This window comes from bacterium, assembly GCA_030685015.1.
GTDB lineage: Bacteria > CAIWAD01 > CAIWAD01 > CAIWAD01 > CAIWAD01 > CAIWAD01.
Map to the genome: position 1 here is coordinate 1 of JAUXWS010000067.1, position 57,671 is coordinate 57,671.

46 protein-coding genes (1 of these 46 running past the window's edge) are annotated in these 57,671 nt (G+C 68.0%); 39 read left to right on the top strand and 7 right to left on the bottom strand.

Annotation, left to right across the window (positions count from 1 at the left end; genetic code table 11):
* Positions 1-214 precede the first annotated feature (214 nt).
* Entirely contained in the window at positions 215-1,441 is a 1,227-nt protein-coding gene (locus tag Q8O14_09425; protein MDP2360958.1) for a metallophosphoesterase, read from the bottom strand.
* 91 nt (positions 1,442-1,532) lie between these two features.
* On the opposite strand from Q8O14_09425, the gene Q8O14_09430 reads away from it, so the two are divergent.
* A complete protein-coding gene (locus Q8O14_09430) occupies positions 1,533-2,198 on the top strand; it encodes a chromophore lyase CpcT/CpeT (protein MDP2360959.1) in 666 nt (221 codons plus the stop codon).
* Between the two features lie 106 nt (positions 2,199-2,304).
* Here Q8O14_09430 and Q8O14_09435 read toward each other — a convergent pair whose 3' ends face one another.
* Together Q8O14_09435 and murA are read right to left on the bottom strand one after the other, a co-directional pair.
* Complete coding sequence (locus Q8O14_09435) at positions 2,305-3,318, bottom strand: hypothetical protein (protein MDP2360960.1); 1,014 nt, start codon at positions 3,316-3,318, stop codon at positions 2,305-2,307.
* A 69-nt stretch (positions 3,319-3,387) separates the two neighbouring features.
* On the bottom strand, positions 3,388-4,677 hold the full coding sequence (murA, locus tag Q8O14_09440; GenBank protein ID MDP2360961.1) for a UDP-N-acetylglucosamine 1-carboxyvinyltransferase: 1,290 nt from the start codon (positions 4,675-4,677) through the stop codon (positions 3,388-3,390).
* 258 nt (positions 4,678-4,935) lie between these two features.
* Here murA and Q8O14_09445 point away from each other — a divergent pair, with 258 nt between their 5' ends.
* The 10 genes from Q8O14_09445 to citF all read left to right on the top strand — a co-directional run bounded on the left by Q8O14_09445 (position 4,936) and on the right by citF (position 15,704).
* Positions 4,936-5,739 (top strand): methyltransferase domain-containing protein, encoded by an 804-nt coding sequence (locus Q8O14_09445; protein ID MDP2360962.1) that lies wholly within the window; start codon positions 4,936-4,938, stop codon positions 5,737-5,739.
* On the top strand, positions 5,736-6,335 hold the full coding sequence (locus tag Q8O14_09450; GenBank protein MDP2360963.1) for an NUDIX domain-containing protein: 600 nt from the start codon (positions 5,736-5,738) through the stop codon (positions 6,333-6,335). The genes Q8O14_09445 and Q8O14_09450 overlap by 4 nt, the downstream gene beginning before the upstream one ends.
* 95 nt (positions 6,336-6,430) lie before the next feature.
* Entirely contained in the window at positions 6,431-7,117 is a 687-nt protein-coding gene (gene radC, locus Q8O14_09455) for a DNA repair protein RadC (protein ID MDP2360964.1), read from the top strand.
* Between the two features lie 39 nt (positions 7,118-7,156).
* Positions 7,157-8,536, top strand: coding sequence for a YchF/TatD family DNA exonuclease (locus Q8O14_09460; protein ID MDP2360965.1), 1,380 nt, complete (start codon positions 7,157-7,159; stop codon positions 8,534-8,536).
* 98 nt (positions 8,537-8,634) lie between these two features.
* Positions 8,635-9,492, top strand: a complete 858-nt coding sequence (gene rsmA / locus Q8O14_09465) for a 16S rRNA (adenine(1518)-N(6)/adenine(1519)-N(6))-dimethyltransferase RsmA (GenBank protein ID MDP2360966.1) — start codon at positions 8,635-8,637, stop codon at positions 9,490-9,492.
* On the top strand, positions 9,489-10,826 hold the full coding sequence (gene mgtE, locus Q8O14_09470) for a magnesium transporter (GenBank protein ID MDP2360967.1): 1,338 nt from the start codon (positions 9,489-9,491) through the stop codon (positions 10,824-10,826). The genes rsmA and mgtE overlap by 4 nt, the downstream gene beginning before the upstream one ends.
* Before the next feature lie 5 nt (positions 10,827-10,831).
* A complete protein-coding gene (recO, locus tag Q8O14_09475) occupies positions 10,832-11,641 on the top strand; it encodes a DNA repair protein RecO (GenBank protein MDP2360968.1) in 810 nt (269 codons plus the stop codon).
* The gene (locus Q8O14_09480) at positions 11,622-12,935 is read left to right on the top strand and encodes a glycine--tRNA ligase (protein MDP2360969.1); all 1,314 of its coding nucleotides are present in this window, start codon (positions 11,622-11,624) and stop codon (positions 12,933-12,935) included. Before recO ends, Q8O14_09480 begins: the two co-directional genes overlap by 20 nt.
* A gap of 420 nt (positions 12,936-13,355) precedes the next feature.
* Positions 13,356-13,997, top strand: a complete 642-nt coding sequence (locus Q8O14_09485) for a redox-sensing transcriptional repressor Rex (protein ID MDP2360970.1) — start codon at positions 13,356-13,358, stop codon at positions 13,995-13,997.
* Between the two features lie 159 nt (positions 13,998-14,156).
* On the top strand, positions 14,157-15,704 hold the full coding sequence (citF, locus tag Q8O14_09490; protein MDP2360971.1) for a citrate lyase subunit alpha: 1,548 nt from the start codon (positions 14,157-14,159) through the stop codon (positions 15,702-15,704).
* A 69-nt stretch (positions 15,705-15,773) separates the two neighbouring features.
* Here citF and Q8O14_09495 read toward each other — a convergent pair whose 3' ends face one another.
* Both Q8O14_09495 and rpsD read right to left on the bottom strand, forming a co-directional pair.
* Positions 15,774-17,540 carry a hypothetical protein gene (locus Q8O14_09495; GenBank protein ID MDP2360972.1) on the bottom strand — a complete coding sequence of 589 codons (1,767 nt, stop codon included), beginning with the start codon at positions 17,538-17,540 and terminating at the stop codon, positions 15,774-15,776.
* Between the two features lie 202 nt (positions 17,541-17,742).
* Positions 17,743-18,363: a 30S ribosomal protein S4 gene (rpsD, locus tag Q8O14_09500; protein MDP2360973.1), complete on the bottom strand. Its 621-nt coding sequence runs from the start codon at positions 18,361-18,363 to the stop codon at positions 17,743-17,745.
* Positions 18,364-18,887: 524 nt separating this feature from the next.
* Here rpsD and Q8O14_09505 point away from each other — a divergent pair.
* The 8 genes from Q8O14_09505 (at position 18,888) to Q8O14_09540 (ending at position 28,098) form a co-directional block, all read left to right on the top strand.
* Positions 18,888-19,730 (top strand): lamin tail domain-containing protein, encoded by an 843-nt coding sequence (locus Q8O14_09505; protein ID MDP2360974.1) that lies wholly within the window; start codon positions 18,888-18,890, stop codon positions 19,728-19,730.
* Positions 19,731-19,832: 102 nt separating this feature from the next.
* Positions 19,833-22,526, top strand: coding sequence for a patatin-like phospholipase family protein (locus Q8O14_09510; GenBank protein MDP2360975.1), 2,694 nt, complete (start codon positions 19,833-19,835; stop codon positions 22,524-22,526).
* A gap of 89 nt (positions 22,527-22,615) precedes the next feature.
* On the top strand, positions 22,616-23,662 hold the full coding sequence (gene dusB / locus Q8O14_09515) for a tRNA dihydrouridine synthase DusB (protein MDP2360976.1): 1,047 nt from the start codon (positions 22,616-22,618) through the stop codon (positions 23,660-23,662).
* Positions 23,659-24,684, top strand: a complete 1,026-nt coding sequence (locus Q8O14_09520) for a 4-hydroxythreonine-4-phosphate dehydrogenase PdxA (GenBank protein ID MDP2360977.1) — start codon at positions 23,659-23,661, stop codon at positions 24,682-24,684. The genes dusB and Q8O14_09520 overlap by 4 nt, the downstream gene beginning before the upstream one ends.
* Complete coding sequence (locus Q8O14_09525) at positions 24,681-25,436, top strand: class I SAM-dependent methyltransferase (GenBank protein ID MDP2360978.1); 756 nt, start codon at positions 24,681-24,683, stop codon at positions 25,434-25,436. Before Q8O14_09520 ends, Q8O14_09525 begins: the two co-directional genes overlap by 4 nt.
* Entirely contained in the window at positions 25,433-26,140 is a 708-nt protein-coding gene (locus tag Q8O14_09530; protein MDP2360979.1) for an ABC transporter ATP-binding protein, read from the top strand. The genes Q8O14_09525 and Q8O14_09530 overlap by 4 nt, the downstream gene beginning before the upstream one ends.
* Complete coding sequence (locus tag Q8O14_09535) at positions 26,137-26,982, top strand: hypothetical protein (protein MDP2360980.1); 846 nt, start codon at positions 26,137-26,139, stop codon at positions 26,980-26,982. The genes Q8O14_09530 and Q8O14_09535 overlap by 4 nt, the downstream gene beginning before the upstream one ends.
* Before the next feature lie 36 nt (positions 26,983-27,018).
* Complete coding sequence (locus Q8O14_09540) at positions 27,019-28,098, top strand: glycosyltransferase (GenBank protein MDP2360981.1); 1,080 nt, start codon at positions 27,019-27,021, stop codon at positions 28,096-28,098.
* Positions 28,099-28,125: 27 nt separating this feature from the next.
* On the opposite strand, the gene Q8O14_09545 is transcribed toward Q8O14_09540, so the two are convergent.
* The gene (locus tag Q8O14_09545) at positions 28,126-29,385 is read right to left on the bottom strand and encodes a glycosyltransferase (GenBank protein MDP2360982.1); all 1,260 of its coding nucleotides are present in this window, start codon (positions 29,383-29,385) and stop codon (positions 28,126-28,128) included.
* Positions 29,386-29,518: 133 nt separating this feature from the next.
* Between Q8O14_09545 and Q8O14_09550 the strand changes: the two genes are divergently transcribed.
* From Q8O14_09550 to Q8O14_09585, 8 genes are all read left to right on the top strand, one after another.
* The gene (locus tag Q8O14_09550) at positions 29,519-30,640 is read left to right on the top strand and encodes a glycosyltransferase family 1 protein (protein MDP2360983.1); all 1,122 of its coding nucleotides are present in this window, start codon (positions 29,519-29,521) and stop codon (positions 30,638-30,640) included.
* A gap of 60 nt (positions 30,641-30,700) precedes the next feature.
* Entirely contained in the window at positions 30,701-32,014 is a 1,314-nt protein-coding gene (locus Q8O14_09555) for an O-antigen ligase family protein (GenBank protein ID MDP2360984.1), read from the top strand.
* Positions 32,011-33,165: a glycosyltransferase family 2 protein gene (locus Q8O14_09560; protein MDP2360985.1), complete on the top strand. Its 1,155-nt coding sequence runs from the start codon at positions 32,011-32,013 to the stop codon at positions 33,163-33,165. The genes Q8O14_09555 and Q8O14_09560 overlap by 4 nt, the downstream gene beginning before the upstream one ends.
* Positions 33,166-33,169: 4 nt before the next feature.
* The gene (locus Q8O14_09565) at positions 33,170-34,492 is read left to right on the top strand and encodes a polysaccharide biosynthesis C-terminal domain-containing protein (GenBank protein ID MDP2360986.1); all 1,323 of its coding nucleotides are present in this window, start codon (positions 33,170-33,172) and stop codon (positions 34,490-34,492) included.
* Complete coding sequence (locus Q8O14_09570; protein ID MDP2360987.1) at positions 34,489-35,394, top strand: hypothetical protein; 906 nt, start codon at positions 34,489-34,491, stop codon at positions 35,392-35,394. The genes Q8O14_09565 and Q8O14_09570 overlap by 4 nt, the downstream gene beginning before the upstream one ends.
* Positions 35,395-35,463: 69 nt before the next feature.
* Complete coding sequence (locus Q8O14_09575; protein ID MDP2360988.1) at positions 35,464-36,762, top strand: peptidylprolyl isomerase; 1,299 nt, start codon at positions 35,464-35,466, stop codon at positions 36,760-36,762.
* A complete protein-coding gene (locus Q8O14_09580; protein ID MDP2360989.1) occupies positions 36,762-37,589 on the top strand; it encodes a DUF4159 domain-containing protein in 828 nt (275 codons plus the stop codon). Before Q8O14_09575 ends, Q8O14_09580 begins: the two co-directional genes overlap by 1 nt.
* Before the next feature lie 32 nt (positions 37,590-37,621).
* Positions 37,622-41,137, top strand: a complete 3,516-nt coding sequence (locus tag Q8O14_09585) for a hypothetical protein (protein MDP2360990.1) — start codon at positions 37,622-37,624, stop codon at positions 41,135-41,137.
* Between the two features lie 1,160 nt (positions 41,138-42,297).
* Here Q8O14_09585 and Q8O14_09590 read toward each other — a convergent pair.
* On the bottom strand, positions 42,298-43,491 hold the full coding sequence (locus Q8O14_09590; GenBank protein MDP2360991.1) for an aminotransferase class I/II-fold pyridoxal phosphate-dependent enzyme: 1,194 nt from the start codon (positions 43,489-43,491) through the stop codon (positions 42,298-42,300).
* A 310-nt stretch (positions 43,492-43,801) separates the two neighbouring features.
* Here Q8O14_09590 and Q8O14_09595 point away from each other — a divergent pair, with 310 nt between their 5' ends.
* The 12 genes from Q8O14_09595 to Q8O14_09650 form a co-directional block, all read left to right on the top strand.
* A complete protein-coding gene (locus Q8O14_09595) occupies positions 43,802-45,628 on the top strand; it encodes a T9SS type A sorting domain-containing protein (protein MDP2360992.1) in 1,827 nt (608 codons plus the stop codon).
* A 382-nt stretch (positions 45,629-46,010) separates the two neighbouring features.
* On the top strand, positions 46,011-46,454 hold the full coding sequence (locus Q8O14_09600; GenBank protein ID MDP2360993.1) for a MarR family winged helix-turn-helix transcriptional regulator: 444 nt from the start codon (positions 46,011-46,013) through the stop codon (positions 46,452-46,454).
* 231 nt (positions 46,455-46,685) lie between these two features.
* Complete coding sequence (locus Q8O14_09605; protein ID MDP2360994.1) at positions 46,686-47,513, top strand: hypothetical protein; 828 nt, start codon at positions 46,686-46,688, stop codon at positions 47,511-47,513.
* Positions 47,514-47,826: 313 nt separating this feature from the next.
* Positions 47,827-49,056, top strand: a complete 1,230-nt coding sequence (locus Q8O14_09610) for a TlpA disulfide reductase family protein (protein ID MDP2360995.1) — start codon at positions 47,827-47,829, stop codon at positions 49,054-49,056.
* 39 nt (positions 49,057-49,095) lie between these two features.
* Positions 49,096-49,851 (top strand): hypothetical protein, encoded by a 756-nt coding sequence (locus Q8O14_09615; protein MDP2360996.1) that lies wholly within the window; start codon positions 49,096-49,098, stop codon positions 49,849-49,851.
* Between the two features lie 7 nt (positions 49,852-49,858).
* A complete protein-coding gene (locus Q8O14_09620; GenBank protein ID MDP2360997.1) occupies positions 49,859-50,371 on the top strand; it encodes a TlpA disulfide reductase family protein in 513 nt (170 codons plus the stop codon).
* Between the two features lie 2 nt (positions 50,372-50,373).
* Positions 50,374-51,948, top strand: a complete 1,575-nt coding sequence (locus tag Q8O14_09625; protein ID MDP2360998.1) for a hypothetical protein — start codon at positions 50,374-50,376, stop codon at positions 51,946-51,948.
* A 12-nt stretch (positions 51,949-51,960) separates the two neighbouring features.
* Positions 51,961-53,439 carry an L-seryl-tRNA(Sec) selenium transferase gene (selA, locus tag Q8O14_09630; GenBank protein ID MDP2360999.1) on the top strand — a complete coding sequence of 493 codons (1,479 nt, stop codon included), beginning with the start codon at positions 51,961-51,963 and terminating at the stop codon, positions 53,437-53,439.
* Positions 53,440-53,447: 8 nt separating this feature from the next.
* Positions 53,448-54,233, top strand: a complete 786-nt coding sequence (locus tag Q8O14_09635; GenBank protein ID MDP2361000.1) for a TerB family tellurite resistance protein — start codon at positions 53,448-53,450, stop codon at positions 54,231-54,233.
* On the top strand, positions 54,233-56,155 hold the full coding sequence (gene selB, locus Q8O14_09640; GenBank protein MDP2361001.1) for a selenocysteine-specific translation elongation factor: 1,923 nt from the start codon (positions 54,233-54,235) through the stop codon (positions 56,153-56,155). Before Q8O14_09635 ends, selB begins: the two co-directional genes overlap by 1 nt.
* Positions 56,152-56,973: a hypothetical protein gene (locus Q8O14_09645; GenBank protein MDP2361002.1), complete on the top strand. Its 822-nt coding sequence runs from the start codon at positions 56,152-56,154 to the stop codon at positions 56,971-56,973. Before selB ends, Q8O14_09645 begins: the two co-directional genes overlap by 4 nt.
* Positions 56,970-57,671: the start of a hypothetical protein gene (locus tag Q8O14_09650; protein ID MDP2361003.1), read on the top strand. The gene runs 3,378 nt beyond the window's last position; the window shows 702 of its 4,080 coding nt (coding positions 1-702); the start codon lies at positions 56,970-56,972; its stop codon lies off the right edge, out of view. The genes Q8O14_09645 and Q8O14_09650 overlap by 4 nt, the downstream gene beginning before the upstream one ends.

The following is a 57,671-nucleotide window of genomic DNA, read 5'->3' on the forward strand; positions in this document are numbered from 1 at the left end:
TGCCGGCGGGCACGCATCACCTGCCCTTCCAGGCCGGACGCCTGGCCAGCGGCCTCTATCTGGTCACGCTGGAGGCGGCGGGGCGGGCGCAGACGAGGACGGTGACGCTGCTGAGGTAGGGCAGTGGGCGGTGGGCAGTGGTTAGTGGTCAGATGATGGGTCAGACCTCAAAGCTGCTACACCAAACTCAGGTCAGACGGTGGCGCGGATCCCATCAGTGGCCCACCTCCGACAAGGCGCCAGGTCCTTCTTTGGCGGCATCCACCCGGCGGAGAGTGAGCAGTGTGATCTCCGCCGGCGCGCTGAAGCGCATGGGCGGCCCCCAGAAACCGGTCCCCTGGCTGACGTAGACCTGCAGCCGCCCGTCGTGCCGGTTGAGGCCCTTGAGGTAGGGGTTGGCCTTGCCCGCCAGCCAGGTCCAGGGATGGAACTGTCCGCCGTGGGTATGGCCGCTCAGCATGAGGTCGAAGCCGGCTCTGGCCGCGCCGAAGACGCTGGCCGGCTGGTGGGCCAGGAGCAGGCGGAAGTCCGCCTCCGGCGCTCCGGCCACGGCGAGGTCGGGATGATGCTCATGGGAGCGCAGGAAACGCCCGCCGCTGATGTCGGGCACGCCGGCGAGCAGCAGGCGGCCGGCGCCGCGCCCGAGCAGGACATGTTGGTTGACCAGGGTGCCGAAGCCCAGTTCGCGGGCCGCGCGCAGCCAGCCCTCGGGGTCGCTGTAGTACTCGTGGTTGCCGGTGACGAACCACTTGCCCAGCGGCGCCGACAGGGTGGCGAGGGGCGCGGCGTGGGGCGCCAGGTCGGCGGGCCTGCCGTCGGCCAGGTCGCCGGTGAGGACGATCAGATCCGCGCCCAGCTCCTGCGTCACCCTTGCCACGGCCTCGATGTGGCGCCGGCGAATGGAGGGCCCGATGTGGAGGTCGCTCAGCTGGGCGATGCTGAGGCCGTCCAGGTCCGGATGCAGTCCGGCGACGGGGACCTCCACCCGCTGCACGCGGGTCATGCGATAGGCAGCCGACACGCTCCATGCCGTGTAGAGGGTGGCCGCCCCCGCCAGGAGCAGGGCCGCCGTCCGCCCGTCCAGCAGTTGGCGTCCCGCCGCCGCCCACTGCGCGGGGCTGCCCGCCGCCCAGGCCTGCACGCCGCCCGTCAAGCGCACGGCCAGCAGGATGAGGTCGCGGGCCACCACCAGCACGAAGACCACCGACAGCCAGCCGATCACCACCCAGCCGGCCGCCGCCATCAGTTCCAAGGGGCGCGCCGGGTGCCAGGCGCGACGCAGGGCGAGCACGAGCATGGGCAGGAGGCTGAGCAGTTGGAGGGCGCCCCAGAGCAGGGCCGTGGGCCAGGGCCCCAGGCGCAGGGGAAGCAGGAGGCGAAATCCGGCCAGCAGGCCCAGGCCTGTCAGCACCAAACCAGCGAAGGTGAAGAAGCTCCACATGGAGGCGCCCGCTCCCGATCTTCACGAGGTGATTGCCTTGCACCGCGCCCGTCGTCGTACCTTGCCGGCGGACAACAGCCGCGGGAGTCCCATGATGCCGATCCGCACCCTCTGCCTTGTCATGCTCATGTCCGGCCTGCTGGGGGCCGAGGACGAGGTGCCCGGCCTGCCACACCTGCGGGGCTGGCTGACCGGCTCTTTCAGCAGCGCGCGGCAGGCCGCCGCCGACTCCGACTACTACGACATCCGCCTGCGCATGGTCCCCATCTGGAAGGAGCGGGAGGACGGCCCCTGGCTTTACGTGGAGCAGGCCATGGCCCAGGCCCAGGATCAGCCCTATCGGCAGCGCGTCTACCGCCTGCGCCAGGAATCGCCCACCACCTTCGTCAGCGAGGTCTGGCAGCTGCCCGCCCCTGAACGGCGCTTCGCCGGCGCCTGGCGGAACGACTCCCTCCTGGCTGGACTGGACCCCTCGGCGCTGGAGGAGCGCGCCGGCTGCGCCGTCCATCTCACCTGGCATCCCGGCCAGGGCGTCTATGCCGGCGGCACGCAAGGCGAGGGCTGCGCCAGCACCCTGCGGGGGGCGGCCTACGCCACCAGCGAGGTGTCCATCACGGGCGAAGGGCTCGGCACCTGGGACCGCGGCTACGACGAGGAGGGCCGGCAGGCCTGGGGCGCCCACAAGGGCGGCTATGACTTTCGACGCCTGGTCCCCGTGATCCAGGAGCCAGCCGCTCCCGTGTCCGTCCACCCTTAATGGTGCGATGCTTCCATCCCTGACGATGTGGGGGAAGCCCAATCATCCACGGAGGGTGTGCCCGTCCTCCCACCTTCCGCGGGATCCTGGCCGATGGGAGGAGCGGCTATTGCAAGGAGACGGTCACGGGGAAGACCTCGTCGCCGATCCGGACACGGATGCGATGTCGGATCCTCGTGACATCCAGGTCTGGATCAGCCAAGCGGGGTTCGTTGTCCACCAGCCAGGTGATGACCCGGCACAGCAACTCGCCTCGGCGCAGGTCGTCCACGCTTAGCGGCAGGCAAACCATGTGGCTGCCTAAGTGGACCAGTTCCGGAAAGGCGTTCGGGCCGGCCAATGGGTGGCCGACTGTCTTGAGTTGCTTGCGGACCGGCGCTGGAAGCTCCTTCACACGGATGTAGTTCAAGGCGAGATGCTCTGGCAGGGTGGCCAACGAAGGGGGCCCGTTTCGATCCAGACAGTCGGCCGCTTCCAAGTACTGGTCAAAATCCCTTCTTGAGTTGAAGACCACAAAGCCCAGGCTTTCACCCAGTTCGCCGATCAGGCAAACCATGGCCCCTCGGAGTCCAAAGGGGGTGGCCGTGACACGCAGCAGGGCCCGATCCTCAGGCAGGATCATCCAGGGAGCCCGAGCGTACATCTCGGCGGCAGCTTGGTACCAGGGCGACTTGTGGTGTTCTTGCACATCGGGCAGGAATGCGCCCCCTGGTTGCAAGTCCTCTTCCCCTTGATCTATCTGCTGGAAGAGTTCCTCAATGATCGCGTCCAACTCCGGGGTTGCGCGAACCCGCACCTCGGAGTTTGGCAAGGCCTTGCGGATCTGGCGCGCCAGCTCCTCATCCTCCACGAACACCAAGGTTGGATGACCCGGTGCCCCGGCCAAGGGGGCTGTCTCTGCCGCCGACAGGACCTCCCGCAGAAGCGCCTTGCCATGGTCGGCACGGCCAAGGGTGAAGGCCCGGATCTGTCCGTCCAGGTCCACCACAAAGAGCATGACAGGCTGGTAGGGTTTGCCATCGTCCAGGACCAGGACCGGGGAGACCTTTTTGCCAACCATCCACGTTGAGAAGGGTACCACCTGCTTTGTGCCGTTCGTTGCCATGTCATCTCCCATCATTGGATCACCTGCCCTCGCAACGCGTGCTTCAGATGCGCACGTCATCGCGTGTGGCCGACCGGTTTATCCTCAGGCGCCCTGGCGCCTGATCCTGGCCCCCAGCGCGCCCAGCCGTTCCTCGATGCGTTCGTAGCCCCGGTCCACCTGCTGGATGTTCTGCATCCGCGTCAGGCCCTCGGCCCGCAGCGCGGCGATGATGAGGGCCATGCCGGCGCGGATGTCCGGCGAATGCAGCTGCGCGGCGCTGAGGGGCTGCCCGCCGCTGACGAGAACGCGGTGCGGGTCGCACTGGGTGATGCGCGCCCCCATGCTGATGAGCGAGTCCACCCAGTAGAGGCGGCTCTCGAACATCCACTCGTGGATGAGCACCTGGCCGCGGCTGCAACAGGCCAGCACGACGGCGATGGAGGAGAGGTCCGCCGGGAAGCCCGGCCAGGGCGCGTCGTGGATGCGCGGGATGCTGCCGAACTGGTCGTAGTCGATCTCCAGCGCCTGCTCCCGCGGCACGTGGATGACCTCGCCCTCGATGCGGAACTCCACCCCCAACTTGTGATAGACGCGCTGGATCATGCGATAGGTCTCGGGCGTGACGCCGGCGATGCGCAGCTCCGACTCCGTCGCCGCCGCCAGCGCGATGAGGCTGCCCACCTCGATGTGATCTTCTGCCACGCGGTGCCGGCAGCCGGCCAGCGGCGCGCCGCCGCTGCCCTGGACGAGCAGGCGGTTGGTGCCGATCCCCTCCACCTGGGCGCCCATCGCCTGCAGCATGCGGGCCAGCTGCTGGACGTGCGGTTCGCAGGCGGCGTTCTCGATCACCGTCTCGCCGCGGGCGAGGGCGGCCGCCATGAGGGCGTTCTCGGTGGCCATAACGCTCGCCTCGTCGAGGAAGAGGCGCGCGCCCTGGAGGCCCCGGGGGGCGGTCAGCACCACCTCCTCGCCCGCCAGGCCGATCTCGGCCCCCAGCCACTGGAAGACGGCCAGGTGCGTGTCGATGCGCCGCCGGCCGATGCGATCCCCGCCCGGCCGGCGCAGCACGGCGCGGCCGACCCGGGCCAGCAGCGGCGCCGCCAGCAGGAGGCTGCCGCGGATGCGTCCGGCCAGCTCCCCGTCGGGCTGGTCCTGGAGCTGCGCGGCGACGATCTCGGCGCGGTGGGCGGCCGCATCCCAGGCCACCTCCGCCCCCACCGAGGCCGCCAGCTGCAGCATGGCCTCGATGTCGAGGATGGCGGGCAGGTTGTCGAGGATGACGCGATCGGAGCTGAGCAGGGCGGCGGCCAGCACGGGCAGCGCCTCGTTCTTGTTTCCCTGGGGGATGAAGGTGCCGCCCAGGTGGCGACTGCCTTCGATCTCGAAGTACATGGGCCTCCTTCGTAAGTTGGGACCGTCGGCGCCGCCTAGCAGCCTGTCGGGCTTGGGCCTTGGATGGGATTCGCGTCCTAATCGAGGCCGGGTTTTCGGAATTTTCGCAGGGCATACTGGTGGTCTGTTCAAGAAAATTGCGGAAAATCCGGACCGATTGGAGCGATGAAGACCGCCAAGTGGCCAAGTCCGACAGACTGCTAGTCTGCCGCCAAGATATCACTGGGAGTCCGTCGGACGGGGCCGCCCCGGAGGATGATGATGACGCCACCCGCCCACCGCGCCGACCTGGCCCGGCACTTCGATGACCTGGCCCCGGCCTGGAACGACTGCCCCTTCCTGGACCAGCCCGGGGAAGGTGAGCACGTCCTGCGCCTGCTCCGTCCGGAGCCAGGCGACACCGGCCTCGACCTCGCCTGCGGAACCGGCCAGTTGACGGCCCGCCTTTCGCCGGCGGGTGGCCGCATCATGGCGGCGGACCTCAGTGACCGCATGCTCAAGCTGGCGGCCTGCCGCTTCGTGGAGCAGCGCCTCAACAACATTGTGATCACGGTCCAGGACGCCCATCGCCTGGAGTTCGCCGACGGGCTGTTCGACTGGGTGGCCTGCCGCTGGGCCTTCCGCACCTTCGAGGATCCGGCCGTCGTCCTGCGCGAGCTGGCCCGTGTCACCCGGCCGGGATCCCGCCTCTATCTCAGCGACTGGGCCGAGCCGGCTGCCCTGCTCGACGCCTGCCTCAACCGACTGGATCCCTTCCACCAGCATGTGACGGGGGAGGCCTGGTGGGACACGGCGTTGGCCGGCCTGCCCTTTGCCGTGGAAAGCCGGCGTCGGCGGGCGGAACGCCTGGATCCCGTGGTCTGGGGCGCCCTGGCCGGCCTGTCCGGGGAAGAGGCCCTGGCCCGTTTCGACGGGTTCCGGGCGGCGGAAGGCCGCGCGGCCCGCTATCTGGACCTGGACGGCCGGCCCGTTCTCATTGCCGAACGGCTGGAACTGCTGATGACCAGAATCCCGGCGAAGCCCCGCGGCGGCGCGGCCCGCAGCGGGGCGACCCGCCCATGAGCGGCCCGCCCGCCACCCTGGATTACCGTTCCTATCGCCGCCTGCTGGCCCGGGCCGGACCGCCCTGGATGGGCTGGTTCGAGCTGGGTTCGCGCCATGAGGCGGAATTGGGTTTTGCCGTCCATGCCGCCTTTGTGGAGGGGCGTCTGGTCATGGTGCGCAACCGTCGGCGCCTTTGCTGGGAACTACCGGGCGGGCGGCGGGAGGCGGGCGAGAGCATTCTCGAGACGGCCCGGCGCGAACTCCACGAGGAGTGCGGCGCCCATCCCCGCTCTCTCCTGCCCTGGTGCGGCTACAGTGTGCGGCTGGGGGAGCGGCTCACCCACGGCCTTTTCTGCCTGACCCTGCTGGACGACCTGCCCGGTCCGCCGGCGGGGAGCGAGATCGCCGAGGCGCGCTCCGTCGCCGACCTGCCCGGCCCCCTCTGCTATCCGCAGATCCAGGGCCGTCTCCTGGCGGAACTGGGCCGGACTGTCAGCCGCCTGCCCTGGTTTTGCCAGCCGCCCCCGCTGGATGAGGCGCTCCTGTCCATCCTGGCCGACAGTCCGCCGCCGCGAGGCGCAATCCCGCCTCCGCCCCAGAACCCCACCCCCTGAGCGGAGGTTTGGGCCCTTCCGGCACCGGGCCGGGAGGGCGCCGAGGGAGGGCCAGCCCTCCCTGTGCTACCTTGGCCTGCCGGAAGGAGGGCTGTGTGGAGCATTCTTCCGGGCCGCGGGAGCGGCTCCGGCTGGCCGGCCCGCGGGGGCTGGAGCTGGCCGACCTGCTGGCTCTGGTCCTGGTCAGCGGATCTCGCCGGGAATCGGTCTTCGACCTGAGCCGGCGCCTGCTCGAGGAGGGCGGTCCGCGGGCCCTGGGCTCCTGCCGCGGCGTCGAGGAGGCGATGCGCGTCTACGGCCTGGGGCAGGCCAAGGCCGCCCAGTTGGTGGCGGCCCTGGAAATCGGCCGCCGCCTGCACGATCCAGGGGCGCGGGAGTTTCCCGTCCTTCACCAGCCGGCCGCGGTGGGGCGCTATCTGGCGCCCATGGGTCGCCTGGTGCGGGAGCAGTTCCGCTGTCTCTACCTGGACACGGCCAACCGGCTGGTGCGCGACGAGGTGATCTCCATCGGCGGCCTCAACGCCAGCCTGGTCCACCCGCGCGAGGTCTTCCTCTTCGCCGTGCAGTACAGCGCCGCCACGGTCGTGCTGGCGCACAACCACCCCTCCGGCAGCCTGGAGCCCAGCCCGGAGGATCTGGCCCTCACCCGCCAGCTGGTCCAGGCGGGGGAGATCATGGGCATCCGCGTCCTGGACCATCTCATCATCACCGCCGCCGGCTGGTTCAGCTTCCACGAGCATGGCCTGCTCGCGCCGCCGGCCCGGCCGGCGGGAGGATCCTGAGCGCGGGGGCCGACAGAACAAGTGACTGGAAAGGGTGCCGTGTTCATCGATTCCCATGCCCACCTCGACGGACCCGAGTACGACGCCGATCGCACGGCGGTGCTTGAGCGGGCGCGGGCGGCCGGGCTGGAGGCGGTCGTCCAGATCGGCTACAATCGCCTGACCATCGAGCGCGGTCTCGCCCTGTTCCGCGGCGAGGCGCTCGTCCACTTCACCGTGGGCCTCCATCCCCACGACGCCGCCGACTGGAGCCAGGATCTGGAGGACTGGATCGAGGCGCGATCGGCCGATGAGCGGGTGGTGGCGATCGGGGAGGTGGGGCTCGACTGGTTCCGCGACTACGCGCCGCGCGAGGCGCAGTTGCACGTTTTCCGCCAGATGATCCGCCTGGCCCGGCGGCGCGGCCTGCCCCTCGTCGTGCATTCCCGGGCCGCCGAGGAGGACACGCTCCGCCTCCTGGAGGAGGAGCGGGCCGCCGACGTGGGCGGCGTCATGCACTGCTATGCCTACGGCGCGGAGGCCGCCGCGCGGCTGAAAACGATGGGCTTCCTGGTCGGTTTCCCCTGCTCCGTCACCTATCCCAAGCGCAACCAGCGCGAGGTGATCGCCGCCCTGCAGGTGGAGCAAATACTGCTCGAGACGGATTCGCCCTTTCTGCCCCCGCAGAGCCGGCGCGGCCGGCGCAACGAGCCCGCCTGCCTGGTCGAGGCGGCGGAGGTGATCGCCGGGGTGAAGGGCCTCACCGTGGCCGACGTGGCGCGCATCACCACGCGCAACGCCCGCCGCCTCTTCGGCCTTGACCTGGTGGACGAGCGCGTGCTGGCCTACCCCATCCGGCGCAGCCTCTACCTCAACCTGACCAACCGCTGCACGGCGGACTGCACCTTCTGCACGCGCCTCAGCCACCCGGTCGTCAAGGGGCACAACCTGGCCCTGCGGCGGGAACAGGAGGCCACGACGGCGGAGATGATCGCCGCCATCGAGGCGCAGGGCGGCGCCGCCGCCTGGGAGGAGTTCGTTTTCTGCGGCTACGGCGAACCCATGATGCGCCTGGATGTGCTGAAGGAGACGGCGGCCTGGCTGAAGGCCCGCGGGGCGCGCGTGCGCGTCAACACCAACGGGCACTCCGACCTGTGGCACAAGCGGCCCACCGGCCATGAGCTGGCGGGCCTGGTGGATGTGGCCAGCATCTCCCTCAACGCCGACAACGCCGTCCAGTACAACGAGCTGGTGCGGCCGGCCTGGGGCGAGCGCGCCTTCCCGGCCCTGCTCGATTTCGCCCGCGACACCGCGGCGGCGGGGGTGGAGGTGGTCTTCACGGTGGTGGACGACGGCACGATCAGGATCGAGGCCTGTCGACGCCTGGCGGAGGAGTACGGCGCCACGCTCCGGGTCCGTGTCCTGGACGAGACCGGCTGAGCGGGCGTGATCCCGGAAAGGTCTGTAGTCGATATCGATATCGAGAGCTAGACCGATGGCGATGTGATGGAACCAGGGGACGGGCAGGGAGGCGGGCTGTGACGAAATCCTATCACTCCCTCGACCCCAAGAAGTCCCTGGGCCAGAACTTCCTGGTGGATCCCTGGTGGATCGAGCGCATCGCCGGGGCGTTGGAGATCGATGGCGGGGACTGCGTGCTGGAGATCGGACCGGGCAAGGGGGCCCTCACCCGCGCCCTGCTGCCCCGCACAAGGGAACTGGTGGCGGTGGAGATCGATGGCCGCATGGTCGAGCACCTGCGCCAGGAGCTGGGTGCGGCGCCCAATCTGCGCATCGTGCAGTCCGACTTCCTGCGCTTCAACCTGCGCGAGGAGCTGGGCGGCCGCGCCCTGCGCATCGTGGGCAACCTTCCCTACCACGTCACCAGCGCCATCCTCATGCGCGTGCTGGACGAGATCCGCCGCGGCCACGAGGAGGCGGAGGCGCCCCGCATCACCGATTTCAGCATCATGATCCAGAAGGAAGTGGCCCAACGCATCCTGGCCGGGCCGGGCAGCCGTGTCTATGGCATCCTCTCCGTCTTCACCGCCCTCTACTGCACGGGGAAGATCCTGCTCGAGGTGCCGCCCGTCGCCTTCTTCCCCCGACCCAAGATCACCAGCGCCGTCATCCGCCTGCGTCCGCTGCCGCGGCCGGCCGTTGCCGTGGCGGACGGGACCCTGTTCCGCCGCGTGGTGCGCGCCGCCTTCAACCAGCGGCGCAAGATGCTGCGCCGCTCCCTGGCGGGAGTGCCCGGACTGCCGGATCCCGCCGGTCTGAGCGGCCAGGACGAACTGCTCACCCGACGTCCCGAGAGTCTTACCGTGGCCGAGTTCGCCGACCTGGCCGCCCGCCTGGGCGCCCTGGCGGACCAGGGCGAAAGGACAGGCGCGTGAACAAGGCCAAGTCCAGCCTGCGGCGCATCCTGGCCGATCTGGGCGATCTGCACGAGTACTTCCGCGACGCCCATCCGGCCGACATCGCCGCGTTGATGTCCCGCGTGGACGAGGACGCCGCCCTTGCCCTCTTCCTCAGCGCGGACGCCGACCAGCAGGCGGAGATCCTGCCCGAGCTGGGCGAGTCCCTGCGCGACCACATCCTGGAGGAGATGACCCGCGAGGACTTGGTTCCCGTCCTCAATGAGATGGAGTCCGACGACGCCGCCGACCTGGTCCAGGAGCTGCAGGAGCTGGACGAGCAGCGCGCCGAGGACGTGCTGGCCGGCCTCGACCACGACCTGCGGGCCGATCTGGTCCAGTTGCTGGGCCACGGGGACGACACCGCCGGCGGCGTCATGGCCCGGGAGTTCGTCTCCGCCCTTGCGGAGACGACGGTGGACCAGGCGATCGGCCTGGTGCGCCGCCTGGCCGAGGACCGCGAGGTGGAGGACATCTACGTGGTCTTCGTGGTGGACGGGGAGGGCCGCCTGCTGGGTCAGGTCAGCCTGCAGCGGTTGCTGCTGGCCCGCCGCGGCCAGAGGATGGGCGAGATCATGGACCGCGAGGTGATCTCGGCCCGGGCGGACGCCGACCAGGAGGAGGTGGCGGCGCTGGCCCGCAAGTACGACCTCGCCTCCGTTCCCATCGTCGACAGCGAAGGCCGCCTGCTGGGCCGCGTGACCATGGACGACGTCTATGACATCGCCCACGAGGAGGCGGGGGAGGACATCGCGCGATTGGCCGGAACGGTGGAGGACGTGCTGGAGCGCTCCTCCCTGGTCGTCATCCGCCAACGCACCCCCTGGCTGCTGGTCGGGCTGGCGGGCGGACTGGTCAACGCCCTCGTCATGAGCCGCTTCGAGGCCGACCTGCGCGCCTTGCTCTCGGCCAGCTTCTTCGTGCCGGTCGTCATGGGCATGGGCGGCAACGTGGCCAACCAATCGGCCACCATCGTCGTGCGCGGCCTGGCCACGGGCGAGCTGGAGGTGAAGGACCTGCTGCCCCGCCTCTGGAAGGAATCCAAGGTGGGCTTCGCCCTGGGCCTGGCCTGCAGCCTGGTGATGCTGACCGTGGTCTGGCTGTGGCTGGGCAGCCCCGCCACGGCGGGCGTGATCGCCCTGGCCATGGCCTGCGTCATCATGCAGGCCACGGTGGTGGGCGCCTTCGTGCCTCTGCTGCTGAAATGGGCGGGGATCGACCCGGCGCTGGCCAGCGGACCATTCCTTTCGACCAGCAACGACATCCTCGGCCTCTCCGTCTACCTGCTGCTGATCAGCGCCATGCTGACCTGAGCAAGATGAACCGGCGCGTCCAGGCCCTGGTCCTCCGACGGATCCCCTATGGCGACACCAGCCTCGTCCTGCATGTGTACAGCCGCGAGGAGGGCCGGCTGGGCCTGATGGGCAAGGGCGTGCGGCGGCCCAGGCAAGGCCTGGACGCCGTGCTGCAGACCGGCCATCTGGTCGAGCTGCAGCTGCTCGTGCGTGAGGGACGCGACCTGCAGCTGCTCAAGGAGGCCGATCTGGTGGACGACTTCCGCGGCCTGCGCACCGACTACGCCCGCCTCATGAGCGGCTTGGCGGTGGTGGAGGCGCTGGAGCACACCCAATTGCCGGAGCACGCCGATCCGGTCCTCTTCGACACGGCGGCGGCCACTCTGCGTCTGGCGGCGGGCGACTGCCCGCGGCCGCAGAATCTCATCTATTGGTTCCTCCTCTTCCTCTTGACACATTCGGGCTACGGTCTGGACCTCGCCGCCTGCGCGGTCTGTGGGCGGCCCTGGGAGGACTTCCGCCGCCTGGCGGGCGGGGGCCTCGACGCCCGGGAGGGCCGCGCCCGTTGCCCGGACTGCCGGTCGGGCCGGGAGGAGGCGGCCCTGACCCCCGCCCTGTGGCGCGTGCTGCACTTCCTGCTGCACCGCCCCCCGGACGAAGTGGCTGGACGGGAGATCACGGCGGAGACGCGGCGCCAGCTGGGTGAGCTGCTGGCCCTGCTGCTGCGCGCGCATCTGGCCCCGGGACTGGATGTGCGAAGCCTGGCCCAGGCCTGGGAACTTGAGACGACAACCACCAACACACGGGAGCGGAATGGACGAGAAGACGCCTGACATCATGGACAAGCTGGTGAGCCTGTGCAAGCGGCGCGGCTTCATCTTCCCGTCCAGCGAGATCTACGGGGGCCTGGCCTCCTGCTGGGATTACGGTCCCCTGGGCGTGGAGCTGAAGAACAACCTGCAGCGCGCCTGGTGGACGGAGATGACCCGCCGCCATGACAACATCGTGGGGCTGGACGCCAGCATCCTCATGAGGCCCGAAGTGTGGCAGGCCTCGGGCCACGTGGACGGCTTCGTGGATCCGCTGGTGGACTGCAAGGAGTGCCGCGCCCGTTTCCGGGCCGACCAGATCGATCCCGCCGCGCCCTGTCCCAACTGCGGCGGCGCGCTGACGGAGCCCCGCCAGTTCAACCTGATGTTCCGCACCCATCTGGGTCCCCTGGAGGACACGGCCAGCCAGATCTACATCCGGCCCGAGACGGCCCAGGGCATCTATGTGGATTACCTGCTGGTGCAGAACGCCGCGCGCCTGCAGGTGCCCTTCGGCATCGCCCAGGTGGGCAAGGCCTTCCGCAACGAGATCAAGCCAGGCAACTTCATCTTCCGCACCTGCGAGTTCGAGCAGATGGAGATGCAGTTCTTCGTCAAGCCGGGCAGCGACGACGAATGGATGGCCCACTGGAAGGAGAAACGCATGGATTACTACCGGCGGATGGGCATCCGCCCGGAGAATCTGCGCTTCCACCAGCACGGTCCGGGGGAGCTGGCCCATTACGCGCGGGAAGCCTGGGACGTGGAGTACCTCTTCCCCTTCGGCTGGCAGGAGGTGGAAGGCATCCACAACCGGACCGATTTCGACCTGAAGGCCCACCAGGCCCTTTCCGGCAAGAAGATGGACTACATCGACAGCGGGAAGGGCGAGCGCTACATGCCCTACATCATAGAGACCTCGTCCGGGCTCAACCGCACGCTCCTCATGTTCCTGTGCGATGCCTACCGCGAGGATGTGGTGGACGACGAGCCGCGCGTCCTGCTTGCCCTGCCGCCGCGGCTGGCCCCCATCACCTTCGCCGTGCTGCCGCTCGTCAAGAAGGACGGCATCGGGGAGATGGCCCGCGCCCTGTTCGAAGACCTGTGCGGGCGCTGGAACGGCTTCTACGACCATGCCGGCGCCATCGGCCGGCGCTACCGGCGCATGGACGAGGTGGGCACACCTTTCTGCTTCACCGTGGACTATGATTCCAAGACGGACGGCTGCGTCACGGTGCGCCATCGTGACAGCTGCCAGCAGGAACGAGTCAAGATGGACCAGCTCAAGAACTGGCTCTTCGACCAAATAGAAGGCTGAGCCGACCCACGGCTTGCCAGCTCGCGGAATCCGCCCAGGAATCCGCGGGCTTTTTGATCAGGCAGGGACCCAGTTCAGAATCTTGACCGTTTTGTGTTGTAGGGATATCAACAGGGGATTGTTAATCTTTTTCCGCCCCGGAACGAATGAATTGAATCGATACTTGGCGATCCGGTATCTTCCGGAGCAAGCGGGCGGCCATGGCCGCCTGCAGGTGTGAAAATTTTGCTTATGTTTGACGTGGAGCCGTTTGTGGATCAATAGGATGCCGAACGCCTTTTTCGTCTTGGAAATGACCTATCAATTTCCTAACAAGTTGTGAGGCGAGCACAGGCGTCCTTGCTACAGCGACGGGTCCGCGAGCTGAACGAGAACCGGAGCGCCGGCCGACCGGCACAAACACACCGCGGGGAGATCCCCATGTCCGATGACGCGATCTTCAAGAACATCCCCCAGTTCACGGTGCTGCGCTTTGCGCGCTATCTGAACTTCCTGGTCACCTTGCCCGACGTGGTGGAGGAGATCTCCTCCAGCGAGATGGCCGGCATCATCGGCATCAAGCCCACCCAGCTGCGGCAGGATTTCTTCACCCTGGGCGGCTTCGGACGCCAGGGCAAGAAGTACAACGTGCGCTTCCTCATCCAGCGCTTGAGCGAGGTGCTGGCCCTCCAACAGCCACAGGACATGGTGCTGGCGGGGGCCGGCCACCTGGGACAGGCCATCGCCAACTACCAAGGATTTGAGCGCTTCAACCTGGTTCTCAAGGGGATCTTTGACGTCAACCCCAAGCTGATCGGCCTCAAGATGCGAGACATCATTGTCCGCGACCTGGACGAACTGACCCCCTTCATCCAGCAGCACAAAATCCAGATCGGCATCATCTGCACACCCCACCAGGCGGCCCAGACCGTCTGCGACATGATGGTGGAGGCCGACGTCAAGGCCATCTGGAACTTCAGCCCGGAGAACGTGACCGTGCCCGACGGCATCGTCGTGCAGAACGAGAACCTCTCGGTGGGCATCATGAACCTCAGTTACCGGCTCAACCGCGAAATGGCCTGAGCGCCCCCCCGCCTTACTCCGGATTCAGCCGATTCCTGCCCGAAGCCACGCCCGGCCCGCGCCCGGCTCCTCCCTTGCCGGACCCGCCCCGGTCCGCTGCTATATTGGCCGCGCCGGCCCGGCAGGATCCGGTCGGCGCAACCATCAGCTGGAGGCTGCATGAAGCTCATCCCCAATAGCCTGGGCCGCCTCGTGCCCACGGAAGTCAACGGCCGATCCGTCAAGCCCTTTGCCGGCTGCGGCCGCACCCCGCCCACGGGCCGCAAGGCCGGGCCGCCCGTGCGCAACGGCTGCGGCTATAGCAACAAGCTGCTCCCCAGCCTGGAGGCGGCGGTGGACGAGGCCGGATTGCGCAATGGAAGCGTCGTCTCCTTCCACCATCACCTGCGCAACGGTGACTTCATCCTCAACCAGGTGATGGAGATCATCGCCCGCCGGGGGCTGCGCGACATCGTGGTGGCGCCCAGCGCGCTCTTCCCCTGCCACGAGCCGCTCTGTGACCACATCCGCAGCGGCGTGGTGAGCCATGTCGAGGGGTCGATGAACGGCCCCGTGGGCAAGCTCTGCACGGTGGGCGGCTTCGCGCGGACGGCCATCCTGCGCAGCCACGGCGGCCGGTTCCGGGCCATCCAGGACGGGGACCTGCACATCGACGCCGCCTTCATCACGGCGCCCACGGCGGATCCCCACGGCAACGCCACGGGGGACCGCGGCCGCAGCGCCTGCGGGCCGCTCGGCTTCGCCCTGGCGGACAGCCTCTATGCCGATTGGGTCACGGTCATCACGGACAATCTGGAGCCCTTCCCGGTCTTTCCCTGGATGATCGAGGGCGGCAACGTGGACCGAGTGGTGGCGGTGGAGGCCATCGGCGATCCGGCCCAGATCGTCAGCGGCACGACGCGCGTGGCCGAGGAGCCCGACCGCGTCAAGATCGCCGAACTGGCCGCCCGCGTGGTGTGGGAATCCGGCCTGATGGAGGAACCGGACTTCAGCTTCCAGGCCGGGGCCGGCGGCATGAGTCTGAAGTTCGTCGAGTTCATGGGTCGCTATCTGCGGGAGAAGGGCGCCCGGGCCACCTTCGCCCGTGGCGGCAGCACCCAGCTTCTGGTGGATCTGTTGAAAGAAGGCCTGGTCGGTTGCATCCTGGACGGGCAGAGCTTCGACCTGGCCGGCGTGCGCAGCCTGCGCGAGAATGAGCGCCACGTGGCGACCAACCCCTTCGTCTCCTACAACTACCACAGCAAGGGCTGCTTCGCCCCCCGCGTCAAGGCCAGCGTGCTGGGCGCCACCGAGATTGACCTCGACTTCAACGTCAACGTCAACACCCACAGCGATGGCTGGCTGCTGCATGGCATCGGCGGCTTCACCGACGCCGCCGACGCCGCCCTCACCATCATCACGGCGCCGCTCACGCGCAAGATCCACTCCATCGTCGTGCCCCGCGTCCATACGGTGACGGCCCCGGGCGAGACCATCGACGTGCTGGTGACCGACCACGGCATCGCCGTCAACCCGCGGCGCCGCGACCTGCTGGAGCGCCTGCGCGGCAAGGACCTGCCCCTCGTCGCCATCGAGGACCTGCACCGCAAGGCCCTGGAGCTGACGGGCGGCCACCAGACCAAGGCCGAGACGGAGGAGGAGGTGGTGGCCGTCATCGAGTATCGGGATGGCACCCTCATCGACACGGTGCGCCGCATCAGAGTTTGAGCGACTGTGCATCCGACCCATGAATGAGGGCCCCCGCGGGGGCCCTCTTCAGGGCGATGGATGATGGACTCAGTTGCAGGCCCTCACCCGGAACAGATGCAGGGCGGGCAGCGTGGGGCCGGGCAGGGTCCAGGCATGGGAAGTGCCCAGCACGTCGGCGAAGGGCAGCCACTCGCCTGTGCCGGGGTTGGACTCGATGCGGTAATAGAGCGCGCCGGGGACGGGGTCCCAGGTGAGCAGGAAGGTCCAGCCCATAGGCATGGCTTCCAGCTGGATGGCCAGGTTGCCCGGCGCCGGCAGCGGCTCCGGCTCTCCACCCACGCGGATGGCGCGCCCCTGCCATTGGCCGGTGTTCAGGTCGAAGGGACGGATCCATTCTCCCAGTTCGAGGGGCATGTCCAGGATCACGGGCATCTCCGGCTCCATCATGTGCACCATGCCCAACGGATGCATGGGGTTGCCCAGGGGATCGGTGCGCCAGACCTCCAGATGGTGGTTCCACGAGCCGGAGACGAGCAGCAGGTTGTCGCCCGGCTGGGGATAGGGCTCCTGGATGACCGGGACACGCTGGATGAAGTGATAAGCGGGCACCAGATGGATAAGGTCGATCAGGTGGTCGCCGTCCACGTCCTGCATGAAAGTGAGCGGCTCATGGAGGCGGCGCAGGTGGCTGAAGAGGCGATCCTGCTGCCCGGCGACCAGTCCGGCGCCGAAGAGGGGGTGCTGGGCCTGGTCCAGCCGGCGCCAGCTGCCGGAGGGGGGAAGCAGGATCATCGTGCCGCCGTCGGCGTCGGGGATGCCGTCTCCGTTGCTGTCGAAGAAGCGCCGCACGCGGTTCTGCACCACGTCCAGCACGGCCACGCTGCCCGGCTCAGGCAGCAGCGTCATGCAATGGAAGCTCTCGCCGAAGCGGAGGAGGATCAACTGCTCCATGACCGTGCCTGTGGGCGAGACCTGGAGGGCGACGAGGGCGCCGGCCCCGAACTGGGTTGTTCCACAGGCCAGCAGGGTGGACTGGCTGGGCGTGTCCAGCTTCAGCAGGTCGCTGCCATTGACCGTCCCACCCAACAAAGGTGGCAGCAGGGTCCAGCCCTGGGACCCCGGCGGGCGCGTCTGCAGGCGGCTGACCACACCCTGCCCGGGATCCGCCAGAAGCAATTGCCAATACCGGCCCGCGGCGTCCACCAGGGCGGAGCGCTTGCGCTCGCGGGGACGGGCCGCATCGTCCACGTTTCCCTGGAAGGATGCCAGGTTGTTCCGGCATTCCCGATAGTGGAAGTTGGTGCTGTCCAGACCCAGGCTGTCCTTGTAGCTCAGCTCCAGCGAATAGGCCTCCACCTCGTCGGCCGCCTCGCTGCCGTTGACCTGGACCTTGTGGCGCCACTCGTGGACCAGCACCTCCTGCAGGAAGGTGCTGTCCGCGCCAGACACCACCTCAGGATGGACATCCACTTCGTCGGCGGCATCGCTGGCCCGGCCGTCCGTGGTCGCCACGGCGTAGTCATCGGCGGAGATGGTGCTGTCCACCTTGATGCGGCCGTCGTCCAGCTGCTTCTGCAGGCTTTTCGCGATGGCGGTCGTGCTCAGGGTGTCCACATTGCCCGTTGAGTCACGGAAGGTGATGGTGGCCGGCGGACCGTTCTTGATGGCGTTGATGGCGCGCTGCACACGGTCCTTCTGCGCGGCGGACAAGGGCGCGGCGGCGCGGGACTCACGCAGGGCGCCCACCTGATCCGGCGCCAGCAGGGTGTTGCGGCTGTGTTGTGGGGTGGAGATGGCCAGGGATACGCCTGCCAGCAGCAAGAGCGCACCCACACCAGGGTTGAACTTCAACATGATAGGCCTCGAGCTGTGTGTCTGAACCAGGTTCTTATGGGCAGGCGAGTATGGCAGTTTGCGGACGATTTTTCCAGCGAAAGCTGTGATACTGGAATTGGCCGGGAAGCTGGATGGGCTGGCCGGTCAAAGTCCCATGGGCAAGAAGAAAGGCCCGCGCGGCGGGCCTTTCAGGTGTTCCAGTAGAGGGTTGGGAAGTCGCCTAGCGGCTGTAGAATTCCACCACCAGCTGCTCGTTGAACTCCCCGGGGAAGGGGACTTCGTGCTTCTCGGGGAAGTGCAGCAGCTTGCCTGAGAAGTCGTCCTGGTTCAATTCGACATAGGTCGGGGGCGTCCCCTTGCTGCCCAGGAACTGGTGGAAGATCATGGGGATTTTCCGGCTCTTCTCACGGACGCTGACCACGTCGCCCGGCATGACGCGGGCGCTGGGGATGTTGCAGCGCTTGCCGTTGAGCAGGATGTGCCCGTGCGTGACGATCTGGCGCGCCGCGAAGATGTTGGGCGCGAAGCTCATACGCATCGCCATGACATCCAGGCGGCTTTCCAGCAGGCCGACGAAGACCTCGCCGGTCACGCCGGCGCGCATCCGCCGGGCCCGGTCGAAGGTGCGGCGGAACTGGGCCTCGCTGATCATGCCGTAGTAGGCCCGGAACTTCTGCTTGGCGTCCAGATGGATGCCGTACTCGCTCTTCTTGGCACGGCGGTTGTGGCCGTGCTGTCCGGGGGCGAAACCCCTGCGGTCCATTGGATTGCGTTTGGCGCCGAACAAGTTGCTTTCGAAGCGGCGCGACAAACGGTCCTTCGGTCCACGGTAACGAGACATTGTGCTCCTCCAAGTGAGTTGATCACAGGAGCCCCGGCCTCACGAAGCGCCTGCGGACCTTCCGCCAGGCCACCGGGGAGCTACCTCCGTTGTGAAAAAGAACCCTCAGAATAATGCATGACAAGCAGATAACCAAGGAAACGCCTTCGCCTCAGGCGCCCATCTCCCCGGCTTGATCCACCGGTCCGTGGCCTGGACACTTTCGCCATCCACTTCCAAGCTCACCGCAGCTTTCCAGAAAGACAGGATGCCGGCCCGGCCCTGTAGGCCAATATCTTATTGACAGACAAGTAGTTGTCAACTGGCCCAGCCCTTGCCTGATCCTGCTTCGAGGTTGGAGCTGTTCGGAGGAACGGCCCGGACCGGCGGCCCCTGCGCCGGTCCAATTGCCCGAGGCGGATCCAGATAAAGGGCTGTGCCATGAACGATTCACGAGGCCCTCCGTACCTGCCCTCGTCGAGGTCAGGACAGGGCGGGGGCGGGTGACCGCCCCCTTCGATCATGAAACACGCATGGGAGAAGACATGAAGCACCTTGCATGGTTGCTCGCGGCTGGACTGGTCTGCACAGCCCGGGCTGGAATCCATTTCAACGAGGTCTGCTACGACCCGGAGGGCGTCGACACCGGCCAGGAATGGATTGAATTGATCAACACCGGGACGGAGCCTGTCTCGTTGGATGGCTGGCTGCTGGACTGCAACGGTCCGAACCTGATCCTGCCCGCCGTCCAGTTGGGACCCGGCCAGGTTCTGGTCATCCACAACAATGCGGTGGAGGCCCTGCCCCACACGCAGCAGGAAGTCTGGTTCGCCGGGCCGAGTCTGGGCAACACCCATGGCTTCCTGGGCCTGTGGCGGAGCGATGCGCAGAACCTGGGCAATCTTGTGGACTACCTGCAATACGGGCAGGTGGGACATTCCTGGGAAGGACAGGCCATCGAGGCCGGCCTGTGGCCGGCCGGGGCCTTCCTGCCGGACGTGGAGCAAGGGCACTCCCTCCACTATCGGGGCACGGGTCTGGGACCGGAGGCCTGGTATGATGAGGCGGAACCCGTGCCTGGGCAGACACAGACCACGGTGGGGGCCGTCGATCCCGCGGATCGGCCGGCCCAACTCAACCTGCTGGCCTGGCCCAATCCCTTCAACCCATCGACGCGCGTCTCCTTCGTGCTGCCGGAGACCGGCGATGTGCGGCTCAGCCTGATGGACATGCTGGGACGGGAGGTGCGCCTGCTGGCCGACGGCCGGCTAGGTCCGGGCCTGCACGAGATGGGCCTGGACATGGACGGACAACCTGCCGGACCCTACTTCGTCCACCTGCGGGCGGGCGACCAGAGCGCCGTGAGCAAGATCCTGCTGGTCCGGTAGAAACGGCCCGGGCCGTCCGCCCTGTCGCAGGACAGCCAGGCGGGCGGCCCGGTTGTGCGCATCTGCCGAATTCCATAAGCTGGTCGGGCACGATCACGCACCATGCCACGACCTGCCCTGCCACTTCCCGGCACGGCAGGACTGCTTCTGGCGGTCCTGCTGCTGCTCCTTCCCGCGCCGGCCCCCGGGCAATCGGCGGGCAATCCCTCCGTCCCCCGCATCGGCCTGGTGCTCAGCGGTGGAGGAGGGCGGGGCTTCGCCCACCTTGGGGTGCTGCAGGCGCTGGAAGAGGCGCATGTCCCGCTCTACTGCATCATCGGCACCTCCATGGGAGCGGTCATTGGCGGACTTTACGCCAGTGGATACACGCCCGCCGAGATCGACTCCCTGCTCGGGCGCTACTCGTGGGGCGACCTCTTCGATGACAGGCCCGACCGCCGGCTCATGTACACAGGCCGCAGGGATGTGAGCGACCGCCACTTGGTGGAGATCCGCCTGCAGGGTCTGCGTCCCCGCTGGGCGCGCAATCTGTCCACCGGCCAGCGCGTCAGCCAGGCCTTGACGGAGATGGTCTGGCGGGCGCCGATCCAGGGCTTCGGCGATTTTGACCAACTGCGGGTCCGCTTCCGGGCCGTGGCAACCAACCTCGAGAGCGGGCAGCGCGTGGAGCTGGGCGGTGGTGATCTGGCCGAGGCGATGCGCGCCTCCATGTCGATCCCCATCCTGTTCCAACCGGTCTTGCTGGACGGGCGATTGCTGGTCGACGGCGGGCTGAGCGCCAACATCCCGGTGGAGACGGCCCGCAAGCTGGGGGCCGACCTGGTCATCGCCGTGGACGTGACCAGCCCGCTGCGGGGACCGGAGGATCTGCGCGAGGCCTGGGAGCTGGCGGATCAGGTGGTGGCCATCATGCAGGCGGAAGCCAACCAGCGTTCACGCCAGGAAGCGGACATCCTGGTTCGGCCGGACATGCCGCCCATGGCCATGAACATCGTTGGGCATCGCGCGGAACAGGTGGCCGCCGGTCGGCGCGCCATGCTGGGTGAGCAAGCCCATTTGCGACGCCTGTTGAGCGCCAGGTGTGACTCGTCCTCGGCCATCAATGGGATTGCGGGTCTTCCCTTGAACTTCGAACTGCTTGAAGAGGAGGTCTGGCGGCCCATCGAGGAGCTTCCCGAGGCGAGAACACCCGCCTGTCCCTTGTTGCGCGGCCTACTGGTGGAGCGGCCGGCCAGTGTGGCGGATCCGCAACGCCTGTGGCGGGATCTCCTGGATTGCGGCTGCTTCCTGGATGTCCGCTGCGACACGATCCACCTGGACCAGCCGGGGGAATCATCCCATTCCTTCATTCGGGTACGGCTCCAGGCCCGCGCCGTGGTGGGTGGGGTGCGATTGCATGGCCTGGAGGAGCTGCCGCGGCGCATGTCGTCCACGGCCTGGCGGCACCTGGCCTTGGACAGTCTCTTCGGTGGTTTGGCCGGATCGCCCCTGCGCCGGATCCACCTGGACGAGGCGGCGAACGAGGCGCTCAACCGCCTGCGACGAGCCGGCTACACCCTCAGCCGTCTGGACAGCGCCGCTCTGTGGGGCGACACACTGCATCTGCACGTGGATCCAGGACGCATGGACGACCTGCGGCTGGATGGCCTGCGCCTGCTGAGGCCGGGTATCCTGCGGCGGGAGTTCCGTCCCCGGCCCGGCGAGCTCTTCACCGTCGCCCAGGCGGATCGCAGCATCCGGCGGCTATATGCCACAGGTCTTTTCGATCAGGTCTACCTGCGCCTCGAGCGCGAAGGGAACCGCAATGTGGCGGTCCTCCACGCCTTGGAGAAGGATTTCCCCGCCCTGCGCGGCGGCCTGCGCTATGGCACCGCCCGGGAAGGGGAGGGTTTCGTCCAGGTGCTGTGGGAGAATCTGCTGGGACGCAGCCTGCGGGGAGACCTCTTCTGGCTGTCCGGCGCCCGCCGCGCCGAACAGCGTGTCTCGCTGGAAAGCGACCGCATCTGGCACACCTGGCTGACCACCCGCCTAAGTGCCAGCCGCTCCTTGCGGGATTTCTGGCTGGAGGGCGCCGCCCCCGCCACGACGGGCGTCCGTCATCCGGTGCATCGGGAGAATCGCGGCATCCAGATACGGGTGGGACAGCAGATCCAGCGACTGGGCACGGTTTACGCCAGCGGAGCGTTCGAGTGGGATGAGGAAGATCTGGGTCCGGTCCACCGGCATCGGCAACTGACGCGGCTGGGCCTGCTCAGCGTGGTGGACTCCCGCGACCGGCGCAGCCTGCCACGGCGGGGCGAACACCACCGCGTCTCCTTCGAGCAGTTGCTGCCCCGCGCCGAAAGTGGAGATGCCGCCTTCCGCGCCATGGCGGAAACAGATACCTGGCGAAGCCTGGGCCGCCACACCGGCCAGTTCTCGCTGGTGTTGGGACAGTCGGACAGCCCCCAGCGACGGGACCAGTTCGAGTTCGGGGGTGATGACTGGCTGCGCACCCTGATGCCGCTCCAGGCGGCCGGACGGCAGGCAATGGGCTTCCGCGCCCGATGGCGCGCCCAGCTCATGCCCGGCCCCTGGGGCGACTGGCTGGCCTCCCTGCGCTGGTCGGCCCTGGGCTTGTCCGACGAGCTGGACCACTGGCCCCACCGCCGCGACTTCGTCCAGGAGCTGTCTCTCGCGCTCCATCTGGACAGCTCGGTGGGCGAGTTGGCCGTGGGCCTGGCGCGCCAGACCGAAAGCGGTCCGCTGGGCCAGCCCGGCCTGAGCTTGTGGGCCGACTTGGGCTATTCCTTTTGACCGGCTGCCGGCCGGGTAGCGCCCCTCCTGATGGACTCCCGGGCCAATGCCGGCTTGCCTTGATCCCTCCGAATCCCGTAAATGCAGCCATGGCAAGCACCCCGGCGAAGTCCGTCCGCACCTTGCGGATCGGCGAACTGAAGCTCGCTGACGCATTGCTGCTGGCTCCCATGGAGGGCTACAGCGATCAACCCTTCCGCCGCATCTGCCGGCGGCTGGGGGCGGACCTTGCCTACACCGAGTTCACCTCCAGCGAAGCCCTCGTCCGACTCGCCGGCCGCTCCGCCAGCAAGATCAGCCTGGCCGACGACGAGCGCCCGGTGGGAATCCAGATCTACGGGCGCGATCCCGGCCGGATGGCCCAAGCGGCGCGCCAGGCGGCGGCCAATCGACCGGAGCTGGTGGACATCAACTTCGGCTGTCCGGCGCGCAAGGTGTGCGGCGGTGGGGCCGGATCGCAGTTGATGAGGGAACCAGACCTGTTGTTGCAGATCGCCGGCGCCGTGGTGCAGGCCGTGGATCTTCCCGTCACGGTGAAAATGCGCCTGGGCTGGGATGGCCCAAGCCGCAATGCCGTGGAGCTGGCCCTGCGCTTGCAGGACTTGGGCGTCAAGGCCGTCACCATCCATGGACGCACCCGCTGCCAGAAGTTCGAGGGCCAGGCCGACTGGGACGGCATCGCCGAGGTCAAGCGCGCCCTGGAGATCCCGGTCATCGGCAATGGCGACGTGCGCAGCCCGGAGGACGCCCGCCGCCTCTTCGACCACACCGGCGTGGATGCCGTGATGATCGGCCGCGCCGCCATCCATTACCCCTGGATTTTCCGCGAAACGCGGGCCTTCCTCGACCGCGGCCAGAACCTGCCCCCGCCCGGACTGGAGGAGAAGGTCGATCTCCTGCTCGAGCATCTCGACCTGGCCGTCCAGCACAAGGGCGAGCAGCGGGCCGTGCTGGAGATGCGCAAGATGTACGTCGCCTACCTGCGCGATCATCCGGGCATCAAGGCGCTGCGGGCTGAACTGATGACCCTGGTGGAGGCCGCCGCTGTGCGTGGCCGCCTGCTGGAACTGCGCGCCGACCTCGAGCCGGGCGCGGAGGACCCGCGGGAGTTGGAAAGCCTGACGGCCGCCCCATGAGCGGGGACAGGCTGCTCGTGCTCAGCATGGGGGATCCGGCGGGGATCGGTCCGGAGGTGCTGCTCAAGGCCGCGGCGCGCTGGATGGCCGAGCGTCGACCGGGCCGCTTGCTGGCCGTGGCGCCGCCCTCCTGGCTGGACGGCCTGCGCCGGCGCCTGGGCCTGGAGCTGCGGCTGGTGGTGGACGACGGGACGCGGGCAAGGCCCGATGGCTTGACCCTGGCGCCCTGGCCGCCACCTGTGGAGGAGGATCCGCCGACGGATCTGCTCATCCATGAGAAGGAGCCGACCCCGCCCGCCCTTCCCGCGCCCTCGCTGGCGGGAGGGATCCTGGCCTGGCTCTCGCTGGCCGCGGCCGTGGACATCGTGGGGCGGGACCCCGTCCGGCGGGCCTTGGTGACGGCGCCCGTCTGCAAGGAGTCCCTCGCCCGCGCCGGCTTCCGCTGGCCCGGCCACACCGAGTACTTGGGCTGGCGCGGCGGCGTGGCCGATCCGCTCATGTGGATGTGCTCGCCGGACCTGTCGGTGGGGCTGGTGAGCAATCACGACCCGCTCGCCCGCCTGCCCCTGGCCATCACGGCGGAGCGCGTCGAGCGCAAGGCGCGCCTTGCCCTGGCCCACCTGGCGCGGCGTCATCCGGGCGAGCGGCTGGGCGTGCTGGCCCTCAATCCCCACGCCGGCGACGGAGGCGTGCTGGGCGGGGAGGAGGTCGAGTGGCTGGGCCCGCTGCTGGAAAGCATGCGCCGCGAAGGCCTGCCCTGCGACGGACCCCTCTCCGCCGACGCCGCCCTGGCCCGGGGGAAGGGGCGCCTGCTCGCCATGTATCACGACCAGGGCCTGCCCGTCTTCAAGCTGGTGGCGGGCGCCGCCGGTGTCAATACGACGCTGGGCCTGCCCTTTGTCCGCTGCTCGCCAGGCCATGGCACGGCCTTTGACATCGCCGGCCAGGGACGCGCCGATGAGGGGGGCCTGTTCGCCGCCCTGGCCGAGGCCTGGCGCCAGCTGGAGGACCGCGCCGCGTGAGGATCCGGCCCGTGCCGCCCTATCAGGCCCTGGCGGCCATCTACGACCAGCTGATGATGCACGTCGATTATCCCATGTGGGCCGATTACACGCGTGAGCTGTGGCGTCGCCATGGCGGCGGCCGGCTGGGCAGCGCCTTCGACGCCGCCTGTGGCACGGGACGCTTCCTGGCCGCCTTGAAGGAGCCGCGCCTGCGCCTGGCCGGAGCGGACGGCTGCGCCGCCATGCTGGAGCAAGCCCGCCGCCGGCTGCCCCGCACCGTGGCCCTCTCCTGCCAGGATCTGCGCGAGCTGGCCATGCCCGGCCGCTGGGATTTGGTCACCTGCCTCTACGACTCCCTCAACTATCTCGAGGAGACGGACGACCTGCGCAGCGCCCTGGCGCGCCTGGGCGCCCTGGTCGCGCCGCGCGGCCTGCTCGTCTTCGATGTCTGCACCGAGCGCAACAGCCTGTCCCATTTCAACGACCGCCAGGAGAGCGGGCGCGCCGAGGAGGTGACGTGGGAGCGGCACAGCTGGTACGACCGACCGGCCCGCCTGCATCACAACGAGTTCCTGCTGGAGGACGAGCAGGGGCGACGCTGGGCGGAGGCGCACCGGCAACGCATATACGCCATCGAGGAGGTGGAGGCGGTGGCCGCGGAGGCCGGCTTGTCCCTGCTGGGCCGCTACGCCGACTTCACCCTGCTGCCCGGCAGTGAACAAGCGGACCGCGTCCACTTCGCGGCGCGGCCGACGGGGAGCCAGGTGTGAACGGAAACGGCAGCGCCGCCACCCTGCCGCTGCTGGAGGCGCGCGGCCTGGAGTTCCAGTACCCGGGCGGCTTCCGCCTGGGACCCTTGGATCTGCGCCTGTTCGCCGGCGAGCTCGTCTCGCTGGAGGGGGAGCCCGGCGCCGGCAAGTCCACCCTGCTGCGTCTCCTGGCGGCGCGCCAACGACCGGAGGCCGGCACCCTGCTGCTGCGGCAAGAGCCCCTGGCCGGCCGCCGCTTGACGGAGCTGGCCGCCTGGCGTCGCCGCCTGGGACTGCTCGACCAGGATGCCGGCTTGCCCGCCCAGCGCAGTCCGCGTGAACTGCTGCGCCTGGCCCTGGCCGCCCACGGCCTGGGCGCCCGTCAACGGCGCCAGGAGAGCATGCGCATCCTGGGCGAGACCGGCCTGCTGGCCCGGGCCGATCTGCCCTGCGGCAGCCTCTCCACCGGCCAGGGCCGCTGGGTCCAGTTGGCCCTGGCGCTGTGCGGCCTGCCCGAGCTCCTCCTCCTGGACGAACCCCTCGCCCACCTTTCCCCCGACCATCAGGTGGAGATGGTGGCCAGTCTGCGTCGCCTCGCCCGGCGCGGCATGGCCGTCCTTTTTTGCGGCCACGGGGCCATTCCCGGCAGGCGGGAGGATGTGCGCCGACTGCGGCTGGAGCGGGGCCGTCTCGCGGAACTGCCCGCGGCGGGAGGCCACCGATGATCTGGCTGCTCGAAGGCCTGCGGCTGCTGCTGCGCTCACGCTCCCGCAGCGCCCTGCTGGTGCTGTGCTGGAGCTTGACCCTGCTCGCGGCCGGAGCGCTCGGCTGGGTGCTGGGCAACAGCCGGCAATTCCGCAGCGCCCTGGCCGGACGCGTCCCGGCGGAATGCTATCTGGACCAGGAGGACGAAGGCGTGCGGGAGGCGGTGCGCCGGGTGCTGGCCGCCGGCACAGCGCTGGAATGGGCCGGCTACCTCGACCGCGCGGCGGCCGCCGCCGAGTTCGAGGCCGGCTTCGGCGTGGACGTGCGGGCCCTGCTGGGGGAGAATCCTTTTCCCCCCACTGTGCTGCTCCGGGTGCGGCCGGAGGCCTCCGCGGCGGAACTGGAACGGCACCTGGGCCAGCTGGAGGAGCTGCCCGGCGTGAGTGGCACCCATGTGGATCGTCAATTGTTGGGGGATCTGGGGCGCCAGATGCGGCGGCTGGGCATCATCGTGCTGGGCGCGGGCCTGCTCCTGGCCGCCCTCACGGCCGGCCTGCTGGCGGCCGCCGTGCGCAGCCTGGACCGGGCCTTCCAGGGCGAGGCGGCGCTGCTCGTGCGCCAGGGGGCGCGGCCCTGGCAGCTCTTCCTGCCCCCCGCCACAGCCCTGGTCCTGCCGGCGGCGGCGACGGCCCTCGTCGCCCTCGCCCTGTTGCGCTTCCTGGGTGGACTCGCCGACCGGCTGGACCTGCCCGCCGCCGGCTCGGCGCCCGGGTCGCTGGCCATCGGGATCGCTCTGCCGCTGGCCCTGGGCCTGCTCCATCTGGCGCGGCGGGCGCGGCGACGGGTGGCGGCGGGTGAGTAGGGTCAAGGGTGCACACCCACCAGTTCAAGGGATGCCATGAGGATATTGTTCATCACACCGACCACCGACAGTGCCCACTTGGTGAAATGGGTTGTGGCCGCCCGCTCGAAGGGTCATGAGATTGAGATCCTGTGCCATGCCCCCTGTACGAGTGCATTGGGTCTTCCCGTTACTGTCGTTCCTACCGATACAAGCTTCATGGCGAAATGCTTCGGTCGCCTGCGCTTCATCTTCGTCTGCAGAAGCCTGATTCGACGGTTCAGACCTGATTTGGTCCAGGTCCACTTCATGGATCCCACTTTGAATGTACTGGGCTGGGCACACACCAAACCGTTGTTGGTCTCAGTTTGGGGCAGTGATGTTGCCATGCCTCGCAATGCGGTCAACGAGTTGTTCAGACGCTACGGGTTGCGATCAGCCGACATCGTGACGGCCACCAACCCTCTCCTCGAGTACATGGTCAGATCCCATGTGGGGCTGAGCGCCAAAGTGGAAGTGATCCCATTTGGAATAGATCTCGACCTCTTCCAACCAGGCTTCCCACCGCCTCGCACACCCTTTCGGATCGGCTTCGTCAAACACCTGGAGCCCGTTTATGGCTACGATATCTTGATCAAGGCCGCCGCCCTGATGCACCGTGAAATCGGCTCCATGGAACTGGTGATCGTGGGAGGCGGCAGCCGACTCAACCACGCACGCGGGCTGGTGCAGGAGCTTGGAATCAATGATATGGTGAGCTTCTTGGGCCGGGTACCCAATGATCAGCTTCCTGGCTTGTTGGGCGGTTTCCATGCCTTGGCCATGCCCTCCCTCAGCGAGAGCTTCGGGGTCAGCGCCCTGGAGGCTTCCGCTTGCGGCGTGCCGGTGGTGGCTAGCCGCACAGGCGGTATCCCGGATGTGGTGCGCGATGGTGAGACAGGGTTCCTGGTTCCACCAAGGGATCCCGCTGCATTGGCTGAACGGCTGGCTTGGCTGGCTGGACATCCGAGTGAAGCCAGCCGAATGGGCGCAGAAGGCCGACGCTTCGTGGAGCGGCACTACAACTGGACTGCTTGCGCCGAGCGGATGGAGTTGGTGCAGCAACAACTTGTTGCCGCTTATGCAAGCAAGGCGTGAACACATGCCGGCACAAGTCATGCTATGTCACGACTTAAGCAATTCCAGATATCTACGTGCCAGGAGGCCTCGCTCGAATTGAGCCAGATCCATGATGGGAAGCGGATAGCTTGGGCCGTTGAGGCAGCGATCCATCAGCCGCTCGATGCCACGGCAAATAGCATCCGCATCCGTCGCTGGTGTGACTTCGCCCATATCCCGCGAAGTCACAAAGTCTGCCAGGATGCCGGGAGGCGCGCTAACAAGCAGGGGCTTAGCCAGGCGGCAGGCCTCAAAGAGTTTACCCGTATATACACGATCCACGTTCGGTTTCTCGAAGAGCATGATCAGGATGGCATGGGACGCTGCCTGGATCTCCAAGGCCTGTCGGTGTGGCAGGAAACCCAGGAATTCCATGCGGGATGTGGTAAGCAATCCAGCCACACGGTCTCGTTCGATGGGCGAAACATGACCTGCGATCTGTAATACCAAGCGACAGGCCAAATCCCCGCGGCGTTTCTCAAGAAGCTGCATGGCCTCCATCATCTTCTGCAGGCTGTGCGGCCCGTTAACCCCGCCAATGCTGCCGGCATAAGTCAGAAGAAAGCGTCCATCGCGGGGTGACTCAGGCAAGTTGCTTGGGAAATCCTCTTCGTCGTAACCATTGGTGATGAGGTGCGCAGTGCTTGGCCGCTTGAGCTGACTTTGAATCCACTTATCCAGACCAGGTGTACATGTGATCACGAGGTCCGCCTGGTTGACGGTCAAGTGTTCGAGCATGCGCTGCGTCCAGCGGAACCATGAGGTGTTGGGTGACATCTGGGGATCAAGTGCCCAGCTGTCCCGGAAATCAAGGACTAAGCGCAGCTCTTTTCTCCAGTATCGCAGCAGGGGAACAAGCAGCGACATGCTGTTGGGCGGGCTGGTGATCAGCACAGTGCGGATGCCGCGTGCGTGAATCAACTTCCGGGCGGCGGTGAACATGGCTGGCAGATATCGGAAGCGATTGTCAGGAAAGGGCAGGAAGGTTCTCAGGATACGACCAGCCAAGCGAAGTGAGGAGGCTCGGTTAGCATGGTCGATGATGTTGGGCATAACGGGATTGGTGCTGGCGACTTCGATGGGAATGCCCGTCAACTCATGATCCAGGCTTTGATCGGCATCGCGCGATTCGAATCCACCGGTCAATACCACGAGAGGCTGATCAAGCCGGTGTAGGTACTTGGCCAGCTTTACCATGCGCACCGAACCACCGCTCCCCACGAATGGATGAAAGTCGTACGCTATCAACAAGATCGGAGTCGACATGCCATTCTTCCAGTTGGATAATCAAACCTGTGTGGAAGGTAGTAGTTCATCGTGGGGATGGGATGTCTCACGATGCCCACACTTGCCAAACCTGGTATACACTGAGTATTCATTCAGATAAGGACTGAACATTATGCGAATCGCCATCGACGGGCGGGCCATCATGCCTCAGCTGGACGGCATTGGACGATACTCCCACTGTCTGATCGAAGGATTGCGACAATTGGATACGCGAAACGAGTATATCGTCTACGTCACCCACCCGCATTTCTCGTTTCCCTCCGACTCCAACTTTCGTGAAGCTCTGCTGCCGTATCGCTATGTCCACCCGTACACCATCATGGCTTTCCATCGTGAACTGCATGCCCAGAAGGTGGACTTGTTGTTTGCCCCGTTCTTCTTCGCTCCGCCATTGTTTCGTGGCCCGACCATTTTGACTGTCCACGACTTGATCTGGGTCAAGCAACCAGGACTGCAAGCGAAGCCGGGAAACCCACTGGAGCTGGTCAAGATTATCGCCCATAGGACCATCGTTCCATACTCATTGCGACGCGCCGCAGAAGTGATCACTGTCAGCCACTCCACCGCGGCTGACCTACATCGGCTTGACCCCTCCTTGTCAGACCGGGTCACGGTGATCACCCCGGGAATCGACCATCTCCCGTGCGGAGAGGATCCGTTGCCATTGTCGGATCGGGACTCTTATGTGTTGTTTGTCGGGAACTCAAAACCCTATAAGAACATGGCTGGTGTGATAGAGTGCTTCGAACGTTTGACGGCGAACGAACCATTCGACACGCTTCGATTGAAGATTCCCGGGCGCCGGGACAATTTCCGCACAATCATCCAAGAGCAAATCAATCGGAGTAGTTGTCGTGATCGGGTCGACTTGTTGGGGCCAGTTGATGAAGTCTCCCTAGTCGATTTGTATCGACGGGCACGGCTACTGCTCTTTCCATCCCGCTATGAAGGTTTCGGCTTCCCCGTGCTGGAAGCGATGGCCTTTGGGACGCCGGTCGTCACGTCCAATTGCAGTTCCTTGCCCGAAGTCGCCGGAGACGCCGCCGTCCTGGTCGACCCGGAGGACATTCCACAAATGGCGCGGGCTTGCGCGGCTCTGCTTGGGGATCCAGTCCGGATGCAGTCTCTGGTCGAGCGAGGACGGCGCCGAGTCCTGGACTACCGCTGGGAGGAATGCGCGCGGCAGGTCCATGCGGTTCTGCTGCGTGCCGGCCGGCCCTTCCTTGGGGCTTGATTGCTACCTTCGCGCGTCGTAGTCGAACCCGGAGCGCCCGTGCATCGCGTCGTCTGCGCCGTGACCGGCCATGCCAGGCGAACCTGGCCGGCCCTGGTGGCGGCACCCCTCATCGCAGTGAGCACCAGCCTTGCCTTCGATGAACCCGCCTGGATCCTTCTGCCCGCGGCGCTGGCAATTCTCTTGTTGTGCATGCTGATCCAGGACATGGCCGTATTCCTGTTGGCCTTCTTCCCCCTCCTCTGCTTCCACCACGTGTCCCAATTGAACCTGCTCTTCGCCGTGTTCGGCGTGCTGGCGTTGCTGCTGGGACGCTGGGTTGAACGTGACCGGCAGAGGCCGCTCACGTGGCTGGAATTGGGCCTGCTGGCGATCGCCACCCTGGCCTACTTGCCAGTCCTGCGCGTCGACAATCAACTTGAGACAACTGTCTGGTGGGCCTACGACTTCCTGCCCCTGGTCCTTTACGTGCTTCTGTGCGGCCGGCTGGTGGCAGCGGAGACGTTGCGCCACACGGCGAAGCTCTTCGTGGTGATCGCTTCGGTGGCCGCAGTAACGGTCATTGCCGACGGACTGCTCCATCCACATGTCAGAGCCGTTGGGTTGGTTGACTCGTACCCCACCGGCGTCGCCTTCGATCTGGTGCCATTCTTCCCGATCGCCCTCGGCCTCTTCGGTGACCGCGATACGCGAATTCTGGGAATCGCCGGGTCCCTGCTCATACTGCTTGCCCTGTTCTTCACGGGAACACGGATGCCTTTCTTCATCGCCTGCCTTTCGGCCCTTCCCTTCTTCAAGCTGAGGCATGCCGGCTTGTATCTGTTCATAGGGCTGGGGATCCTTTTCGCCATGCAGTCCGGCGGCGGCCTGGTAAGCCGCTACAATGCCATCGAGGTAGAACAGGGAGTGGCCCAGAGCACCGACGCCTCCACTGTCATCAGGCTGCTACAGTGGGTCCTATCGCTGAAGATCCTCCAGGTGCACGGCTGGCTGGGGATAGGCTTCGGCCAGTACCGCGAGATGGCCCAGTCCCTCTTCCCGGACCCAACAATGGTCCTCGGGCACTCCCACAATGCGCTGCTGGAGAAAATGGTCCAGGTGGGGATCCCCGTGGCCCTGTTCTACTTCTTTGTCATCAGCACCCTGATCTGGATCAACTGGAGATGCTACTTCCTCATGCGCCGCGACTTGACTCCAGCAGATGAACGGTTGCTGCTGGGCTTTGGCCTGGGCGCCTGCGCCCTGCTGGCGTGCGGCGTCTCCGACGCGGTTCTCAGCGGTCACAACCAGCCCATTCTGTTCTGGATGGTGATGGCTTGCTGGTCCCTCTTCACCCGCATCGCCCCCCGGCCCACCGGGGGGGCACCGGCATGACGGCCACGGACCTGATCCTTGGCGCGGTCCTTGGGCTCTCCCTCGCGGGGCTCTTTGCTGCCTATCCGGGCATCCTCCTTGTCTTGCTTCTCGCACGGCACCGTGCGAGGGACTGGCATGCCGAAGACGACCACTGCCCCACCGTGACCATCTTCCTTGCAGCCTTCAACGAGGAGGGCTTGATCGAGAAGAAGCTGCAGAACTGCGTCGAGCTGGACTACCCGGCGGAGCGACTGGAGATCCTGGTGGTGTCCGACCAGTCCACCGACCGCACCGCCGAGCTGGTTGACTGCTTCCCCGATAACAGGGTCCGCAGGGTGGACCTTGGCCACCGCCTGGGCAAGGCGAGCATCATGAGCCGCGCCTTGCCGCTGGCCAAGGGCGAGATCCTCGTTGTGACTGACACCAACGTGTTCTTCGCCCGCGACACTCTGCGACGGCTGATGCGCTGGTACGCTGATCCGCGCGTTGGCTTGGTCTCGGGCACAGAGCAACGGATCCAGGCGGAGCGACAGCAGTTCCAGGCGGAGACTTGGTACCGCGACTTCGACATTGTCCTGAAATGCGCGGAGGGGCGGATGGGCGCGACCATGGGGGCCTACGGCGGCATCTACAGCCTGCGCGCTACCTGTTGGCGTGCCATTCCGGACGAGACGCAAAACGAGGATCTTGCCACGACCCTCAACGTCCTCCGGCAAGGCTACGCGACCCTCCACGACAGTGAGGCGCTCGCCGAGGAGGCAATCGGCGCCAACCCCGACATGGAGTTCGGGCGGCGCATCCGCATCGGCGCGGGCAACTTTCAGTGCCTCGCCTGGAATCTCTGGCTCCTGAATCCACTGCAAGGCTGGAAGAGCCTGTTCTTCTGGTTCCACAAAGTGCCACGCTGGTTCACGCCGCACCTGCTGATTGTTGCCCTGGCGACGCATCTGGCCCTGGCGTTGCGTGGCCATCTGATGCCGTGGTTGGCGTTGCACCTCGCTCTCTACGCGGTTGGTCTGTATGGAATCCACCAGAACCGCCGCGGGCTGGGCCGCGGCTGGGTCTCCGCGCTGGGCCATTTCCTGCACATGAACGCCGCGGTAGGGCTGGGCTTCATCCGCTGGCTGCGCGGGATCCGGGCTGGGACTTGGACACCGACGCGGCTCTGACGCCATGTTGCGCTCTGTCCTCGCCATCCTGTGCACGCGTGTCCTGACGCGCCTCGTGACCATGGCCGCGGGCATCCTCATCGCCCGCACCATCGGCGTGGAGGAGCAGGGCGTGCTCGGCCTCCTCCTCATGCTGGGTGGTCTGCTGGCCGGCATTTGCGACCTGGGGCTGGGCATGGGCGCCGTCTTCTTCGTGGGTCGCCAGGGCTGGCGAGCCGACCGCTTCACGGGCCTGGCCTTGCCCGTGCTCGCCCTGTCCACCGCCGCCGGACTGGGCCTCTTCGCCTGGCTGGCCGCCACTTGGCTCACCGACTACGCCGTCGCCCTGCAGGGGGCCAACCTGGCGGCCCTGGCCCTCTTCGTGGGAGCCAACACCTTCACCGAGCTCTATCTCAACCTCACCATCGCCCGGCAGCGCATCGCCCAGTACAACCTGGCCGAGCTGGCCTTCGCCGCTGTCATAGTAGTCGCCACCCTTCTGCTGACGGCCCGCGGCCTGCGCAACGCCTCCGTTTACCTTGCCCTCTACGGCGCGGCGCGTCTGCTCGTGTTCCTCTATCTGCTCTCCCGCCAGGAGGACCGCCCCCGGCCGGGCCCGCTGCGTGAGACGGCCACCCTGCTGCGCTACAGCCTCACCCAGTGGTCGGCCAACCTCTTCAGCATGCTCAGCGTGCGGGTGGACGCCCTGCTTCTGGCCTGGTACATCCCGCGCTCGGACCGCGTCGACCTGGCCGACCTGGGTCTCTACACCATCTGCCTGCTCACCATCACGCGCTTGATGGATGTCCAGCGCAGCATCCAGACGGCCTTCTTCTCCCGGGTGGCCAACGAGGAAGCCTCCCGCGCCGTGGAAACCACCAACACCACCTACCGTCGCAGTTTCCTGGTCTATCTGGTGCTGTCGGCCGCGCTCATCGCCGGTGGTTGGCCCGTGCTTTGGCTCTACGGGCCGGAGTACCCCGCCGCCTGGGGCGTGCTGACAGTGCTCGTGCTGGGCACCATCACCCTGCGCGGCAACGCCGGCGTGCTTATGCTCTATTTCTCATCCGTGGACCGCAGCGTCTACACCGTGCACACCCACCAGATCAGCCTGGCGGGCAACCTGTTGCTCAACATCCTGCTCATTCCGCGCTGGGGCATCATGGGCGCCGCCCTGGGCACGGCCCTTGCCTTCGCCGCCGGCAAGCTTTACCTCCTCTGGCGCTACCAGAAGGAGACGGGCAGCCGCTGGTCGCGCGATCTCCTGCTGCGTCCCGCCGAGATGCGGACGGCCCTGGGGGATCTGCGGCGCGAAGTGGGAGCCATGTGGCGGGGAGGTGGACGATGAGCCGGCGTGAATGGAAGCCTCGCAGCCGGCGCGGGCGCCTGGCCTGGACGGCGGTGGCCCTCCTGGCCGCCCTCACCATCCTGGCCCTGATCGGGCGCTGGGACGCCGCCCGTCGCCGGCAGATTTCGCCTGAACTGCGCCGCGCCGTGGCCCAGGCTGGCGACAGCATCCTCTCGGTGGCCCGGGTGCGTGCTTGGCTGGACAGTCGGCCGGAGCGGCTCTCCCAGGACGAGCTGCGCCGCTGGCTGGAAGGCTGGGTGGAGGACCAGATCCTGGCCCAGGCCGCCGCGCGGCTGGGGCTGGACACAACGGCCAGCGTGCGTGAGGACCTGGTCCGCCTCCGGCTCCGCTTTCTGCGGGGGCTGCTGGAGGAACAGAGCCTGGCCGAGTCCCTCACCGTCTCCAAGCTGGAGCTGCGCACCTGGGCCAAGGCCAACGAGGACCAGCTCGCCCTGCCCGAGCGGCACGTGCAGGTGACCTGGCTCTTCGGCGAGGACAGCCTGGCCCTGGCCCGCATGATCCCCCACCTGGCCCGGGGCCGGGTGCGCGAGCAGGATTTGGAGGAACTGGAGCTGCGCCGTGGCCAATCCGGCTACCTGGCCCGCCCGGACTTCCTGCCCGGCCATGCCGAGGCGGTGGCGGCCTTGAAGATGCTGGAAGTGACGCCTGTGCTGCCCCTGCCGGGGGGCTGGGTGATCTACCAGCTCACCGGACAGCGGCCGGTGGGTTGGCTGCCCGATCCTGAACAGGACGAGGAGCTGATCCGCCGCGCCATGATCCAGGATCTCCGCTGGAAGCGCCTGCAGGACAGGCTGGAGACCATCCGCCGGGAGGCGGTGTGGAAGGTGGACCTCACGCCCCTGCTGGAGGTGGAAAGCGGCGTGCCGCCCTCGCGCCGCTGATGGGTGCCCCCGCCACCGTCTTTGCTAGTTTGTGGCCCCGGCGCCGCGGCGCCCAACTCCGGGAGCATCATGAAGCTGAATCGCCTGTGGCCCGCCTGTCTGCTGGCCTGCCTGCTGCTGACCCCCTGCCTGGCGCAGGAGACGATCGACCGCGTCCTGGTGGTGGTGGATGAGGAGATCATCCTGGAAAGCGAGGTGGGCCAGGAGCTGCAGCGCTACTTGATGGAGCACAAAATCGATCCCCAGAGCCTGGGCGACGAGCTGGAGGAGTTGAAGTTCGAACTCGTCCAGTCCATGATCGACGGCAAGGTGCTCTACGCCGCCGCCCGCGCCGACACCAACATCGTCATCCCGGAGAAGGAGGTGGAGCGGCGGGCCCAGGAGCGCCTGGACGACATCCTGCGCCAGGTGGGCGGCCAGCGCCGCCTGGAGGAGTTGATGGGCCAGCCCCTGCGCACCGTGCGCAAGAGCCTGACGGACGGCATGCGCGAGCGCCTCTATGTGGAGGAGGCCCAGCGGCGACGCCTGGGCAAGGTGGAGGTGACGCGGCAGGAGGTGCAGGAATTCCACCGGGCCTGGCAGGACAGCCTGCCCCAGGTGGGGGAGTCGGTGCGCCTCTCCCACATCTTCCTGGCCTGGAAGCCGTCCCCGACCAGCGAGCGGCGCGCCCGCGTCCTGGCCGACAGCCTGCGCGCCCTGCTCGCCGCCGAACCCGGCCGCTTCTCGGAGCTGGCGACGGCCTTCAGCCAGGATGCGGCCAGCGCCGCCAGCGGGGGCTCCATCGGCCGCACCAAGCGCGGCAGCCTGGTCCGGCCCTACGAGGAGGCGGCCTACCGCCTGGCGGCGGGGGAGATCTCCGACCCGGTGCGCTCGGACTACGGCTGGCACATCGTGCGCCTGGACCAGCGGCAGGGGGAGTACATCGAGAGCAGTCACATCCTCGTCAAGCTGGAGCCCACCGCCGAGGACCGCCAGCACATCCACGACCGCGCCGATTCGCTCTTCGCGCTGCTGCAGGGCGGCGCCGATTTCGCCGCCCTGGCCCGGCGCTGGACGGACCATGCCCTGACGCGGGAGAACGGAGGCGATCTGGGCTGGCTGGAACTGTCCCAGTTGCAGCCGCTGGTGCGCTCCCGGGTGCGCGAGCTGCAGGCAGGGGAGACGGGCCGGCCCATCCGCAGCGAGGTGGAGGGGCAGGAGGGCGTGCAGATCCTGCGGGTGATGGACCATCGCGCCGAGCGCCGCCCCAGCCTGGAGGCGGACTGGAGCCAGATCGAAACGATGGCCCTCAACATGAAGAAGCAGCGCCTGCTCAAGGAATGGGCGACCCAGCTGCGCGAGCGGGTCTTCATCCGGGTGGTGGACTGATGAAAGCGCTCGGCGGACAGCGCGTGGGGTGGGCCGCTCTGGCGGGGGCGCTCCTCCTGCTGGCCGTCCTGCCGGCCGGCGGCGCGGGGCCGCTCTTCACCATCGCCCGGCTGAAGTACGACGGAGGCGGGGATTGGTACGCCAACCCCACCAGCCTGCCCAACCTGCTGCGCTTCGCCGCCGAGGCGACGGGCGTGCCCATGGCGGAGAAGGAGGCGGTGGTCTCCCTCGACGACCCCGAGCTGTTCCGCCACACCTATCTCTACATGACCGGCCACGGGCGCGTCTCCTTCAGCCCGGCGCAGGCGGAGCGCCTGCGGTCCTGGCTGCTGGGGGGCGGCTTCCTGCACGCCGACGACAACTACGGCCTGGACGAGCACTTCCGCCGCGAGATCAAGCGCGTGCTGCCCGAGTACGAGCTGGTGGAGCTGCCCTTCGAGCACCCGGTCTACCATGCCTGGTTCTCCTTCCCCGAAGGGTTGCCCAAGATCCACGAGCACGACGGCCACCCGCCCCGCGGCTACGGCATCTTCCTCGAGGGACGGCTGGCGGTTTTCTATGATTGGGAGTGCGACCTGGGCGACGGCTGGGAGGACGCGGAGGTCCACCAGGACCCGCCCGCCCTGCGGCGCCGGGCCCTTGAGATGGGAACCAACCTCATCGTGCATGTGCTGGGCGGCGGTCCCGACCGGCTGCGGGAGGAGCAGGGCCGCCTCGACGCCGAGGCGCGGCGGGCCGGTCCGGCGCGGGCCGGGAGTGGAGCCCACCGGCAGGATGAAGTCCACGCGGCCGGAAGCGCGGCCGCGCGGAGGGCCGCCCGACCCTGAGGACAGGGCGGGGCGGGGAAAGGTCTGTGATCATGGACAACTACGGTTTGGCCTGGCGCCACCTGCAGCGGACGCGCGGGCGGATCCGCCACCTCCAGGCGCAGGCGGCGCTCCTCTGGTGGAGCCTGCTGCCGCCCTTCCTGGCCTGGATATTCGTGTTGGCGGAGCACCTTGGCAGCCACGAGCCGGCGGCGCGCCTGGCCCTGCGCCGCGGTTTCCTGATCGTCCTGGCCGCCTGGCTGGCCGGCTTGCTGCTCGCGCTGGCCTGGCGCCTGGTGTGGAAGCGCGGGGAGCCGGGCAACCGGTCAATGGCCCTGCTGCTGGGGGCGGGCGACGACGAGATCCGCGACCGCCTGCTCAACGGCATCCAGGTGATCGAGGCGGGACGGGAGAACCGGCGGGCTTTCGACCCCGGCCTCATTGCCGCCAGCCTGGATCAGGTCATGCCCCGCCTGCGGGAGCTGGATCCCGCCCGCGTGCTGCCGCTGGCCGCCCGGCGCCGCGCCCTGGCCTGGCTGGGCGCGGGCTGGGGCTTGGCCCTGCTGTTCTTTGTGCTGGGCGGGGCCGATGCCCGCCTCGCCGCGCGGCGCTTGCTGGAGCCGGAGCGGGACTTCCGGGGAGCGCCCCAGTTCCGCCTGGTTGTCAGTGTCGCCTGGCCCGACTCGAGCCGCGCCGGCCAGGTGCTGGACGGGGAGAGCCTCGACCTGCGCATCGAAGCGCTGGGAGAGGCGCTGCCCGACGAGGTGGAGCTGCGCGCCGAGGCGGCGGAGGGCGGATCGGCCTCGGGCCAGCCCGCCGTCTGGCATCTGCCCCTGCGCCTGGGCCGGGCCACGCTGGCGGGCTTCACGCCGCGGGGCTCGCTCAGGCTCAGCGCCACGGCCCTGGAGGAGCAGCTGGGCCAGACCCGCCGCCTGCACAGCGAGCCGGTCGCCGTCACCTGGCTGCGCCTGCCCCGCCTGGACTCCCTCTCCTTGCGCATCACGCCGCCCCGCTACACGGGCCTGCCCGACCAGACCCTGGCCGACGGCACCGCCGATTTCAGCTGCCCGGCGGGCAGCCGCGTCGAGATCCGCGCCTACAGCCGGGACAGCCTGCGCGCCGCCTGGGTGGAGCTGGCGCCCCGCGACAGTCTGTCCGCCGCCCGGCTGGAGCTGTCGACCGACGATGGGGGGTCGGCCGCGGGACAGCTGACCGCCACCGCCTCGCGCCGCTGGGCGGTTCTCATCGAGGACCGGCACGGCCTGCGCAATGCGCAACCCCTGCTCCAGTCGATGACCGTGCTGCCCGACCTGCCGCCGCGCCTGCGGGTGATCTCGCCCCGCGAGCAGGAGGGCCGCCTCGGCCGCGACCTCAGCCTCGACATCGCCCTCTTGGCCGAGGACGACCACGGTTTCGGACCCTGCCGCCTGGCCTGGAAAGTCAGTTCGGCGACCATGCGTCGGCTGGCGCCCCCGCCCGATCCTGGCACCCTGAGCGCCATCCCCTCCGATTGGAAGCAGCTGGACCTGCCGCTGACGCCCCTGCTGGAAGGGGAGGGCCTGGCGGGCCACGGCCCCAACGTGCGCCGCGCCGTGGCGGAGATGGCCTGGGATCTGGCCACCACCGACCTGCTGCCCGACGACGAGCTGCACTTCTTCTTCGAGCTGTGGGACAACGACGGCTGGCGCGGCCCCAAGGCGGTGCGCTCGGCCCTCTACCGCTGGAAAGTGCCCGGCCTCGAGGAACTCTTCGCCGAGGTGCGGCGCGAGGAGAGCGAGTTGGCCGAGGAAGCCGGGGAGCTGCTCGAGGACGCCCGCGAGAACCGCCGGCGGATGGAGGAGCTGCGGCAGGAACTGCGCCGCGATCCGGAGATGACCTGGGAGCGGGAGCAGAAGCTGAAGCAGGTGGTGCGCGAGCAGGAGCAGATCGCCGAGCGGGCCGGCGAATTGTCGCGCCAGCTGGAGCAGACGCAGCAGAAAATGGAGCTGAACCAGCTGGTCTCGGAGGAGCTGCGCCGGAAGCTCTCCCAGCTCAAGCAGCTGCTCGACCAGGTGATGAGTCCGGAGCTGCTGGAGAAGATGCGCCGGGCGGCCGAGGAGGCCCTGCGCCAGCCGCCGCCCAATCAGCCACCGGCGCCTCCCCGCCAGGACCTGGAGGAGGTGCTGCGCCAGATGGAGGAGCAGCTGGACCGCTTCCTCGCCGTGTTGGAGCAGATGCGCCTGGAGCAGCGCCTGGAGGAGCTGGCGAAGCGGGCGGAGGATCTGCTCGAGCGGCAGCGTCAGTTGCAGCAGGATCTGCGCAAGGGGGACGATCCCCGCCGGCGCAGCTCCGAGGAGGCGGCCCGCGAGCGGGAGGCGGAGTCCCTCCGGCGGGACATGGAGGCCCTGCAGGACGAGTTTGGCCGGCAGCCCAGCTATCCGCGCGAGCAGATGGACGAGGCGCGCCAACAGATGGAGGGCAAGCGCATCCCGCCGCGCCTGGGCGAGATGAGGGAGCAGATGGAGCAGGGAAGCGCGCCGTCGCCGGAAAGCCAGGAAGAGATGGACGATGACCTCAACCAGTTGGCCGAAGCGCTGGAGCAGGCCCTGCGGCAGTCGCGCCAACAGGCGATGGCCGATCTCTCGCGGGAGATCGAGCGCCTCTGCCAGGAACTGCTCGTGATCAGCCTGCGCCAGGAGGAGATCGGCGCGGCGCTGGCCGGTCTGGGCAGCCGCAGCGCCCGCGTGCCGGAGCTGGCCGAGGAGACGCTGGAGAACCGCCTGGGCGTGCAGGCCACGGCCCAGGGCGTGCACGAACTCACGCGCAAGAGCCTGCACATCCCCGTCTCCGCCCTGGGCGAGTTAGGCCATGCCGACCGCACCTTGGGCCTCATGCTGGAGGGCTTCCACGAGCGGCAGCTGGGGCGGCCGGCCACTGTCTCGCCGGAGGCGATGGGCCATGTCAACACCACCATCCTCCTGCTCAAGGACGCCCAGAACAAACTGCAGCAATCCTCCTCATCCTCCGGCCTCCAGGAGATGATGGAGAAGATGGCGGAGGCGGCCAGCCGCCAGCAGTGCCTCAACGGCCAGTGCAACAAGCTGCTGGGCGCCAAGCCGGGCAGCTCGCAGAAGCCCATGTCCATCTCCTTCGGCGAGGCGCAGGGGGAGCAGCAGGCCATCCGCGAAAGCCTGGAGGCCCTCCAGGAGAAACTGGGGGAGGAGGGCAAACCCCGCCTGGGCGACCTGGGGCAGACCGCCACCGACATGCGCGAGGTGGAACGGGACTTGGCCGACCAGACCTACACGGAGCGCACCCAGAAGCTGCAGGAGCGCATCCACAGCCGCCTGCTCGACGCCCAGCGCAGCGTGCGCCGCCAGGACGAGGAGAAGAAGCGGGAGAGCCGCAGCGCCGAGGATCTGCGCGCGCCGCTGCCGGCGCCGGTGGAGCTGCAGCGGGAGCGGGCCTTGGAGCGGGACCTCTTGCGTGCCTTGGAGGGCGGCTATCGACCGGAGATGCAGGACCTCATCCGCGACTATTTCCGCGCCCTGGACGCAGCCAACCCAGCGCCGACGGCCAAGAACGACTAGCAGGAGGCATTGCATCGCCACAAGCAGGTCCCGAGGGACAAGCCCGGGGGAAGCCCGGGGGAAGCCCGGGGGAAGCCCGGGGGAAGCCCTGGGGAAGCCCTGGGGAAGCCCGGGGGAAGCCCGGGGGAGGCCCGGGGGAAGCCCGGGGGAGGCCCGGGGGAAGCCCGGGGGACATCAAAACTGGCTAGGGCAAGTGTAAAAGCAAACGGGGCCTGGCGGCCCCGTTTCTGAAGGATTCCTTGTTGATAGCGGCGGATCACCGATCGGCGGTGAATTAGCAAAATCAAACGGTGGTGTCGAGAAGGGGTGTAGGAGCGAAAGCCAACATGGGGGTGTCGACTTCCGTGTAGGGGGTGCCTGTCAATGACCCTTCTCAACAAGAAACCCATTCGCTGGACTCCTCAGCAACTTGGGTGCCAAGAAATCGAGTCGAATGGGCTTCTTGTAACTGTAAGACTAACAAGCACTTGCACCTACGCTCGGTGTCACCCGATCGCATTCTGATTTTGCCGCTGCCCAGGATCGGTCACCCGTGATGGTTCAATGTTCGTTCCAATTGAGGCTGCCTGTCTCGTAACCCCTGAAATGACAAGCAGATCGCCTGGATCCCGGTGCTCGGCCGCTACGCACGCCCGGTTTCGAACAGGTTGAACAAGGTTGATCCCGGACCGCCCATGCTTGTTTGGTCAGGAAAAAGCCGTTTTCCCGCTCACACGACTGCCTTGGCATCAAGCCAAGGCTCATGATGAAAGAGTCAGGTCTCTGATCTTGCAAAAATAAGGACGGGCTCTTCAGAAAAAGATAGCGGCTTGGTTCCGGTTACATGCCGAACAGACAGAGAACCAATAGCAAAATCAGAAATACGGGTGAGGAAATGAGGAGGTTTGAGTGGAAGGCAACCCGACGCGCCATCTGCCTAATGGCGGGCGAATTGCCCAGTTCGAAGCTGTGGACTTCGAAGATCTTTTCCATTCGTCACCCGGAACCATTCTTTTCTGAAGAACCCAATCCTTGGCCAAGGATGCAGCAAGAGCTGTGCCAGTCAGGAACATCCCCCCAAATGATTGCATGGCAAGCCCTTCATCGGCTTGCGCCAGAAATGGCACAAGCGGAAGTGTTCAAGTCCCGACGTGGGCGCTCGGAATTGAACACTCGCGGGCTCAGCGTCGCCGCCAAGCCCGGGTGAAGTCGGCGATGCGCTCGAAGGCGCGGCTCAGGACCTCGTCGTCGGGCAGGGTCACCAGCCGGAAGTGGGCCGTGCCCGGCCGCTGGCCGAAGCCCGAACCAGGCACCACCACCACGCCGGTGTCCAGGATCAGCTCGCGCACGAAGTCCCCGTCGTTGCCCGTGATGTCCAGGCGGGGGTAGGCGTAGAAGGCGCCGCCGGGGGGCACCAGGGAGATTCCTTCCGCTTGGTTGAGCATGCGGTCGGCCAGCTGCGCCCGCCGCTTCAACACCTCGTTCATGGCCTTGATGTGGCTCTGGTCCCCTTCCAGCGCCACGCGGATGGCGTGCTGCTCGGGGTGGTTGGCGCAGAGACGGGCCCGCGTCAGCTTCAGCATCGCATCCAGGTAGTCGCCCAACAGCTCGTGCGGGCCGGAGACGATGCACCAGCCCAGGCGGAAGCCGGGCGCCACCCAGTTCTTGGAGAGGCCGTTGAAGGTGAGGAGGCAGATGTCCTCGGCCAGGCTGGCCGTGGGCACATGCTGCTCTCCATTGTAGATGAGGCGATCGTAGATCTCGTCGGAGAAGAGGACCAGGCCATGGCGCCGGCACAGCTCGATGACGGCGAGGAGGACCTCCCGGCTCCAGGTGCCGCCCGTGGGATTGTTGGGGTTGATCAGCACCACGGCCCGCGTCTGCTCGTCGATGCGGGCGGCCAAATCCTCCAGATCAGGTTGCCAGCCATTGGCTTCGTCCAGGAAGTAGGGACGCCCCTCACACTCCAGCTTGGCGGTCAAGGCCGTGTAGAGCGGATAGCCGGGAAAGGGAAGGAGCACGTTGTCACCCCGGTTGACCAGGGCGCTTAGGGCGATCTCGATGCACTCCGAGGCGCCCGTCCCGATGAACACATCCTGGATGGCGCGCAGACCCCGCGCCTCGGCGTCCCGCCGGATGGCGGACATGGCCTCGGGGATGCCCGAGCTGGGGCTGTAGCCGTTCAGGTTGTCCCGCATGGCCTTGATCGTGGCCTCCAGGATGTGCTGCGGCGTCCTGAAGTGGTAGGGGTTGGGATCCCCGATGTTGAGGTACAGCAGGTCGCGACCCCGGCGGCGGGCCTCGTCGGCGATGAGGATGATGTCGCGCACGGCGTAGCGGATCTGCCGGGTGCGCTCGGCCGGATGTATTGGCATATGGCCTCCACGATGGGTGGCGCCCAGCGCATCCGGGCACCTGTTCAGCGGCTGACAAGATAGGATTCAGGCACGGGAGGAGGGCGGCGCGATATCTGTACCGGAGGCGCCAGCGGCACTGTCCAAGTTCCGGCGGCTTGAACGACATCCAAAGCCTGGGTGGTACCGGCGAGGAGTGGAAACAATTGTTAATCATCGTGATAGCGCTTGCATTTGGTTGGCATGAAGCTTGCTCTGAATCGCCCGTCGACCACATGCCCTGAAACAAACTGTCCATTGGACTACCATTTCCATGAAGAAGGAGACTTCAATGAAGCGCGAATTGCTTTGTACCCTGGTGCTGGGCGGGCTGCTTTCAGGCAGTGCCGTGGCTGGCACCAACGCCCAACTGATGCTCGGGGAGAACTCCGACGTCAGCAACTTGATCGGCCAGATGAAGAGGGATGGCCAGCCCATCCCGGCGGACTTGCGTCAGCTGGAAGCTGAGTTGTACGGCATTGTTTTCGACAACACGGTGATTCCGGCCAATCGTGACGGTGGCAACAATGCGGGAAGCGCCACGCCCATCGTCTTCACGGCAGGCGTCTACAACGACCTGGGCACCACCATCGGCAAGGGAAACCAAGTCAACAACAACACCATCTCCCCCCTGGCCAACTGCACCAATTCCTCGTATTCCACCTCGATGGATGCTGAGGACGCTTGGTACCTCCTGTCGGTCACGGCCGAGGGCATCATCACGGCGGACACTCGTCTGGCCGGCACCAATTACGACACCTGCATCGCCATCTTGGACCTGGACGGCGTAACGGTAAAGAGCATCAACGACGACGGCGAGGCTGCGCCCTGGCGTTCCTATTTGGAGTGTTGCCTGGCCCCCGGTCAGTACTATTTCGTCGTCGATGGCTACAGTGCCGCCGACATCGGCAACTACGAACTCCTGATGACCTTCACAGAGAACGACTGCATCCCCGACGCCTTTGAGTGCCCGGCCAACGCTCAGCTGCACATCGAAGGTGACGAAGTCGGATGCGGCGACTTCATCCACGATCTGGACTGCGGCGAGACCTTCTGTGGCGAGATCAGCGACAGCGGCGACAGCGACTACTTCTGGATCCTGGTTGACGCCCCCAACACGACGATCGTCCTGAACGTCTATGGCGACGACACGCCGGGCCGGCCAACCTTCGGCTGGGGCCTGGATCCCTACATCCGGGTCTGGGACATGGACTGCCAGACCGTCATCGCTGAGGACGACGACGGCGGCACGGGTTATGACTCCTTCCTCAGGCTCGAGTGCATGGAGCCGGGCTTCTACGTCATCGAGGTGAACACCGAGTGGAACGACCCGGGCCCCTACCTCCTGACCCTGGGCTGCGAAGTTTGCTGCTGGGAGACCAACACGGCCTCCAATCCCGACATCCTGATCGACTCCACCTCCTTCATGAATTACGTGGGTGAGGCCAACTCCTACACCACCACCGTGAGCCTGTGCGACTACTGCAACATCATCGCCGTCGGCCCCGGCTGCTTCGGCAATGGCCATTGCATCCTGGACATGGACGCGGGCGAGTACTGGTTCAATGTCTACCAGCCCAATCCCGCTGCCGGCTGCTATGCATTGATGATGCGCACCTCGCCGGCCTACACGCCCACCTGCAACACCATCATCGGCGTGGCCCAGGGTGGAACCCTGCTCGGCTACTTCGCGCTGGACGCCGCCAACGGCCTCTTCCCCAGCGTCTACAACGAGCCGGCCATGCCGGGCCAGACCACCTTCGTGTTGGACGCCACGGCCTCCTGCTGCGACTTGGTGAACGTCTCCATTTGGTACGAGGACCTCTGCCCGCCGGTGGCCGCCGACGAGCTGCCCTCCACCTTCACGCTGGAGCAGAACTACCCGAACCCCTTCAACCCGACGACCTCCATCAGCTTCAGCCTGCCCGAGACGGGCACGGCCAGCCTGAGAGTCTTCGACATGACGGGTCGCGAAGTGGCCACCCTGGTCAACGGCATGACCGAGCGCGGCACGCACACCGTCAGCTTCGACGCCAGCAACCTGGGCACGGGCGTGTACTTCTACACCCTGCAGTCCGGCTCCTTCACCACCACCAAGAAGATGGTGTTGGTCAAGTAAGCGCTGCTTGTTGCGACATCGAGCCCCCGGCCCCGCGGCCGGGGGCTTTTTCATGGGGGCGGGCCGGGCCCTGGCTGGACGGCGGGTCGCCCGACAGCCCAGCGGACGCCCCTAGTCTGGTGGGGAGGGAATGTGGGAGGGGTTGGACGGGAGGGACAACTTGTTCAGTCCTGGACATGTAAGAAAAGATGACCAGTTCACTGAATCGCCGTCCAGCACATGTTTGATTCCTAATCGATTGACTGTCAATCGAGTACCCTCAACTCGTATTGACAAGCAAAATCAATTCTTTAACAGTAATGCTTGCTTGTGTCGGCTCCATTGCTGATCATGTGGCCAGTCTCATCGAGTGAGGTGCGCCATGGAAAGCCGGGAGTGGAGCATGCTGGAGCAGGTCCTCAAGCTGACCTGCGGCGTCACCTCGCGAATCAACGCCTTGGCCAAGCAGGAGAACCTGCCAGCCACGGCCTTGAAGATCCTCATCCTGACCAGCTATTCGCCCTTCACCTGCGTCTCCACTCTGACCGAGTGCACGGGTCTGCAGAAGGGCCGCATCAGCCCCCTCGTCCAGGAGCTGGTGGAGCGCGGCCTGATCAGCCGCCATGAAGGAAGCGACCGCCGCTACAGCCTCCTGCGCCTGACACCGGAAGGAAACCGCTTCCTGCGTTCCCTGCTCGTGGATGAGATCCATCGCATCGAGCAGGTCTTCCGCAGCGCGGATTCCCCCAGCGAGGATGACATGCTGGACCACATGCGCCGTGTGGCCGAGACCCTGGGCTTCGCCAGCGAGGTGCCCGCCACGCGCGAGCCGAACCCGACCACTTAAGAGTCAACCGGGCACGCTCCTGTCGCGGTCTGTATTCCTTCCATCGGCATGGAATTGTCGCAGCTCTCTTGCACGTTCCATCGGACCGGGCTGTGAGAGGTCTCCCACAGCCGGTCTCAACATGGGCGCACTTCCCGGGGATGGTCCAAGTCCCACGGGCACCGGCCCTCCGGGCGTGAGGCAATATTCGCCCCCACCCGCCGTTTCAGGACCAACATGCAAGGAGGATCCATGAAACAGCTTTGCTTCTCCCTCACCGCCCTGGCCCTTCTGCTGGGATGCGGCACCGGGCAAGGTCCCCTCGGCGCCACCGATGACGGCGCCCACCTCGAACAGAGCGAGGACGCCGCCCGCATCACGGCGGAGGCGGTGGCCTTGGACAGCGGCGGCCTGCTGGAAAGCCTGGAGCAAGTCCTGGGCGTCGAAGACGGTGCGGCCGGGGCGCAGCCGGCCGGCAAGGACCGCGAGAGCGACGAGGCGCAGTTCGACAGCACGACCTGCACCTGGACCATCACCCACTCCCGGGAGGCCGACCACGGGGAGGCCGGCTTCAGCCGGAGCCAGACCCGCACCCTCCATTTCATGGACGAGGAGGGCGGCTGCCTCGTCCAGCGCGACGACCCCAACCTGCGTGGCTTGGATCTCACCCGCAGCTACACTGGTGAGAGCTGGAGCCCCCGCCATGAGAGCAGCCAGTCCGGCCAGGGGGCCTGGACCCTGCGCGGCATCCATGACGAGACGCCGGGCACCCTGGTCAACGGCAGCCACCAGGAGGAGGGCGAGAGCCTGCGCCATCGCCGGCGGCCCAATGGCGAGATCGTCGACCTCAGCTACTCCTACAGCCTCAGCCTCACCGGCAGCGATCTCGTCATCATCCTGCGCAACGGGCGCCGCGTGCCGGTGGCGGGGACGCTGCACGGCGTGTTCGACGCGGTGCGCAACGGGGAGGAGATCCACCGCGAGTTCACCATCGTCTTCGGGCCGCGGGGCGCCTCCCTTGACCTGGGCGAGGGCGAGGCCTACGGTCTGGACCCGGTGAGCGGCGAGTTGACCTTCTGATCCGTCCGTGAATCAACCCGACTGGGGGCGGCCGCTGGGCCGCCCTTTTCATGCCCGGCCGGGTGGCGTCCCAGACATTTGGTTGCCTTCCTGAACCGAACCGGAGGGAAGGCGGAACTGGGTGGGCCCGACCTTTGGTGAAGTCCAAGGCGGACAAGGTCGGAGTGACGCGGACAATCGGGAACGCTCTTTGCAGGCAATGGCCCCAGGTCGTGATTCCGCATCCCGGGAGCGCCGCATGCCTTTTCTTCCCTCATTCCTGCGAACCAAGCCCAACCTTGTTGGCGGACGGGCCCTTCCTTACTTTGATCGCATGAACAGCATCCATATCCGAATGGGCTTGGCCGCCCTGCTGCTGGGCATGGCCGGCTGCGCCATCGAAGAAGTGGGGGAGCAGCGCGAGACGGGCACCCTGGTCTTCCGCGCCCGCAACGCTTATGAGGAGGTCGAGGGCATCTCGGGCCTCCTGGGCATCGCGGGGCGGGAAGCGCTCAATTACCCGGGGGGCGACGCCTTCCTTGTCATCGAGGACCTGCCCCTGGACAGCAACCTGGTCCTGCATTTCACGCCCAGCAACGCCGAGGACTGGTTCCCGCTGGATGACATGCTCTACCGCTTCCCGAGCGGAGCGCGGCGCGACACGCTGATCGCGCGGCTCTATCCGCGGGCGGATTCCCTCCTCTCCGTCGTCGCGCGGACGATGACGCCCAGCGGCGAGCGCGCCGGGATGCCGCTCTGGCTGGACGGCGTGCGCTGGCCCCAGGATTCGCCTGCCACCCTCTATTTCACCCGCATGGCCAGCCATCAGCTGCGGGTGGGGGACGACTTCTGCCTGCGGGCGGACACCAGTTTCAGCTACGACGAGGATCCGACCAGCGACCTGCTGGTGGACGCGGGCAGTGTCGCCATGATGGTGGACCCCGGCGTGGACGGCCTGCTCATCCTGGACGGCGTGGATCTGGGTGCGGGCATCTGGTCGGTGCAGGATCCACAGATGGGCAGCTACTTCTTCAGCGCCTTCCGTCCCGGCCACCGGGCCACGCCGGCCTGGGTCCGCCTGGGCGGCCTCTGCGGCGGGGGGCAAGTCTTCAGTTGGACTTCTGCCGCCGAGGGCTATGCCGCGAGCCAGCTCTTTCCCGACTTCACCCTGTCGCAGGTTGTGCCCGGGCAAAGCGCCCCCATCGGCCAATACAGCCTGCATCAGTTGCGGGGCAAGTTGGTCCTGGTCAGCTTCTGGTTCATTGCCTGCACGGCCTGCCAGGAGGAGATGCCGGGTTTCCAGGCGCTGCTTCAGCAGTACGGCAGCCGGGGTTTCCGGGTGGTGGCGATGGATCCATTCCCGACGGATGATCCGGTCTATTTTCCCAACTACGACTTCATTTTCCTCCAGGATCTGGGCAGCCCGCCCGTGGCGCAAATGGCCCAGGTCTCGGCCTATCCGACCAACTACGTGATCCTGCCTGATGGTAGAATCCACTCCGTGCGCGGCGGCATATCTTCCAGCGCGTTGGAGGCACTTCTGCAGGAACTGCTGCCCGAGTAGGAACCCACGAACCGGTGTGGAGAAACAAAGGAAGGCACCATGTTGAAAACCTTGTTGTCGGCGGCCTTGCTCCTCGTGGCCGTCCAGGGCCGGGTGGCGGCCCAGTGCATGGAGATCGAGGAACCGGTGGCCCTGTCCATCACCGTGACGGTTCCGGAGATCATCGGACAGGGCGTCAGCCAGAAGTTCTTCTACCCGGTCCAGAACCCGCACATCATGGACGAGGTGCTGACCATCACCCTGCGCCGGCTGAGCGGTCCCGCCGACTGGGCCCACCAGTTCTGCGAGGATCCCGAGGCGGACCCGCCCGGCTTCTGCCGCCCCATCCAGCCCTGGGAAGGCGGGGAGTTCACCATCACGGATGTGGTGTTCAGCGAGCAGGTCACGCTCTATGACGCCGAGTTCTTCGCCCGCTCCTTCGGCACCAGCCAGATGGAGATCATCCTCGTCCGTGATTTCTGCCCGGACGACACCATCCGCAACGTTCTGACCTTCACGCTGGAGGAAGGAACAGGGCTACCTGCCCAGCCGGCCGGCCTGGAACTGCTGCCGCCCTGGCCCAACCCCTTCAACCCGCTCACGCACATTCCCTTCCACCTGGACAGCCCGGGCGCCGTGCGGGTGGAGATCATCGATCTGGCCGGCCGCCTCGTCGCCGTGCCCCTGGCCGGCTCCCTGCCCGCCGGGCGCCACGAGGCGCTCTTCGACGGCGCCGGCCTGCCCAGCGGCCGCTACCAGGCCCGCGTCGTGACCGAGCGCTCCGTCCTCAGCACGCCCCTGACCCTGATCAAGTGAGGTTGCCATGCCGCGCCGCATCCTGACGATCCTGTCGCTGCTGCTTGTTCTGGCCGCGGTCCTGCCCGCCCAGGCCGCCGACACCGCCTCCTTCCGCCTGCGCAACCTGGCGGGGGAGATGGTGGACCTGGCCGATCTCTGCCGCCAGGGACCGGTCCTCCTCTCCTTCTGGGCCACGTATTGCGAACCCTGCAAGAAGGAGATCCCCCACCTCGTCGAGATCGTCAAGCGCTTCGAGGACCGCCAGCTGCAGCTGGCCCTGGTCACGGTGGACAGTCCGCGCAGCCAGAAGCAGGTCAAGCCCTATGTCACGAGCAAGGGCTGGACGATGCCCGTCCTGCTCGACCCCAACGGCCAGACCATGAAGAAGCTGAAGGGCACCAACCCGCCCTACACCATGCTGGTGGGGCGCGGGGGCGAGGTGCTCTACGCGCACAGCGGCTACAAACCCGGGGATGAGAAGGCCCTGGCCAAGGAACTGGAGCGCCTGCTCGGACCCGCCCCCGCGGCGGAGCGCTAGGCATGCGGCGCCTGTTGCCGGCGCTGGCCGGCCTTGCCATCGCCCTGGGTCCGGGGGCGACGTCGCTCCCCGCCCAGGAGCTGGGCCTCTCCGGGCTGGGCACGCTGAAGGCCGGCTGGGGCACCGTCCTCAACGAGCAGAACCAGGAGCTGGACCGCCTCTACCGCGAGGCGATGCTCGACCTGGACCTCTCCTGGCGCAGCCTGCGGCTCAACGCGGCCGCCGCCGCCCTCCACCCCGCCGAGCTGCCCGACGCCCGCCCCGAGGCGACACGCATCAAGGACGCCGACCTCATTCGCCGCAGCCTGGAGTGGCAGGGCCCCGTCCACGTGCAGCTGGGCCACTTCTGGACCACCTTCGGCAACGGCCTGGCCCTCTCCCTCTACCGCGACGACGCGCTGGAGAATCCCCGCCTCACCGGCACGGCCCGCCAGGAACTGCCCACCACCTGGGACAGCCGGGGCGACGGCGCCCTGGTGGAGGCCCTGCACGGCGACTGGACCCTGAAGGCGCTGGCGGGCGGACACGATTACGTGGGCCGCCTGGGCGCGGCCAACCTGGAGTGGCACCGCCCCTGGGGCAGCCTGGGCGGCAGCTGGGTGCGCGCCGCCGAGATCCCGGAGTCCATCCAGGACCTCCAGCCCCGCGAGCTGGACCTGGAGAGCCGCGAGCTCTACGCCACGGTCCGCCTGGGCCGGGTGGAACTCTCGCTCAACCACGTGGACCAGCACCAGCACGACGAGCTGCCGGTCAACGCCGGGTCGGGGGGACTGGCCACCTACGGCACGGCCAGCCTGCCCCTGCTGGGCTGGCAGGTGCTGGCCGAGTACAAGTACTACCGCTTCGCCCGGCGGGCGCTCTACATCAACAACCCGCCCATCGTGCAGAAGGAGATCCCCACCCGTCTCATCGCCCGCAAGCGGCGCCTCAACACCTTCGAGAACGAGACGGGGCTCCAGCTCGACCTCAGCCGGCCCCTGGCGGCGGGGCAGACCCTGCTGCTCAGCGGCGCCTGGACCAGCCGCATCGAGGACAACCTGCTGCCCCGCTTCGAGGAGGCGCTCAGCGCCTACCAGGAGTACACGGCGGGCTGGCTGCTCGATTTCGACCACGACCGCCAGCTTGCCCTGGGGGCCGCCTACGCCGAGGAGACGAGCGGCTTCGTGGAGGGCGGGGCGCCCCTCGCCGGCCGCCCCTGGTACCGCCGCACCGGTCTCACGGCGGGCTGGCACGCGCCGCTTCCCCTGGTCAACTCCCTTGAGCTGGCCGGCGAGTTCATGCGCAAGGAGGAGCGCGCGCGGGACAAGACGAGCGACGCCGTGCTGCTCTGGGCCAACTTTTATCCGGCCAAGCCGCTCTCCGTCAATGTGACGGCGGACTATGAGGAGCACAGCGAGAGCGGCCGGGACTGGCTGGCGTCGGGCGAGCTGCGGATGGATCTGCGGCACCGGGACCTGTCCCACACCCTGACGCTTTTCGCCGGCCGCCAGCGGGGCGGCCTCGTCTGCAGCAGCGGCAATTGCCGGGTGGTGGCGCCCTTCGACGGCGTGAAGGCCACGCTGGCCACCCAGTTTTAGGTTGGAGCACGGGTGAGGAAGATCCTCGACCATCACACCCAGGAAGAGGACGGCGGGGCGGCAACCCGCCGTCCGCTCTCCGATCTGCCGGCCGTGGACCGCGTGCTGCGCGAACCTGCGCTGGCGGCCTGGCGGAGCCGCCTGCGGCCGGAGGCGCTGACCACCCTGGTCCGCGAGGAGATCGCCGCCCGGCGGGAGGAGCTGCTGGCCGGCCGCGTCCGCCAGGCGACGACAGCGGCCGAGGCGGCCCAGGGCGCCGCCACCCGCGCCCTGGTCCTGCTGGAGGGCGGCATGCGCCGCGTCATCAACGCCAGCGGCGTCGTCCTCCACACCGGGCTGGGCCGCGCCGTGCTGCCGGAGCTGGCCGTGCGGCGGGTGGGGGAGATCCTGGCCGGCGCCGCCGATCTCGAGCTGCGGCTCGCCAGCGGCGCCCGCGGCCGGCGCGAGGAACGGGCGGCCCGTTTGCTCACGCTGCTCACCGGGGCCGGATCCGCCCTGGTGGTCAACAACAACGCGGCGGCCGTCCACCTCATGCTGCGCGCCCTCTGCGCCCGTCGCGAGGTGATCGTCTCCCGCGGCCAGCAGGTGGAGATCGGGGGCGGTTTCCGCATTCCCGAGGTGATCCGCCAGAGCGGCGCCCGGCTGGTGGAGGTGGGCTGCACCAACCGCACCCACCTGGCCGACTACGAGGCGGCCATCGGGCCGCGCACGGCGGCCATCCTCCTGGTCCATCCCAGCAACTTCCGCGTGATCGGCTTCACGGCCCAGCCGGCCGTGGAGGAGTTGGCCGCCCTGGCCCGCGCCCGCGGGCTGCTGCTGCTGGACGACCTGGGCAGCGGGGCGCTGGTGGACTTTCCCGCCGTGCCCGAGGCGGAGCCGCTGCCCCAGGCGATCCTGGCCCGCGGCGCCGATCTGGTCAGCTTCAGCGGGGACAAGCTGTTGGGCGGCCCCCAGGCCGGCATCGTGCTGGGGCGGCCGGAGCTGGTGACCCGTCTGGCCCGCCATCCCATGATGCGCGCTTTCCGCTGCGACAAGCTGTGCCTGGCGGCGCTGGAGGCGGTGCTTGAGCAGTACCTGGCCCCGGAGGGTTGGCGCGGGCTGCCGGTCTGGGCGGCCTGCAACGAGGAGCGCGCCGCGGTGCGAGGGAGGGCCGCCGCCCTCTTCGACGCGCTGGCCGTCCGGCTGGCGATCGATCCCGCGCCCGGAGCCTGGGGCCGGGGGACGGAGCTGACGGGTCGCCTGGCGCTGCGGGAAGGCGACAGCACGGGGCGGACGGGATCCGGCGCGCTGCCCGAGCAGGAGCTGCCCAGCGCCGCCCTCTTCCTGCGTCCGCAGGCCGGGCGCGCCGAGGGGCTCCATCGCCGCCTGCGCATGGGCCGTCCCGCCGTGGTGGCCCAGGTGCGCGACGAGGAGCTGGTGGTGGACCTCAAGGCCGTGCGGCCGGAGGAGATCGAGCAACTGGCGGACGCCCTGGCGCGCGCCCTGGTCTAAGGACAAGCATGGCCTGGACGGGAAAACTGATCGGTGGCGGCCTGGGCTGGGCCCTCTTCGGCCCGCTGGGCGCGCTGCTGGGGGGCGTCATCGGCAACGCCTTCGACCAGAAGGGCGCGACGCGCGAAGTGCCGCCCCACTACTACCGGCAGCGCGATCAGGTGAGGAGCGATCCGCGCTTCGCGGCCAACCCAGCCGGCAACTTCGTGGCCGCCCTCATCGCCCTCTGCGCCCATGTCATCCGGGCGGACGGGCAGACCCGCAGCGAGGAGGTGCGCCAGGTGCGCGCCTTCGTGCAGCAGGCCTTCCCGCAGGATGCGGCCGATCTCATGCAGCTGCTCAAGGTCCTGCTCGAGCGGCCCATCGAGGTGGGACCCCTCTGCGCCCAGATCAGCGCCCACCTGGGCTACTACGAGCGGTTGGAATTGATGCAGCTGCTGCTCGCCGTGGCGCGGGCGGACGGCATCATCAACCCGGCCGAGGCCCAGGCCGTGACGGCGGTGGCGCGGGGGCTGGGCATCCGCGAGCGGGACCTGCGCACCCTCTTCGGGGCGGCCGGCGCGGGTGGGCCGGCCGCGGACGCCTCGCCCGCCGGCCCCGATCCCTACGAGGTGCTGGGCCTGTCGCGGGAAGCAAGCGATGAGGAGTTGAAGAAGGCCTACCGCGAGCTGGCCAAGCGCTTCCACCCGGATCGCGTCGCACACCTGGGGGAGGACTTCCGCGCCTTCGCTGAAGAGAAGTTCAAGACGCTGCAGGCGGCCTGGGAGAGAGTCCGCCGGGAACGGGGACTCTGATGCGGCACATCGTGATCGGCACCGCCGGGCACATCGACCACGGCAAGACCAGCCTGGTGCGCGCCCTGACCGGCATGGACACCGACACCCTGCGCGAGGAGCGGGAGCGGCAGATCACCATCGACCTGGGCTTCGCCTTCCTGGGGGAGCACGCCACCATCATCGACGTGCCCGGCCACGAGCGCTTCATCAAGAACATGGTGAGCGGCGTGGCCACCATCGATTTCGTGCTGCTGGTGGTGGCCGCCGACGACGGCATCATGCCCCAGACCCGCGAGCACATGGACATCCTGCGCCTGCTCGACCTGCGCCACGGCCTGGTGGTGGTGACCAAGGCGGACATGGCCGATCCCGAGTGGCTGGCCCTGGTGCAGGAGGACCTCGCCACCTTCCTGGCGGGCAGCTTCCTGGAGGGGGCGCCGCTCTGCGTGGTGGACTCGCTCTCGGGGCGGGGCATCCCCGAGCTGCGCGCCACCCTGGACGCCGCCCTGGCCGCCCTTCCGCCCCGCGAGGGCCGCGGCCTCTTCCGCGAGGTGGTGGATCGCGTCTTCAACGTGAAGGGCCATGGCACGGTGGTGACCGGCACGGTTCTCAGCGGCGTCCTGCGCCTGGGCGAGGAGGTGGAGGTCCAGCCCGGCGGGCAGCGGGCCCGGGTGCGCGGCCTGCAGGTGCACGGCCTGGCGGTGGAGGAGGTGGGGCAGGGCGATCGCGCCGCCCTCAACCTGCAAGGCCTGGCCCGCACCGACTTGGCGCGCGGCTCCTGGCTGGCCGCCCCCGGCGTGCTGCGGCCCACCACCCTGCTCGACGCCCGCCTGCGCGTGCTGCCGGGGAATCTGCGCCTCAAGCATCGCGACCGCGTGCGGCTCCACCTGGGCACCGCCGAGCTGATCGGCCGCGTGCTGCTCCTGGGGCGCAAGGTCCTTGAGCCGGGCGAGGAGGGTTACGCCCAGCTGCTCCTCGAGGAACCGACGGCCGCCCTGGTGGGCGACCGCTTCGTCATCCGCCGCTATTCGCCCCAGGCCACCCTCGGCGGCGGCGTCATCGTCGACCCCGGTCCACGCCGCCACCGCCCCTCCGCCGTGCAGGTCGTGGAGCGGCTGGAGCGCATCGCCGGCGGGGACTTCATCGACAAACTGGCGGGCCTGCTCGACGATCCGGGACAGCCCGTCTGGCTCGAGGCGGATTTCCGCAGCAAGACCGGGGCCGCCCCGGACGAGCTGCGCGGAGCGCTGGCGGAGCTGGCGGCGGCGGGGCGCGTCCGGCGCTGCGAGTGGGGCAGCCGCGTGCATTGGATCTCGACGGCCCGCTGGAACGAACTCTCGATGCGCCTGCTCAACCGTCTCCAGGAGTGGCACGACGCATCCCCCGAGCTGCCCGGCATGCCGCTGCCGCAGCTCAAGGGCGAGCTCTTCGCCCACCGGGGCTGGCAGAGCTTCGCCCAGTCCCTGCTCGATGAATTGTTGACCAGCCTGGCCGCCGCCGGCCAGGTCCGGCTTGACGGCCGAATGGCGGCGATCAGCGGGCACGAGGCCACGATCAATCCGGAGCTGCGCCGCCGGGTGGACGCCTTCGTCGCCTGGCTGGAAGAGCAGGGCTACGGGGCGCCCCGCCTGGAGGAGATGGCCGCCGCCCTGGCCGTCTCCGTGCCCGAGACCAAGCGCCTGCTGGCCCTGGCCCTGGGCGAGGGGCTGGTCGAGCAGGCCACGGACCAGGTCTTCCTCACCCGGCGCCGGCACGAGGCGGCGCTGCGGGAGTTGGCCGCCCTGGCCGGAGAAGCGGCGGAGGGCTTCACGGTGGGCCAGGCCGGCACGCGCCTGGGCGCCTCGCGCCGTTTCATGGTGCCCTATCTTGAAGCCCTGGACCGGCGCGGGGTCACGGTGCGCGCCGGCAACTTCCGCACGATGGCGGGGGAGGGGACATGAGGAGAGGCAGGATCATGGCGCTGGCGCTGCTGCTGCTGGGGGCGGGCTGCGCAGCGCTGCGGCCGGGACCGCGCGAGGCCCTGCTCGCCGGACGGCCGGACCTCATCGCGCCGGCGGGGGACTCCCTGGAACAGGCTTGGTGGCATTGCCAGCGCGGGGACCTGCGGGCGGCGGGCCGGCTGGCGGGAGGCCGCCTGCCCGAGAGCTGGCTGCGGCCGGCCCTGGACCTTGCGGCGCGGCGTCCCGGGCCGGAGCAGGACTCCCTCGCCCTCCTCCTCCTTGCCCTTTCACCCGAGCCGGCCGCCACGGTGGAGGCCCTGGCCCGCCAGGCCGGCCGGGCGGGACGTCTGCTGCCGGACAGCCTCTTCGCCCGCCTGGACCGCGAGCCGGCCCGCCAGTGGCGGGCCGCCCGCCAGGCCGGCTCAACTTCCCTCCTGACAATGCTGATAAAGAATGGAGCGCCGGGACCGCGGCGGGGGGATTTCCGCATCTTGCTGGCCCGCCCGCTTCAGCCCGACGCCGCCTTCGTGGGCGCTTGGGGACGGCGCCTGGGGCTGGACCGGCGCGACCTGGAAGCCCTCGCCCGGCGCGGGTATTGGGTCCCCCTGGCCGCCTGGTTGGAGGAGCAGCCTCCCGGCGGTCGCCGGGAACGGCGCCTGCAGGCCGAGGCCCTCGCCCAGACCGGCCGGCGGGAGCGGGCTCTCCAGCTCTTCCGCGAGCTGGACGACGGCCGGGACGCGGAGATCGGGCAGTGGGTCCGCCTGCTGGAAGGGCGGCCGGACATGGATGGGGACGAGCGGAACGGGAGGAAACCTTGACCGGCAGGTGGCGGGCAGCGGTCATCCTGGCCCTGGCGGCGGTCCCGGCGGCGCGCGCCGTCCTGACCGGCGTGCTGCCGGCGCCGGGGGGCTCGCTCAGCCCCGGCCAGAACATCCAGCTGACCTTCGCCCCGCCGCTCGGCCTGGTGGAGTTCAATGAGCTGGACCGCCTCATCGAGATCCGCGACGAGCGCAGTGGCCGCCTCTACTGGACACCGGCGGCGGTGGGCAACCCGCCCTACTCCACCGTCTTCCTCATGCCCAACGAGGTGGTCCGCCCCTGGAACCCGGGCGCCATCGTGCGGCTGGAGATGGCGGTGGACAGCAGCCTGGGCGATCCCGTCTCCCTGCAGCCGGCCCACTTCCGCTGGCCCTTGCTCTGCGACGACTGCGAGTGGATCGGGCAGCGCGAGCCCTGGGCCCTGACCCTGCAGGGGCCGGCCAGCGAGTCCCTCGACCTGCTGCCCCTTGACCTGGACCGCGACAACCTGATCGACCTTGCCCTGGCGCGGCGGGAATTGCTGGTCTTCTTCGGCGTGGACACCTGCGCCGCCAACCCCGTCATCCACGGCCTGGGCGGCCTGGGCCTCGACTGGGCGCTGGAGCGCCGCCTCTCCTCCCTCACCCTGGGACGGAGCGGCGCCGGCATGATCCATCCGGGGGAGGGTCTCCTCCTCCACACGGGGGGCCAGGCGGAG

Excerpts from the sequence above, each read along its gene's own strand:
- Q8O14_09425 (MDP2360958.1), bottom strand. The coding sequence starts at position 1,441 with ATGTGGAGCTTCTTCACCTTCGCTGGTTTGGTGCTGACAGGCCTGGGC.
- Q8O14_09430 (MDP2360959.1), top strand. The coding sequence starts at position 1,533 with ATGATGCCGATCCGCACCCTCTGCCTTGTCATGCTCATGTCCGGCCTG.
- Q8O14_09435 (MDP2360960.1), bottom strand. The coding sequence starts at position 3,318 with ATGATGGGAGATGACATGGCAACGAACGGCACAAAGCAGGTGGTACCC.
- murA (MDP2360961.1), bottom strand. The coding sequence starts at position 4,677 with ATGTACTTCGAGATCGAAGGCAGTCGCCACCTGGGCGGCACCTTCATC.
- Q8O14_09445 (MDP2360962.1), top strand. The coding sequence starts at position 4,936 with ATGATGACGCCACCCGCCCACCGCGCCGACCTGGCCCGGCACTTCGAT.
- Q8O14_09450 (MDP2360963.1), top strand. The coding sequence starts at position 5,736 with ATGAGCGGCCCGCCCGCCACCCTGGATTACCGTTCCTATCGCCGCCTG.
- recO (MDP2360968.1), top strand. The coding sequence starts at position 10,832 with ATGAACCGGCGCGTCCAGGCCCTGGTCCTCCGACGGATCCCCTATGGC.
- Q8O14_09480 (MDP2360969.1), top strand. The coding sequence starts at position 11,622 with ATGGACGAGAAGACGCCTGACATCATGGACAAGCTGGTGAGCCTGTGC.
- Q8O14_09485 (MDP2360970.1), top strand. The coding sequence starts at position 13,356 with ATGTCCGATGACGCGATCTTCAAGAACATCCCCCAGTTCACGGTGCTG.
- citF (MDP2360971.1), top strand. The coding sequence starts at position 14,157 with ATGAAGCTCATCCCCAATAGCCTGGGCCGCCTCGTGCCCACGGAAGTC.
- Q8O14_09495 (MDP2360972.1), bottom strand. The coding sequence starts at position 17,540 with ATGTTGAAGTTCAACCCTGGTGTGGGTGCGCTCTTGCTGCTGGCAGGC.
- rpsD (MDP2360973.1), bottom strand. The coding sequence starts at position 18,363 with ATGTCTCGTTACCGTGGACCGAAGGACCGTTTGTCGCGCCGCTTCGAA.
- Q8O14_09505 (MDP2360974.1), top strand. The coding sequence starts at position 18,888 with ATGAAGCACCTTGCATGGTTGCTCGCGGCTGGACTGGTCTGCACAGCC.
- Q8O14_09510 (MDP2360975.1), top strand. The coding sequence starts at position 19,833 with ATGCCACGACCTGCCCTGCCACTTCCCGGCACGGCAGGACTGCTTCTG.
- dusB (MDP2360976.1), top strand. The coding sequence starts at position 22,616 with ATGGCAAGCACCCCGGCGAAGTCCGTCCGCACCTTGCGGATCGGCGAA.
- Q8O14_09520 (MDP2360977.1), top strand. The coding sequence starts at position 23,659 with ATGAGCGGGGACAGGCTGCTCGTGCTCAGCATGGGGGATCCGGCGGGG.
- Q8O14_09535 (MDP2360980.1), top strand. The coding sequence starts at position 26,137 with ATGATCTGGCTGCTCGAAGGCCTGCGGCTGCTGCTGCGCTCACGCTCC.
- Q8O14_09540 (MDP2360981.1), top strand. The coding sequence starts at position 27,019 with ATGAGGATATTGTTCATCACACCGACCACCGACAGTGCCCACTTGGTG.
- Q8O14_09545 (MDP2360982.1), bottom strand. The coding sequence starts at position 29,385 with ATGTCGACTCCGATCTTGTTGATAGCGTACGACTTTCATCCATTCGTG.
- Q8O14_09550 (MDP2360983.1), top strand. The coding sequence starts at position 29,519 with ATGCGAATCGCCATCGACGGGCGGGCCATCATGCCTCAGCTGGACGGC.
- Q8O14_09560 (MDP2360985.1), top strand. The coding sequence starts at position 32,011 with ATGACGGCCACGGACCTGATCCTTGGCGCGGTCCTTGGGCTCTCCCTC.
- Q8O14_09565 (MDP2360986.1), top strand. The coding sequence starts at position 33,170 with ATGTTGCGCTCTGTCCTCGCCATCCTGTGCACGCGTGTCCTGACGCGC.
- Q8O14_09570 (MDP2360987.1), top strand. The coding sequence starts at position 34,489 with ATGAGCCGGCGTGAATGGAAGCCTCGCAGCCGGCGCGGGCGCCTGGCC.
- Q8O14_09575 (MDP2360988.1), top strand. The coding sequence starts at position 35,464 with ATGAAGCTGAATCGCCTGTGGCCCGCCTGTCTGCTGGCCTGCCTGCTG.
- Q8O14_09580 (MDP2360989.1), top strand. The coding sequence starts at position 36,762 with ATGAAAGCGCTCGGCGGACAGCGCGTGGGGTGGGCCGCTCTGGCGGGG.
- Q8O14_09585 (MDP2360990.1), top strand. The coding sequence starts at position 37,622 with ATGGACAACTACGGTTTGGCCTGGCGCCACCTGCAGCGGACGCGCGGG.
- Q8O14_09590 (MDP2360991.1), bottom strand. The coding sequence starts at position 43,491 with ATGCCAATACATCCGGCCGAGCGCACCCGGCAGATCCGCTACGCCGTG.
- Q8O14_09595 (MDP2360992.1), top strand. The coding sequence starts at position 43,802 with ATGAAGCGCGAATTGCTTTGTACCCTGGTGCTGGGCGGGCTGCTTTCA.
- Q8O14_09600 (MDP2360993.1), top strand. The coding sequence starts at position 46,011 with ATGCTGGAGCAGGTCCTCAAGCTGACCTGCGGCGTCACCTCGCGAATC.
- Q8O14_09605 (MDP2360994.1), top strand. The coding sequence starts at position 46,686 with ATGAAACAGCTTTGCTTCTCCCTCACCGCCCTGGCCCTTCTGCTGGGA.
- Q8O14_09610 (MDP2360995.1), top strand. The coding sequence starts at position 47,827 with ATGAACAGCATCCATATCCGAATGGGCTTGGCCGCCCTGCTGCTGGGC.
- Q8O14_09615 (MDP2360996.1), top strand. The coding sequence starts at position 49,096 with ATGTTGAAAACCTTGTTGTCGGCGGCCTTGCTCCTCGTGGCCGTCCAG.
- Q8O14_09620 (MDP2360997.1), top strand. The coding sequence starts at position 49,859 with ATGCCGCGCCGCATCCTGACGATCCTGTCGCTGCTGCTTGTTCTGGCC.
- Q8O14_09625 (MDP2360998.1), top strand. The coding sequence starts at position 50,374 with ATGCGGCGCCTGTTGCCGGCGCTGGCCGGCCTTGCCATCGCCCTGGGT.
- Q8O14_09635 (MDP2361000.1), top strand. The coding sequence starts at position 53,448 with ATGGCCTGGACGGGAAAACTGATCGGTGGCGGCCTGGGCTGGGCCCTC.
- selB (MDP2361001.1), top strand. The coding sequence starts at position 54,233 with ATGCGGCACATCGTGATCGGCACCGCCGGGCACATCGACCACGGCAAG.
- Q8O14_09645 (MDP2361002.1), top strand. The coding sequence starts at position 56,152 with ATGAGGAGAGGCAGGATCATGGCGCTGGCGCTGCTGCTGCTGGGGGCG.